Raw genomic sequence first — 55,727 nt, forward strand, 5'->3', positions numbered from 1 at the left:
CTGCGCAAGAAATTTGACAGTTGGCAACCCAACTTTTTCTAAATTATCTGATTCAAAGCAATGCTTTAACAATGCATCAAATTTTACAATGACTTCTTTATTCACTTTGGCTCTTGTGATGAACTGTCGTCCATAAAATCTTTTACAATGATTTAAAAGCAATTCTATATACGAAATGATTAAATCCGTGCTATAAACATCCATGTTTCGGCAGAATTCGTCTTGAACATCATTTGCTAAAGAAGTGATTTTCGCCTTCTCCTGATCTGAAAGATGCAGTGCCTCTGTGCTGGCATAAGAAAAAAAAGTGTACTGGTTCATCTTTTTCGACAGTACACTCTTGTCGATTAGATCAGAGTGAAAGCAAAGAATCCAGCCAGTATTACCCTTTACTTCCGAGTTATCTTCATCAATATATAGTTCTTGCCTAGGTGCCACGAAGGTCAAACTGCCTTCCTGAAAATCGTAATACTGTCTACCATACTTGTTTTTGCAAGTATTGCCTTCTTTTAAACTGATCGTATAAAAATCCGTGAAAATATGAAGGTCGTTTGTTGAGACTGTTGGATTTATTTCGGTAAGATCTACAAGTGTTATAAGTGGATGTTTTGGCTTCTCAGCGCCGATTAACTCATGTAATTGAGCAATTGATTCTATTTTATAACAATTATCCATGACATGCCCTTCTTTCCCCAAATTCATTACTTAAATTATCGTTAATTTAATAATACAATTAATATACCGATAAATAAATAAACATATTACAGGCTTGCTTATACATTTTACTGACTTAGAGCACTTTAGAACCATCTGTAGAACCCGTTTTTTTCTTTATACAAAAAAAGAAGACTTACAATCGCAAATCTTCTCTTCCACTTTAAATATTATTCTGATGCCAATGATATCCCTTACAAGCAGTCTTGCGACCACTTAAAGCCCCATAAATCTCCACCAAGGCATAAATATTCCAAATATGAGTGGCGGTAGTATTATAGTCAATGAAATACCCATTTTTATAACATGGGCATTTTTATAATAGCCATTGCCAAAACCGATTAGTATAGTCACGTGATGAAAGGGTAACAGATATTGGATACTCACTGCCACATATCCAAGTAATGCAATGAATTCAGGTTTAAAAACGCCATTTGTTATTCCGATTAAGGTTGGCGTAACTACAGAAAGCGCTGTGATTGTACTCCCAAACATTGCATGAATAACGACAATCAACAGCAATACAAAAGGGAGATAAATAACACTATCTAATGGCGGGAAAAAAGTCAAAAAGTAATTGCTTAGAATTGATGATATACCGCTTCCCGTAAGTACCTTGCCGATTGAGAATGCTGCTGTAAGAAAAAGCATCAAATTGATATTAATCGTCGACAAATCCTTAATCCTTATAACGCCAAATATAAACATGAGCAAAACGCCACTTAATGATACATACATCGCTGATATGCCATGAATGTTTTCTGTTATCCAGAATACAACTACCAACATCATAATCGCAGTAGCTATTGCTTCCTTCCTACTTATTTTTTCAGGTTCCGCCTCATGAAGAATAAATTCTCTGTGAAGAAAATTTTTAAATGTAAAGATATACACCAAACACAGGATAATTGAGGTTAAAAATGTGGGGAATAGCATATACTTCATCCATTCCAACTGACTCATTGATATACCTGCAAATTCTATTGCCATGTAATTTAGAATAAGATCCCCATTTAAAAACATCATACTTGTAACTGTTGACCCAAGAAAAATGCTGAAAATTAAAACTTGATTTTCTTCTTCCGTGATATTTTGATTCTTTAAAAATGACGCATATATAGAGGCTAAAATGATTACTCTTGGGAACGGTTGAGGTATTATAAATATGAACACAATACCAAGGACAAAACTCATCAAAACCAGTGCTTTAGAATTTTTGCAAAATTTATTTAGGACATATTTTGAAAATCTATCTGCAACTTTAGAATTCACAATGCCCTGTGACAGAATAAAAGAAGCTATAATAGTCACAAAATCATGAGAGAGCGGGAAAAAATATATATTTTTTAGAGATGTATCCCCAAATACGCTAAAAATAAGAAGCATTAAAATGGATGCGAACTCCTTGTTGACACAGCCAGTTGCCCACCATGTTACGGTTAAAAATAACGTGCCGAGAACAATACTTTGAAATAATGACATGCCCAGCGGTTTAACGATAACAATCGAAATCGGTAGAATTAATGTCATCAGTATTTTTAGAATCAAACTTCTATCTAACCTCAAATTCATTTTACACCTGCTCAGATATATAAACTGCTAACGCTATTGAAAGTAATTTGTTTTTCTTAGAATCCGTTCGAGAAGTCATAATAATTGGAGCTGATGCTCCCATTACAGCTGCTGCAACTTCTTTTTTTGAAAATAGTGTAAGAGATTTCGTTAAGACATTGCCAACTTGAAGATTAGGTACAACTAACACATCTGCATTGCCTGCAACCTCACCTGATATTTTTTTCTGAATTGCAGCTTCGGGAGATATCGCATTATCAAGCGCAAAAGGACCATCAACTATACAATTTCTAATTTGCCCACGGTCACACATTTTTGAAAGTATTGCTGCATCTACAGTATCCTTTATTGCAGGATTGACCACTTCAACAGCAGAAAGCAGTGCTACTTTAGGAAAGCTGCAACCCAGCTTTATTGCAAGTTCAACTGAATTTTCTATAATGCCTTTTTTTTCTTCCAAAGTAGGCTCTATAGCCATGGCACAATCTGTGAGGAGCTGAAGGCCTTCACCAAATGGCTTGTCATAAACTGAAATTTGACTTACAACTTTCCCTTTATTGAGACCCTTTTCCTTGTCCAATACAGCTTTTAGAAATGTAGAAGTGTGAAGCATCCCTTTCATGATGGCTTCTACCTCTCCATCCCTAACCATTTTAACAGCATATTCTGCTGCTGATTTATGATCCAAACTATCCACTATTTCCATACTACCTGATAAATTTTCATTTTTCATCAATTTTTTTATTTTTTCTAAGTTACCAATCAAAACGAAATCGGCTAAGTTTTCTTCTATTGCCAATTTTACTAATTTTATAATCTCAGGGTCTTCCGCTACAGCCACAGCAATTTTTTTTTTTTTTCATTCTTAACTTGAATAAACAGTTCTTCTAGATTATTCAACATAATACCCTCCTAATAACTTTTTGCCTCTTCTTCACCTGATAAATATCTCATTGCACCTTCTGCGAGAGAAAGCATCTCATTTTCTCCTGCTAAAATATAAATCGGGGCAATAAACTCAGTCCTCTCTTTAATCCACGCCGTAAGCATCTCGGAATACGCAAGACTTCCTGTGAGAACAATGCCATCTACCTTTCCAGACATTACAGCACATGTTGCCCCTATTTCCTTTGAAATATGGTATGCCATCGCTTCATAAACTTTTTGAGCATAGACATCGCCATTTTTGATTCTTTTCTCAACTTCAAGACCGCTATTAGTCCCAAGGTAAGACATTAGCCCTCCATTGCCACGAACTTTTTTTATCATCTGATCCAATGTGAATGCTCCTGAATAGCACATGCGTATCACGTCACCTACTGGAACCGTCCCTGCTCTTTCAGGTGAAAAAGGACCATCTCCGTCAAGTGCATTATTTACATCGATCACAAGACCTTTTTCATGAGCAGCAATTGAGATGCCTCCGCCAAGATGCGCAACGATCAAATTCAATTCACTATAATATTTACCCAAATCGTTGGCTATTTTTTTAGCGGTCCTTTTCTGATTAAGAGCATGAAAGCTGCTCATTCTTGGGATTTCTTTGATCCCAGAAAATCTAGCCAAATCACAAAGCTCGTCTGTTACAGGTGGATCTGCAACTATAACTGGAATATTAAGTTCCAATCCTAAATTATATGCGATTACATTACCAACATTCGTTGGGTGAACGCCATATTTTTCACTTTTCATATCCTCTATCATTTCCTGATTCAAAATATATATGCCTCCAGGAATGGGTTTGGTATTGCCGCCACGACAAGAGATAGCATCAAATTCGCTCATTTTGTAGCCATTATGCTCCAGTGTTTTTACGATTTTATTTTTTCTAAAAATTTGTTGATCCCATATGGAATCAAATTCACTGAGTTCTTCTTGTGAATGGGCTATGGATTCTCTAAAAACTTCATTTAAATCATCATAAACAGCTACTTTAGTTGAAGTCGATCCCAAGTTAATTATCATACATCTATAGGCCATGTTGCCTCCCATTTTAAAACAGATTATGGATAAGAGTATCCTATTAAATTCATATCATTTTTCCCGTGTATTTATCGAAATGTGCTTTTACATTTTCCTGCATTGTCTTTTTATCTTCTGCACTCATTTTTTTAAATCTGCCCTGCAAACCAACGTACTCTTCAATGGGTTTTAATGCCTTCCGATTATAATTAAGAGTATATTTACCATTTTCATATTCATATTGAATCCAACAGCCTGTTTCGACAGCCGCTCTTGCAACCTGTATTGTTTTGCTTGGGTCATATCTCCATCCTGTTGGACATGGTGCATGTACATGAACAAGTGACGGGCCATCAACTTCAGATGCTTTCTCAATTTTTCGCTCTAAATCCTTTATGTTATAAATAGATGCTGTTGCCGCATAAGGAATATCATGGCTAATTGCAATTTGAACTAAATCCTTTCTTCCAGTGTTCTTACCTGCAGGCGTTGTCGTCGTAGAAGCAAATTGAGGTGTTGAAGATGAGCTCTGAATGCCTGTATTCATATAAGCTTCATTGTCATAACATATATAAATAACTTTATCCCTTCTTTCCAAAACTCCGGATAATGCTTGAATACCTATGTCAACCGTTGCACCATCTCCTGCAAAAGCAAGTACTTTAGTATGAGTGTTACCCTTTGCATTGAGGGCCGCTCTCAGCCCTGATGCACATGCAGCAGAATTTTCCAGATTCCCCTGAAATCCTGGAATTTTCAAAGCGGTTTCCTTTCCAAATCCAGAAAATAATGCAGCGCATCCAGGAGGTATGATAATCATGGTGTCTTCTCCCAAAACTCTCATGGCACTTCTCATTACAATTTCAAGTCCACAGCCTGCACAAGCACTAACTCCATGAGACACTAAACCCTTTGATTGATGTTTAACTTCTAGCATTTCACAGTCACCTCCCTTAAAGTCATTGCATTTTCTTTAGTGTCAATCCATTGAGTGTGGTTTAATGATTTACCGCTCTGAATATCCAATAGTTCATTAAATATTTTTTCAATGGTTGTTTCTGTAACGTCTCGACCGCCAAGACCACCTACAAAATGTCTTATATCTGCATTCAATCCATTCATAGCAGCAGTAATTTCACTCCATAATGGCCCACCTTGTCCACCTAGTCCTGCACTTCTGTCGAATACACCAATGACTTTAAACGGTTTAAGTGCCTCTCTTATTGCTTCAAATGGAAATGGTCTAAAAGTGACGATCTTTATAACGCCTACCTTTCTGCCTTCTGCTCTCATTTTATTGACTACATGTTTTGCCGTTCCACACATTGAACCAAGTGCAACCAAAACCGTATCTGCATCTTCTGTTTTATAGCTTTCCATGATTTGAATCTTTCGTCCTGTGATGACTTCATATGCCTTTGCATATTCCTCGAAAACTTCAAATACGTTATCCATAGCTTTTTTCTGTTGATATCTCATTTCCGTGTACTCATCTGGTGAAGTCAAATCGCATATAAACATAGGATCACTGGTATCCAAAAAAGCATTTTTAGGAATATAGGGTCCTATAAATTGATCCATGGATGCCTGAGTTGGCACATCAATTTTTTGCATTGAATGAGACAAGAAAAAACCGTCAAGACAGACCATAGAAGGCAGTTGCACTCTATAATCTTCACATATCTTATAGGCTAAAAGAGTCATATCCAAAACTTCTTGGACATTTTGACAGTAAAATTGAAGCCACCCCATGTCTCTTTCACTCATTGCATCTCCATGTTCACACCATAGAGTCCAAGGTGCAGCGATACCTCGATTCACAACTGGCATCACAATTGGGACTCTATTCCCCGATGTCATGCCAACAACTTCATGCATAAGTGCAAGACCATTTGAGGCTGTGGCTGTTGCAGCTCTTACACCCACAAGACATGCTGTTGTTGCCACAGATAGAGCCGAATGTTCAGATTCAACTCTTATATATTCCGCTTTAATCGTTCCATCTGCCACTAAGTCAGCTAATTTTTCAGAAATTGAACTTTGAGGCGTAATCGGATATGCAGAAATAACTTGAACTTTTGCCAATTTCATAGCTTCAACAGCTGCTGAATTTCCATCTAACATTTTATATGCCATTACTCTACACTTCCTTCCGCTACTAATTTAATGCAATTCTTAGGACATTCGTTGACACAAATGCCACAACCTTTACAATAGTCATAATCTATCTCTACACTTTCTTTAAGTTCTTTGTGTATTGTAATTACGTTGCAGGGGCAAAAGCTTTCGCATATGCCACATTTTATACAGTTTTCAAAATTGACTACAGGTCTTTCAAGTCTCCAGCTTCCTGTGTTTGAACTGACAAATTCATTAGCGCAAGGGCCATACACATTAATTTTTTTGCAATTTCTTGTTTGTTGTTCTTGCTGCTTCTGCATTTTTATCACCCGCCTTTCCCTTAAACCATTCTTTTATAGCTTTTTCAATTGAGTTTATGGATACAATACCAACTCCAGCAATTGCCCCAAGCATGGAACTGTTCGGAATACCTCTCCCGATTTTTTCCATCGCAATTTGTGTGCCATCTACATAATAGATTTCTTTAAATCCCAATTTCTCATATATTGAGAGCATCTCTTTTTTTTCTGTATTTAGTATTAAAATGGATTCCTCATGAATGCCCTCTGCGATGTCTACGCCCTTATGAATTACATTCTGATCCATAACCATAACAATATCGGGGTCATACACAAATGAATTCAAAAGCACAGGTTCTTCATCAACTATTATACTTGTGTTTACAGGCGCCCCTCTTCTTTCATGACCGTAAGCTGGGACCGTAATAGCATATTTGCCTTCGTACAATGAAACTGCCTCAGAAAATATCTTCGCAGCAGTCACAACACCTTGACCACCCAATCCGTAAAATTTAATTTTCGTCAAATAATTCACTCCATTCTGTATATTATTTATTTTTATTTGACCATAGATTTACATGCCTATTTTTTAAATCTTATTTAGAGTTGACTTATACTAAAAATAGAACTCTATAGTCATTTTTCGTTCTTTTATAAAGAACGATGTTCCTCATAAAAGACATTATAACCCGTCATTTTTATTTTGTAAATAGCTTTTCACAAAACATCTCTCTATTTAAGATTCATAATATTATAGCCATAGGGCATTGTATCCCCTGTTTTTTCATCTATATTTATATAATCTATAACTCTACCCGTTATATAAGGCACAATTTTTCTGCAAATATCTTTGCACTTATCAGAGCCATAGAATCCATTGGAATCACAGATCTCCTGACAATTAACACTTTCAAATTCACTTTTAAAATCTTGGACTAAATTGTTAAAGCGTCTTAGCTTAAGATTGCGAGGAATCCATTGCCGTTGTTCCATAGTCATTGAATACGGATTTTTAAACCCCCAAATACTACCCAAAGCCATTTCTGCCGCAATCAATGCACCACAAGTATTACCTGAAAGAGCAATGCCACCGCCAAAAGCTGTTGCCATTGCAACACATTCTTCTGGAACGTCAATTATATCCGTACAAATAAGCGCATAAAATACCGATTCAGAGCAACTAAGTGCCTCTGCAAAGTTTTTACTGGCAAGATCCACAGCTTTTTTTTTGATTTGATCATCAATCATCCTATAATTCTCCCTATATAATTTTTATTAAAGACTGATTTTAATTAGAAACTGGGCACACCGAAAGCACTTAATTGACCGAATCATGGTAAAAATCATTGTGATACTGTCTGTGCATTAATAGTTCCTGCTATTCAAGGTTTAAAGAATATTAATTGATTCAACATAGTGACATGCCACAAAATGGTCTGCCAATATTTCACGCAAAACAGGTTGCTCTGAGTTGCATCTTTCTTTTGCATATATACAGCGCGATGCAAATCGACACCCTGGTTTTGGATTGATTGGTGAGGAAATCTCGCCTTCAAGAAGAATGCGCCTTTTCTCTATGCCGATTTGAGGTATAGGTATTGCTGAGAGCAATGCTTTGGTGTAGGGGTGAAAATTTCTTTTAAATAACGCTTTTGTATTACATTTTTCCACCATATTTCCAAGGTACATAACCATGATATCGTCTGAAATATGCTTGACCACAGAAAGATTATGCGTAATAAACAGATATGTCAGGCCTCGTTCTTTTTGCAAATCTTGCATTAAATTAAGGATCTGAGCTTGAATGGATACGTCTAATGCTGACACGGGCTCATCACAGACGATAAATTTAGGATTCAAAGCCAATGCTCTGGCGATTCCAATACGCTGTCTCCTTCCGCCATCCAGTTCATGAGGGTAAGCATTGGCAAGACGTTCTGTAAGTCCAACAATTTTCATAAGCTCCTGCACGCGTTTTTTCAGCTCATCATTACTTTTACAAACCTCATAAATTCTAAGTGGCTCTGCAATAATCTCACTTACTGACATACGAGGATCAAGAGAAGAATATGGATCTTGAAATATAATTTGCATATACTGCCTAAGATCTTTTATTTGTTTTTTTTTCATGCCTATAACATTATTGCCTTCAAAAAATATTTCACCATCAGTTGCTTCAAGTAAATTTATAAGAACTCTTCCTAAGGTGGATTTTCCACACCCTGATTCTCCAACTACGCCTAATGTTTTTCCAGAATTGAGGTCAAAGCTGACGTCATCCACTGCATGTAGCATGCCACGAGGTGTCTTAAAGTATTTTTTTAGATTTTTGACTTCCAATAATGCGCTCATTTAACACCCTCGACTTTCTTTATGCATTTCATTTTTATGGTGTATACATTTTGAAAAATGTCCTGGTGATACTTGAAATAATTCTGGCTTTCGCTCTTCACATTCACTCATTTTTTCATTACAACGTGGTGCAAAACTGCATCCAGTTGGTAATTGTGTTGGATCTGGCATTAGACCATCAATAGGACTAAGTCTTTCTACATCTAAAACCAAACTGGGAATAGATCCAAAAAGCCCCTTTGTATATGGGTGAGCCGTATTATTAAAAATAGCCTCCAATGTGCCATATTCGACGATTTCACCAGCATACATAATAGCTACTCGATCACAAATTTCTGCTACAACTCCTAAGTCGTGAGTTATCATTAACATTGAAGTGCCAAGTTCCTTTTTAAGTTTGTCCATCATTTGTAAAACTTGTGCCTGAATAGTGACATCCAATGCAGTTGTAGGCTCATCTGCTATCAACAATGAGGGCTTGCAAGCAAGGGCAATGGCAATAACAACACGTTGTTTCATTCCTCCAGAAAATTGGTGGGGGTACTCATTAATTCTCTCAGCGGGAATACCCACCAATTCAAGCATTTCGCATGCTATTTTAATGGATTCAGCATGTGATGTCTTTTGATGTAATCGTATCACTTCGCAAATTTGATCTCCAATTGTAACTACTGGATTAAGCGCAGTCATAGGGTCTTGAAAAATCATTGATATTTTGCTACCTCTAATCTTACGAATTTCACGTGCATTTTTTTCCAATAGATTAGAGCCCTCAAAAAAAATTTCCCCTTCGACGACCTTGCCTGGTGGATCAGGCACTTGACACATAATGCCAAGAGCTGTTGTCGTTTTACCTGCACCAGTTTCCCCAACTAGTCCAAGAGTTTCTCCTCTATTGATTTCAAGATCTATGCCATTGACTGCCCTAACAACCCCAGAATCTGTTATATAGTGTATTTTTAATCCTTTAATTTCTAATAGATTCATCTTTTTCACCTCACTTAACGCTTCAGCTTTGGATCAAGTGCATCTCTCAGACCATCACCCAAAAGATTTAACCCATAAATAGTCATCATAATTGCAAGTCCAGGAAAAAGAACCATATGTGGATTGTCTCGTATATAGCCTCTTCCAGCTGAAAGCATTGCCCCCCACTCTGGAACTGGCGGTTGTATGCCAAGTCCGATAAAACTCATACTTGCTGCTGCCAAAATAGCATCTGCTACGCCTAAAGATGCTTGTACTATAATGGGAGCAAGGCAATTAGGTGTGATATGCTTCAAAATAATATGAAAATCATTGCCCCCACAGGCTCTGCTAGCCTCAATAAATTCTTGCTCTTTGACAGTTAAAACGGCACCTCTTACAACACGAGCATATCTTGGAACAGTTGATATTCCAACTGCAATCATGGTATTTAGCAAACCGGGACCCAGAGCTGCACAAATTGCAATTGCAAGTACCATAGCAGGAATTGCCATCATTATATCAATGGCACGCATGATGATAGTATCTATTTTATCTCCATAATACCCAGCAATTGAACCCAAAGCACCGCCTACTAAAGTGCCAATTGCAGCGGCAACAAATCCGACAAATAGAGATATTCTTGAACCATATACAATACGGCTAAAAATATCTCTTCCCAAATTATCTGTACCAAATAAATGTTTCAAACTTGGTTTTTGACTTGTACTTAACAAATCTTGCAAATCAAATTTATAAGGTGCCACTACGGGTGCTAAAACTGCCATTAACAAAAGTAAACCCACAATAAACATGCCCACTAAAGCCAATCTATTTTTTTTAAACCGCATCCATACATCATAGCCTTGACCTGTTTTTTTCGTATTAAAATTTAATGCTAGTTTAGTCGTTTTTTCCACAATTTTCACATCCCCTTCAGAGCAGTACTTTCTTTCTTCTTTTTTTCTATGACAAATTGAGATTTAATTCTTGGGTCAATATACGCATAAATCAGATCAACTAAAAGATTGATAACCGTAAATGAAAATGCGATCAGAAGAACACCACCCTCCACAACAGGATAATTTCTTTGGCTAATTGCATCAATCATTAACTTCCCTAGACCAGGGATTGAAAATACTTGTTCAGTGATAATTTGACCGCCCAAACTCGCACCGAAAATAAGACCTATAGTCGTAACGACAGGAATCATTGCATTTTTTAGCGCATGCTTTGTAATAATTTTAAATTCAGTCTGTCCTTTTGAACGTGCAGTCCGAATATAATCCTGCCGGATTACCTCAAGCATACTTGAACGAGTCATTCTGGTAATAAAAGCTGCCGATGTGACACCTATTGTCACAGATGGTAAGACCCAATACTTAGGCCCGTAAAATCCAGTTGCAGGAAACCATCCAAGGTGCAGAGAAAAAAGCAACATTAGCATTAAGCCCAACCAAAAAGAAGGAATTGACATGCCTAAAAGCGTAAGCGTGGTCGAAATATTATCAATAAAAGAATACTGCCTTGTAGCTGAAATAATACCCAATGGTATTCCAATAATACAGGCTACTAAGATGCTTATAATTGCAAAGAGAAGTGTTGTTGGAAAACGAGCGAATAACTCTGCAGATACAGGCTGTTTTGTTGTATATGAAATGCCAAAATCGCCAGTTAGTACACCCTCTATATAGTTAACATATTGAACAACAAAAGGCTTATCGAGCCCCAACTCAGCTCTAAGTTCTGAAATGGATGCCTCAGTTGCTTTATCTCCCAATATTTGTCTGGCAGGATCTCCAGGTATAAAGAACATCAATGTAAATATGATCAAACTCACACCAAACATAACTGGTATCATATGAAAAATACGCTTCAAAATATATCTACTCATCTATTCAACCCCTTTCTAAGGAAGAGAAGGGCATCACCTTGACACCCTTTCAGCAACCTCTTCCTACTTCTTTGAATTTACTACTGTTGAGAAATAGTAATATAAGCTAAATTTGGTATTTTCCCTGGATCGACATCCATATTTTCAATATCCGAACGCGTGCCATAAAGCACATTAAGATCCGCTACTGGAATCGTGCCATGAGAATCCCACAAGAGTTTTTGCAATTTTGCATACACTGCTGCACGTGCTGTTTTGTCATAGGTTGCTCTTCCTTCTTTAATAAGATCCCATATAGGTTGTGAATCCTGTAAGCCAAGACCTGCTTGATACCAGCTCATAACCGCATGATCTGGATCACCAGTAGCAGGATTATCCGGAGCGATTGAAAGCAAAGTTTTTCCAGCGATTTGTTGGTCCATCAGCGTCGCCGTTTCATAAGAAGTAATCTTTGATTTTACACCAATTTCAGCCCACATATTTTGTGCAATCTCACATATGTCCATCAAAGCTTTTTCATCAGAAGCACTTGCAATGTCTAAAACGGTGTCAAAATCCCATCCTGCTTCAACCAGCATTTTTTTAGCTTTCTCAGGATTATATTCCATAGGACCTATTTGCGTATATCCATCAACCGTATTAGGATATACACTATCTGAAGCTCGTGCAGTTCCTTTGAACACTGCGTCAACTATTTGCTTAGTATTGAGAGCCATTGCCAATGCTTCTCTAACTTTTACATCAGCAAGTGTGTCGAAATTTAGGCTATTGATCATAAAATAATTCATGGCATAGCCAGGGCCTTCAACGATGCGAGTATCAGGATTTTCCGATAATCTGCCCATATCTTCTGGGCTAATATCTAAAGAAATATCAATACCTCCCGTTTCCAATTCAACAGCTCTACTAGAAGCATCAATTATAGTCCTAAAAACAAGTTTTTTATAAGCCGTTTGGTTTCCCCAATACGCTTCATTTTGTACTAGCTCAATACGGTCTCCAGAAACCCATTTAGAAAATTTCAGTGGCCCTGTACCAATAGGGGCTCTTCCGTATGCATCTGCTCCCATTTCTTCAACAGCTTTTTTACATACAATATTACCTCGCGATGATGCCAAGTAATTCAGTGCAGGTGCAAAAGCATTATGAAGTTTTATATCAATAGTGTATTCATCAACAACTTTTGTCCCTTTTCCGTCAAAGGATGAGAAAAAGTATGCACTTGCAGGCATAGATTCCGCTCGTTCAATTGTGTAACGAACATCTTCAGCCGTCATTTTTTCGCCATTGTGAAAATACACGTCATCGCGAAGGTGAAAACGTATGGTCAGATCATCAAGAATTTCCCAACTTTTGGCCAACATTGGCTTAATTTCTCCATTAGTTCTCTCTACCAATCGATCGTAAACGACTTTTTCAACCGTTCTCGCTACAGTACTTTGTTCGTTATGTGGGTCTAATGTTGGCGGTTCTTTCGGAAGCGCTACTACAATGGTGTCACGAGTTGCCTTTTTTGAAACATTAGTAGCATCGGCAGTATTTTCATCATTTGCAACATTCGAAGCTTTGACGCCACTACTGCAGGATGTAAAAATAAACATTGTCAATAGGATCATTACAATTTTTTTGATATGCTTCTTCATTTTGTTCCCTCCTCAATATATTTAGGCTTTAATATACTTACTCCTAGCATTTCTTTATTGAACCCCCCGCTAGGAAATTGGTTCCATTCATAAATTTAATGCATCATTTTAACGGTATTTATGACTTCTATTTATCTACAAATATGTATCAATTTGAATGGATGTAAAAACCTGCTGCTAAATATTTTATTTTAAAGACCCAAAACAACATGTAATTCGTTCCTTATAAAAGAACTTAATTCTTTTATATGAATTTTCTTAGAATATATCACATTTAATTCATAATTTCAATAACATTTTTTAATAAGTTTCCAATTGCCAAGCTTGGTGAAAAAAATGCGCGTCACCAACATTTAGGCTTATGATTTTTCCGATTAAAGCCTCATCTTTCGGCTCAACTCTTGTTGTTTTAATCAAAAAAAAACCTAAAACACAACTATTCTAATGTGTTTTAGGTTTTTTCATATATTCTAATTCAGTTTGAATCGGTCTAAAATACTACATTTTCTATCAATTAACAATTCTAATCAAGGCAAGGCATCTTTCCCCATTTTTCAAGGGCAGCTCCAATAATTTTCATACCACTAAGATACGTGTATTCCCCATTATTCTCGTAATGATCAAAATCCACACAGAAAACTGAAAATGCAATAACCTTGTTGGTTTCCATGACTAGACGCACGTTGTTCATAACGACATTAATATCATGTCCACCCGGAACGACTTTCTCATATGCAGGAATAAATTCTGATTTAAGTATATCTACATCAATCGATATATAAATCACATCTACTTTTTTGGCGAGTTCATCAACCGATTTTTTCCATATAGACTCGTCTTCAAAAGAAGCTGAATCTATGTGCACGATTTGGGCTGCCTTTAGATTGCTATCCGATTCTTCATCAGATATTCTTAAATCACTGGCAATAACGTTTTTACCAGAACAAGGTTTCACTAATCCGCAAGCTTCTTTTCTCCATTCATCGCTCGTTTGTCCAACTATTGTGGAAAGGGGAATTCCAACCATAGTCACTGACGATTTTTGAGTTGTCTCTGGGATCTGATTATCTGCATGCGCATCAATCCAAATGATACCTATTTTTTTATCTTCACCTATTGCTCGTTGTATGCCACCAACAACAGCAGGTGCATATACGCAATAGCCTCCAGCAACCAAGACTGCATTGCCTTTCTTAATACCTGCATATACTTCATCAGAAAAATTTAAAGGCAATCCTACATGTGGCTCATACTGTTTATAATTTTCATAATTTACTTCATGCACTTCAAAGGGGACTTTCGCCTTATGATAAACGCCACAAAGATGATATAAATCAACATCTCTAGGCTGCTCAAACTCTCTAATTGAAGAAATCATTTTGGGTTCATTTTCACCTGTTTCAACATACCAATAGGCATCACAATATTTGCATTCAACAATTGAAAGACCTGTTAAATCTTTTATTTTCACAATAAAACCACCCTTCTTAAAAAAATTGATTCTAACTGCTATTTTTATTCAGAGCTCTTGCTCAAAGCGTATTTTTTAAGGACATCTGCATACCATTTTTGATATGCTTCAGGTCGCCAATCGCAAACACCTGTTTTTTCATTTTCAAAAATCAGCGATATAAATGATCTATTTGTCAATGACAAATCAATTGTAGCCGTCTCTACAGTTCCCTCTGCTGCACCCTCATCTAAAAATTTTTTACCTGCGTAATAAAAAACTTCTGGCGATATACTAGATGGTCCAATTATACTGGATCCACCCATAAAAAAAGTGGTCTTATCTAAGCCGAAAAGATTGGATGATGCGATATACATGCTGTTACAATGCACAAGATACTGAAGTGAAAGATTGCCTGCATAACCACCTGCACCACCACTTTCCATGGTCCCAATTGCCGTACAATTCAGAAACAAGCGAGCCCCCATTGCTCTGCAATATCTCGTTATTTCTGGGAATTCGTAAACGTCATAGCATATGCCAACGCCTATTGGCCCCCATTCAGTGTCAAACAGCATGGGTTTACTGCCATTATCTGCCCATTCCATTTCTGTAAACGGCAGATGTATCTTTCTATTTGAGCCTATTACACCCTTTGGACCACAGACTGCAACAGAATTATAAACCTTTGTTTGATCAATTGAATCTCTTTCTGCCAAACCAAAAGCAGCATACATAGAATAGTTTTTACAAATTTCAGCAACAAGCATAGAAGTTTTACCTGGAACAGTTTCAGCTAATCTTCTATGCATCTTTTCCGCTCTTTCATTACTACAATCGTTATCATACCCAGTAAGAGCAGTTTCAGGAAAAACGAGTAGATCAACGCCTTGTTTTCCTGCATTTTCAACATAATTCAATATTCTTTTCCGATTATTTTCAACATCCCCCCACACAGCATTGAAATTTACAACGGATACAGTAATAATGTCTTTCACATATATCGCCTCCCTGATTACAGCATTCAAATGCTCTAACATTATAAATTCTTTTCATAAAGATAAGTTCTTTTCATAACGTTGTTCTATAACTTTAATCAATTCATATAAGGTTTTGGTAACTGGAATTTCAATATCGAGTAACTTAGCTTCTCTTAAAACTGCGCCATTAATAAAGTCTATTTCCGTATTTCTTTTGGCCATTACGTCTTGCAGCATTGACGGCATATGGTCTCCATGCTCATTAAAAGCCATTTCCAAATTTTGTTTTACACCCTCTATATCTGCAGGGATACCTTTTCTATTTGCAACTTTAATAACTTCTTCAGCAACTTTGAACACAAGGTGCCGCCCTTCCTCAGTCGAAGACATATCCCCAATTTTTAGCTTTAGAACCGCTGTAATTGTGTTAAGTGCAGCATTAAAAGCAACTTTTTCCCATATATATTTAAATACATCTGGGGTAATCTTACAATTTAATTTGGAGCTGTTAAATGTACTACAAATTTTTTCTAAAAAGGCATCTATGCGACCGGATGCATTCATAGCAATCACAATACCCTCACCTAAAGAACTTACCTTACCTGGACTGGTTAAATCGCTTGGATAATTTGTCATACCAACAATGATTTTTTCCCTATTAACAAATGCCTCAATGATTTCAACATTACCTAATCCATTTTGCAAAGTCATAATGTGGGTTTCCGATCCTATAAGATGCTTAACAGAATTTAAAGCTGAAGAAGTGTATATTGTTTTTGTAAAAATTAAAATGAGATCAGGAAACTCATCAATTTCATGAGCATATTTTGCAGGAATGCCTATAGATCGCGAGCCTTCCATTCCCGTTGTCAAAAATAGACCATTGCTATTTATTGCATCAATGTGCGCTTTTGAAACATCAATTAGTGTGACCTCATTATTGCCTTCAAACAATAAACCTCCAAAGAGACTCCCCATAGCGCCTGAACCAACTACATAAATTTTCATATCATTTTTGCTAAATTTATTGGAAATCTAGCATATCCTCCTTTACAACATTATTTTTAGATTTTTTTGCAGACTCAAACAGATAGATTCTTTTATAAAGAACAACGTTCTTTCATAAAATTATACATGTCATTATCTGATTTGTAAATAATATTTCAACGCTTTACAATGCTCTGCGTGATTTCAAAAAAAACAAAAGCAACGATTTCATTATTCGCTGCTTAAACTTTGACCTATAATTTTTTTCTATTGCTATTGAAAGTCCCTCCAAAAGATTTTGAACAAATAGCCGCATATTTTTTTACTTGTTCAACAATATGCGCTTTATTCTCATTTATTCTACTGGCCGCACCAGATACACTTATGGCAGAAATAACTTCGCCCCCTCTGTCAAAAATAGGTGCTGCAATACAAACAAGACCTTCTTCAGCTTCCTGCTGATCTTCACCATACCCCTGAGCTCTAACTTTCTCAATATTTTCTTTCAACTCTTCAATATTGGTAATGGTATAAGGCGTATATGGTCGCAAAACTACATTTTCTAAATAGTCATGCAGTGCTTGTTCGCTTAAATATGCGAGAAATACTTTTCCCATTGATGTCGTATAAGCTGATTTAACCGAACCAATGACTGAGCCCATGACAGAAGGATTTTTTCCTTTTATTTTGTCTACAAAAGTTATTTCTCCATTGTTATAAAAAGATAAATGTATAGTCTCGCCTGTTATAAAACTCAACTCTTCTAAATAGGGGCGGCACTCTTTAATAATATTTTGATTATTTAAAATGCCTGCGGCAATATTTACAAATTTAATACCCAATTTATATTTTCCAGTATCGGAATTTTGAATGACATATCCTCTGCTCCCTAAAGTACTTAAAAGACGATGAACTGTACTTTTTCCTAAATTTGTTCTTCTACTAATTTCCGATATGCCGAGTTCAGTGCCTTCTTCCGAAATCATGTCTACAATCATTAATGCATTATCTACTGATTGAAGTTTATATTTATCCAAAATTATTCCTCCAATGCTATTTTCATAATCAGTTTACTAATATTGATAAACTTTTTATGGTTAAGATTAATATACACTATTTAAACCTAAGCTTCAACATTTTAAGATCTTTTATACATTTTTGTCTTCTCTATCTGAGCATTTAATTTAGTTTCTCTCCATAATTAATCATTCATTTATTGCAAAACAAAATCAAAAGTGATAGAATACATAACAAGAACTGCGTTCCGTATAAAAGAAACTTAAGTTTACAAATAAAATTAGAGGGGGGAAACTGTAGGGGAAAACTGTATTAGTTCACAGTTTATTAAGTTTATTAAGTTTTTTAAATCTGTAAATAGTAAGTTTCTTGAAAAAAAGATTCACCTTTAAACCGATTGACCAGATAGATTAAATTTAGAGCAGCTTTGTTGCTTTTCAAAGGTTGTGAGCAAAATTCCATACCCACATCAAATAGAAATTCAGTTAAAACATCCTAGGTAGCTTCTAAGCAGTCCAAATGATTACTAGTTAATTTAAAACTAACTAAAAATTTAAATTTAAAAGGAGAATGATAACAGATGGACAGTACTTTGGCTTTTACAATTATATTTGTAGTTCTTGGTATAGGCGATTATGTGGCCTACAAAACAAAAGCAATAATATCAATGATCGTTTTCTCTTCAGTCGTATTTTTAGTAGGTTTTTGGCTCGGATTGCCAAAGACCATATTTGTTGATTCTAATTTGTTACCAGTAGCAGCTCTTATGATAGGGGTTATGATTACTCATATGGGGACTATTATAAGCATTAAAGAATTGGCAAAACAATGGAAAACAGTCGTGATCTCATTAGCTTCAATCATAGGAATAGCCGCTATTTTAATACTCATTGGTTCGCCTCTTATCGGGAAGGTTTATGCAATATCTGCGGCACCTCCAATTTCAGGCGGACTTGTTGCATCACTTCTGGTAAGTGAAACAGCAAAAGCACAAAATTTACCTGAAATTGCTTTGTTTGCAACTTTATTATTATCTTTGCAATTTTTATTTGGGTATCCCATTGCTTCTATTTGCTTAAAAGCAGAAGCTAAAAAAATATCGAGTGCTTTCAGAGTGAATAAACTTGACACCAATGCAGAAGAGAAATCTCATTCAAAAGTTGAAGAGCCTGTTGAAAAACGAAAATTAATTCCAGAGCTTCCTGTAGAATTACAAACTTCAGCCATTATTTTAGCTAAACTAGCACTTGTTACCTTGTTGAGCTTTCAAATTGCCGCTCTACTCAATGGTGTCATAAATAAAATGGTAATTTGCTTAATTGCAGGGGTCATTTTTAGCGAAATTGGATTTTTAGAAAAAAATGCAATGGTTAAGGCAAACACCTTTGGGTTTGTTGTAAATTTGGCTCTATTATTGGCATATAATAACCTTTCAACTGCAACACCACAAGCTGTATATTCTCTTTTAGTGCCCTTATTTGGCAGTTTAATATTAGGTATTATTGGCATTGCAATTTTCTCTATTGTCGCGGGTAAGTTTTTGGGCTATAGCTGGGGCATCTCATTTGCAATAGGTTCTTCTGCTTTGTTTGGTTTTCCAGGAACCTATATACTTTCTAATGAAGTATCTACCGCAGAAGGACAAAATGAAGAAGAAAGAAAGGCCATTTTGGATTCCATTCTTCCAAAAATGCTTGTGGCAGGTTTTGTTAGTGTTACAATAGCTTCTGTAATCTTAGCTGGAGTTATGGTAAAAATGATATAAATGGAGGAAAGTATAATGATTGGCGATAAGTATGAAAAATATGTAATTGATATAAGACGCGATTTGCATAGAAATCCAGAAATTGGTGGCAATGAAAAAAGAACTTCAAAAATCATTATTGAAGAGATTAAATCTATGAATGTGGCTTATGAAGTCGTTGGAGAATATGGAATTCTTGCCACTCTTAAAGGAAATAATGATGGAAAAACAGTTATGCTAAGAGCTGATATTGATGCATTGCCTGTACAAGAAGATAAATGTAATCTTGTCCAAGAAAAAACTGTAGTGTCCGAAATTGATGGTGTCTCCCATGTATGTGGTCATGATGCTCACACAGCAATGTTGCTTGGCGCCATGAAAACGTTGGTTGAAATGAAAGATCAAATAAACGGTACTATACTATTTTGCTTTGAACAAGGTGAAGAAAATGGAACTGGAATAAACCCTATGCTTCATGTTTTAAAAAACAAAAAAATAGATGCCGCATGGGGCCTCCATTTTCATCCCCATTTCCCTAGTGGCTCCGTTTGCGTAGATCCCGGTCCGCGTATGGCAGCAGCATGTGTATTTGACATCTTAATTCATGGTAAAGGGGGACATGGTGCTAGACCGGATTTAGCGATTGATCCGATTCAATGTCTTGCCAACGTTCTTATCGGCATTAACGCCATTACCACAAGAGAACTAGATCCAAATGAAGCTGTTGTTCTGCATATTGGCAGAGTTCACGCAGGTGAAACAGGTAATGTGTTTCCTGAAACAGCAGAAATTAAAGGTGGTTTTAGATGCTTCAAAAAAGAATTAATTTCTGCCTTTAAAGAAGCGCTTTCTCGTATAGTGACGCATACAGCTGAAGCACATCGCTGTAAATCCGAAGTTTTATTTAATCTAATTCTAAATCCAGTAACTAATGATCCTATATTATCTAATATTGCATCGGGTTCAGTTAAAAAAGCTCTGGGCGAAGACAAATTAGTAGATGGTAAGCCATTAAATGGATCAGAAACATTTGGAATGTACTTGGATTTATGTCCTGGTGTTTATGGTTTTATTGGTCTTGATAATGAAGCATTGGGATCGGGAGAATATAATCATAATCCGAAATTTGATATTGATGAATCTGCTATGAAAAATGGCGTAGCGGTCACAGTCCAATTCGCATTAGATTTTTTAAATCAATAACCTTTGAGCTCTGAAGTCAAAATTGTATTCCAAAAAAATTTTATTATCAAATCAATTAATTACCAACGCATTGAGGCATATTAACCTATATGCCTCAATGCATTGTAGATGCAAAACCTCATCGCTATAATTTTGCATCGCAACTCGGTTATATTCAGGTGGATTCTCTGGCGTCCACCTTTTTTATTTTTGAATAAAAAAGAACTATCCCTTTCAGCATTTAACGCCTGATTTGGGATAGTCCTATTGATTGAACCTAATTTAGCATACTACACATTTAGGTCATTTTTTTATGAAAAAGATACCATGCCTGTATTAAAGCAGATATATAAGGTCCACTCACGTACAAATTATCTAATGTAACATATTCGTCAGTTGTGTGTATTAATTGAAAACCCGATCCCATAGTCATGGCATTGATGCCATGTTCTCTTAAAGCATTTGCATCAGCTCCACCCATGGTTTCTTCCAAATGATATTCTATATCGAGAGCAGTGGAAGCCATAATCGCACATTGTATAAGAGGATTATTTTCTTCAAGCTTATAGCCGTCAAATGATTTACGTATTTCAACCACTGCATGACCTCCATACCCTCCAGCAACACTTTCTGCAATATCTTTAATATGGCTAAGTTGTTTATCGAGATTTTCTTTAGTTAAAGATCTTACATTTCCCTCTAACTTAACACTTGCCGGTACAATCGTTCTACCCTCACCACCGTTTATTAAGCCTAGGTTTGCCTTTGTGTACTCATCAACATCTCCCAGTTTTACTGATTTTAAAAAATCTGCTGCAATCACAAAAGCATTTGTAGCGCCTGTGTTAAGTACAAAATGTCCATTCTGTTTTTGTGGTCCAAAAATTTCGATATCTACATAATAACTGTACCCATTCCAGTATACGATCTGTTTGCCATAGTCACCATCATGATCAAATACATAACCATCTTTGGCATGTACAAGGCTGTTATCCAAATTACGAGCGCCCAAAAGACCTCTTTGTTCACTTATACTGCATATTACTTCTATTGGACCACATGTCACATTGGTCTCCTGAATCATTTTAATGCCTTCTAAATAGGCTGCTACTGCACCTCTATCATCGCAACCAAGTATAGTTTTTCCATCAGAATGGACTTTTCCATCTTCAATAACGACATTCAAATCATGAACTGGGAATATGGTGTCCATATGACAACTAAAAAGTATTGGCGGAACAGTTTGGTCTACGCCTTCCCAATATGCATAAAGATTGCCTATATTTCCGCCTATGATCTCATTCGCCTTGTCAAATTTCACGGTAAAACCCAGTGATTCGTATTCTGATTTAAGATATTCCGCTATTTTAAGTTCATTTTTACTTTCGCCAGGTATTCCTGCAATTTCAATAAAGCGAGAGAGCATTCTCTCATTATTGGGTCTATTCATTATCTTATCCATTTTCTTTAATCTCCCCCCTAATTCTATTTTAGGTTTTTATCATCGCCATACACATCCATAACGGCATATCAGTCCAGTATATTTACAAAATTAAAGCCCTTTTTTAAGACACCGATTGTAGATAATTTGATTCACCAATAATTGTTCTTTTATGCGGAGTTGCGTTCCATAAACAAATTATATCTTTTTGATTTCCTTTTGTAAATGGATTTAATTAAATCAATAGTATATATTTTTGTATTCTGGATACACATAATCACCACAACTAAATATATATGCGTTTTCCTTCAAAACATTAACAGGTGCAGTGATCGACGCATCTTGTACATGAAAGATAGCAAGAATGATGAAAAATCATCTACATCCATTTGATATAATAATATCCAGAAAGGGGGCCGTCGCAATGCATATGAATATTAAAAATGTAACTGCCGCAATAGATTACATTGAAAACCATTTAACAGACAAGCTTGATTTAGATATCGTTGCAAATGCTGTTCACTACTCTAAATATCACTTACATCGTATTTTCACAGACACGGTGGGGTTGACTATTCATGACTATGTGCAACGACGTAAATTAACCGAAGCTGCTAAACTTCTCGTATTTTCCGACAAACCCATTATTGAAATTGCACTGATTGCAGGATACGAAAGCCAGCAAGCATTTACAACTCCTTTTAAGTTGATTTATAAAAAGTCTCCCAACCAATATCGAGAATCCGGAGAATTTTATCCATTGCAGCTGCGCTATGTTTTGAACAATCATCCCACAAAAATAAGCACAGAAATTGATTGGCAAGAGGATATTGTTTTTGCAGAGGAAAATGACATTCCGGCGTGGATGAACTTGCTCTCACTTGTTGTGGACGGTTTTCCATATTTAAATGAAGATGACTATTTAGAGCGATTAAAAAACTATATTTGTAAAAAACAAGCCATGATCATGAAAGATGGAGACATTATCATTGGTGCAATGACATTTAACAATAACACTGGGAGTATTGATTTTTTGGGAATACACCCACAATACCGTAAAAAAGATATTGCCAAAGCTTTTATGCAAAAGGCATTAGATGAACTTCTGAAAGATGTTCCAATAAGCATTACGACTTTTCGAGAGGGTGATAAAGCTGACCTCGGCTATCGAAAAGCATTTCAGAAACTCGGCTTTGCCGAAGCGGAGCTACTCGTAGAATTTGGCTATCCCACTCAAAAGTTCACCCTCCAAAAATCGGACTTGGAGGGTAACGATTGTGAATAATCCACTTGCAAAAGATTTTACCCTGAGCTCACTTTTACAATTTGCATTTCCAACAATCGTGATGATGCTTTTCATGGGAATGTATACCATTGGTGATACCATTATCATAGCTCGTTTTGTTAACACAGATGCATTATCTGCTTTAAATATCGTTACCCCTGTTATCAATATCATTGTTGGTCTTGGGACAATGCTGGCAACTGGAGGCAGCGCAATCGTTGCAAGAAAAATGGGAGAAGGTGATGCCAAACGTGCTTCACAGGATTTTACATTGATTATTTTAGCTGGGGCTATTGTCGGCATAATCGTAGCGATAACAGGTCATCTGCTGATTGACAACATGATCTGGAGATTGGGAGCGAGTAAATTGCTATTCCCCTACTGTAAACAATACCTTTCAAATTTGCTAATGTTTACCCCTGCCTGTATGATGCAACTGCTTTTTCAAAATTTGATTGTAACAGCAGGAAAACCTGGTTTTGGAATGACCTTATCCATTGGTGCAGGCATAATCAATCTACTGATTGACTACATCTTTGTCATTCCCATGAACATGGGCATTGCTGGGGCGGCATTTGGCACAGGCATAGGATACATGATACCATCCATAATAGGGATTTTATTTTTCTTGAAAGCAAAAGGCACTTTGCAATTTCAAAAGCCCATTGTTGATTTTCATGTATTATGGGAAAGTAGTTCAAACGGCTTTTCAGAAATGGTCAGCCAGATTGCAACAGCCATTACCACATTTTTGTTTAATAGGACGATGATGAAACTGCTCGGTGAAAGTGGTGTTGCCGCCATTACAATCATTATTTACACGCAATTTTTGTTGACAGCCCTGTTCATTGGCTTTTCAATGGGTGTTGCCCCTATTATCAGCTATAACTTTGGCAGTCGAAATTATGATCGTTTAAAAAGGATTTTCCGGATTTGCCTATTGTTTATTTGCGTTATATCTATTGTTATTTTTGCCACTGCAATGCTGCTTGGTTCGCCTCTTGTGCGTATTTTTTCACCAATCGGAACACCTGTCTACGAAACTGCACGCCAGGGCTTTCTAATTTTCCCGATCAGCTTTTTATTTTGTGGCTTTAATATTTTTGCTTCCGCTACATTTACTGCCCTATCCAATGGTAGAGTATCCGCCATCATTTCAGCCTTGCGAACATTTGTCTTCATCTCCATTGCCTTGCTCATATTACCGCAATTTTTAGATGTGATGGGCGTATGGATTGCAGTTCCATTGGCCGAACTCCTTACGGTATTTGTATCACTTGCTTTTATCCTGAAAAATAAAAGTCTATAAAACAATTGACAAAGTGTCAGTCCGTGTTTTATAATGTCATTATAGAGGTGATTGTATGCGGGATGTGAAAGAACCGGAAGTTCGCAGAACTGAAATTATGGAAGCTGCATTACGCTTGTTTTCAGAAAAGGGTTACTTGAAAACAACGACTCAGGATATTATAGATGAAGTCAAAATATCTCGCGGCTTGCTGTACTACCATTTTAAAGACAAGGAAGATATACTTTATTGTCTGGTAGAAAGGTATTCAGAACCATTATTGCAGCGATTGTCTACCATCGCCTATAATGAAAAGACCGCTATAGAAAAGGTTCGCGCCTTTGTGGAAGCCACTTTAATTTCGCCTAATACAGTCACCGCCAACATGATGGCATTGCAAAAAACCGTTGATTTGCATAAAAACCGCTATTTAATGGATCGCTTTGCACATAAGGTTTCCGGTATCGTAACTGAGTATTTCGCACACATCATTGAACAAGGTATTTCAGAAGGTGTATTTCATGTGACATATCCTCTAGAAACAGCTTCTTTTTTGATGCACGGCTATGTCTTTGTTTCCAATGATGTAAATTCCTTGGATGTCGATCAGCAAAAACAGTATGTAGCAGCATATAAAGATCTATTAGAATGCTCGTTAAATGCAAATTCAGACATCTTTAACAATTAAAAAAGCCAATGGTATTTTATCATTGGTTTTTTCAGAACACATACTGACATTTTGTCAGTTAAGGAGAACTTATTATGCCAATCTTAGAAATTAAAAACTTGACCAAAACTTTTAGCAACAAAAAGAAAGCCGTTGATAATTTGACTCTGTCCATTGAAGCCGGAGATATTTTTGGATTTATCGGCGCAAATGGCGCGGGAAAGACAACGACGCTCAAGGCGGTAGTGGGTATCCATAGTTTTGATGAAGGTGAAATCAATATAGACGGTCATTCCATTAAAAAAGATCCTTTAGCTTGTAAAGCCGTGCTTGCCTATATTCCAGATAATCCCGATTTATACGAGCATTTGACAGGTTATCAATACATTCACTTCGTAGCGGATTTATACAATGTTTCGACTTCCCAACGGGCACAGGCCATAAAAGAATATGGGGATTTGTTTGAAATGACGCCAAATCTAGGAAATGTTATATCTTCTTATTCTCATGGAATGAAGCAGCGAACTGCGATTATTTCTGCTTTAGTTCACTCGCCTAAACTCTTGATTTTGGATGAACCATTTGTTGGACTTGACCCAAAAGCAACATTTTTATTGAAACAAGTCATAAAGGAATGCGTATCAAACGGCGGAGCAATTTTCTTTTCAACTCATGTTCTTGATGTGGTGGAAAAACTCTGCAATAAAGTCGCCGTTATTAAAACAGGTAAGCTGATCGCAAGTGGCCCGATCGAAGAGATTAAAGGGAATCAATCGTTAGAAGCTTTTTTTATGGAGGTGGAAAGCTGATGAACAGAATATATTTATTGCTCCGAACGCAAATCATCAACTACTTTTCGCTCAATGAAATGAAGCAATCCAAAAACAAAAAGGAGATGATCATCATTGTGGGATTGAGCTTGGCAATGCTGCTAATTTTCTTTTGCATCTATAATGTATTGACTGCACAAGCATTGGCGCGTATGGGAGAACAGGATTTAATACCTGCGTATATGGTTGCCGTATCCAGCTTTGCAACTTTAATTTTAACGATGCTTCGCTCCAATGGCATTCTATTCGGAAGCCGAGATATGGATATGTTGTTGGCTCTACCTGTAAAGCTGCATGAGCTCATCAGCAGCAAATTTTTGTTTATGTACCTGCTGAATTTTATTTTTAGCTTTCTATTTATGGTTTCAGGCGGAATTGTGTGGATTATGCATACCCCGTGGGATATTCTTCAATTTGCATTGTATTTTATATCCATATTTTTTGTCCCGTTTATACCTATGTGTCTTGCTTCTTTTATCGGGCTGTTAGTGGTACTTGCTTCCTCCCATTTTAAAAACAGAAATATTTTTTCTTTGATTTTTTCCTTTGCAGCCCTAGGCCTAATTGGATATATCAGTTATTTGGGCATGCATTCGGGAAACAATATTGAAGACCTTGGCGCTATGCTTGCAAGTCAAGTGACCGGCCTGTATCCCTTGTCAAAACTGTTTCTGAAGCATACGGTCTTCCCGGCTTCGGTTGGTTTAGGAATATTTATTGCAATATCTGCCTTTGTGTTCGTTCTTTTCATCAGGCTGGTATCGGTAAAGTACGATACCCTCAATGCGCTTGCAAGCACATCCTCAAAATATACTGCCGGTGGCGGAGCGGGGATCAAAAAGCAATCTCAATTTGCCGCACTTTACAAAAAAGAGTTTGGGCGGTTTTTCAATTCCTACATGGCAGTTTTAAATACGGGGCTCGGTGTGATCATGCTAAGTCTTTTCAGCATATGTCTGCTCATCATGCCGTTAGATCGCTTGGGCCAATATGTCGGCATTGAGGATATGAATGGTTTTCTTTCCACGTATGCCCCCATTTTAATTGCCGCGATGCTTTCGTTAAGCTGTCCTGCGGCATCCTCAATTTCGCTGGAGGGGAAAAACATCTGGATTTTGCAAAGTGCTCCGGTTTCCGTTAGACAAATTTTGAACAGTAAACTTGCAGTCAATCTGACTTTACATGGATTTGCTTATCTTTTGGCCGTGGCGTCCATTATGGTGCGTCTGAAGATGAATCTATTTCAGAATGTGAGCGTGCTGCTCATTCCTATCGCCTATTCAGTATTTACCGCCGTATTCGGCATTGCTCTTAACAAGAAATATCCGAATTATGCGTGGGGAAATGAGATGATCGTGGTAAAACAAAGTCTCCCCGTCATTGTCACCAATATGGTCTGCATGACAACAGTTGCCTTGCCTGTTTTGCTTCATTGGTTGCTACCTGTTTCTATAATATCTCTAGCTTGGATCATTGCGGTCATTATTTTCATTGCAGCCATTATCATGTACCAAAGAACCTGTAGGGCAACGTTTATCTAAAGAAAAGGATTTTCAGCCACAATCACAAGAATTCAATATTTTTATGAACACTCTGACGAACGTGGTAGAAAAGCATAGAACTGGAATTTTAAAAGAAATAAAATATAGACAAACGCTACTTTTCATTAAATCAATGACCAGTAGCGTTTCTAGTTTAAAGGATATTCTTTTTTCTTGTATATTTGCCTTCAGTTTTACACTTATTTTTATAAAATTTAATTTTTTATTACTTTTCTAAAAATGCCAATAGTATCTTGCACAAAGTCGCTGATGCAAATTCTAATACATCTTCGTCAACTTTGAAATTGGGATTATGAATTTCGTGCGTTATGTTTTTGGATTCATTTCTTGTACCAATAAATATGAACGCCCCTGGAATCTGATTCAAGAAATAGCTAAAATCTTCCGCGCCCATAGAGGCTTCTTTCACATGATTTATGCAATCTTCAAGACCGTGGTTTTTTAGTTCCTTTTTTATTTCATCTATTACGTATTCATTGTTAATTGTAGGCGGAAAATTTTTTTTATATATTAACTCACATTTTGCGCCATAAATATCGGATATATTATTTGTTATTTTCTTGAGTTGGTCTATTATAATTTCCTGTGTATCTTTAGAAAATGATCTTACAGTTCCTAATATAGTAGCTGTATTTGGAATGACGTTGTTAGTTGTTCCGCTGTTAATTGAGCATATACTAATGACAGCTCTTTCACTTGAATTAATAAAATAGTTTTTTATTGATTCTATTTCATTGATTATTTTGCTTCCAACGACTATAGGGTTTATTGCGTTATGTGGAATTCCCCCATGACCCCCTTTCCCTTGAATATTAATTTCTAATATATCAGTACCAGCCATTAAGGGACCACTGCGAAGTCCCAATTGCCCACTTTCAATGCTGGGCCACATATGTGAACCCAATATATAATCTACTTTGGGGTTGTCTAGCGCACCATCATTTATCATGTTAAACGCGCCACCACTGGTTTCTTCAGCTGGCTGAAAAATGATTTTTATATTGCCTTTAATATCGTCCTTTAACAAAGATAGCACTTTGGTTATTGACAGGGCGATTGCAACATGAGCATCATGACCACATGCATGCATTTTGCCTTCATGCATAGATTTATATTCTAAATCGTTTTGTTCTAATATTAGAAGTGCATCCATATCTGCTCTATAGGCAACCGTTTTACCTTCAGAACCACCTCTTATTATTGCTACGATGCCATTATTCCCTACATTTTCTTGAATTTCTACATCATATTTTTTCAACTCATTTAAGATCAACGCCCTTGTTTTAGGTAAATCATCTCCTATTTCTGGGATTTGATGTAGTTGTCTTCTAATTAAAATGACTTCATCTTTATACTCTTTTGTATACTTGTTTATTTTTTCTGCTAATATTTTAGCGCTCATAACTAGACCTCAATTTTAATTTTTATTGCCAATTAATCACAACAGCTACGCCTAAGAAAACCCAGCCAACTATATACAATTTGCAAATTAATGAAAATATATATCTAAACCATTTATCAAAAGGAACTCTTGCTAATGCCAACATTGCAAGCAGTCCGCCCAAAGTTGGTATTATCATATTTATCAGACCATCACCTATTTGAAATGCTAATATAGCTGTTTGTCTATTTACACCAATAATATCACTAAGCGGTATAAGAATTGGCATTGTAGCCATTGCTTGCCCGCTTCCTGAAGGAATAAAGAAATTGATCACACCTTGTACTAAAGTCATCAATATTGCCGATAAAACCGGTGGAAAATTAGATAATGGTGAAGCCAGTGAATTTATTATTGTATCAGCAATTTTGCCTTGTGTCATAATGACTGAGATCGCTCTTGCAAAACCTACAATAAGAGCTCCACCAGCAATCTTTGAGCAACCACTTATAAAGGTATTTACGATTTCATCTGAATCAAATTTAGCAACAATACCTATTATAATTGCATATAATATAAATAACGCCGATATTTCTGTTAAATACCATTTATACTTTACGACACCAAATATTACGACTGCAATAAAAGATGAAAAGATTGCAAATATAAGCTTTCCTCTGCTATCTAAATGATATGAGTCCATTTTACTCTTATCAATATTCAGTCCCTCTGTAGAAATGCCTTTAACAAAACTTTTTGAGGGATCTTTCGTAATTTTTTTCGAGTATTTAACGGTATGATGGGATAAGACTAATAAAGCGGTTAAACAAAACATTGCTCTAAGCCCCATGCCTGAAAAGGTAGGTAATCCTGCAATTTCTTGTGAAACACCTACTGTATATGGATTTATTGGAGATGTTGCAAATCCAATACCAACACCACCTACAACTATTGAAGCACCAACCATTAAATCAAAGCCAAGGCCAAGTGCTACCATTACGCCCAAAGGCACAAATGGTATTAGATTTTCAAAACCAACTGAGGCACCAAAAAATCCAAAAACTAACGTCAGTATTGTTATAGTTAAAGATTTTGAAACATTTTTCTCTTCAATTTTTTTAACCGCAATACCTATACTGTTTTCAATTACACCTGTTTTTTCGAACACTTCAAACATGCCACCTGCTAGAAATACGATCATCATTACACTTCCTGCCTCAACTAATCCCACAGGTATAGCTCTAAACAGACCCCACAACGTAACCTTCATTTCTGATGTTTTTTCAATTACTGAGTAACTCCCTGGAACAACCCCCATTCTTCCATTGCTCATCATTTCCTTTTGAAATTCACCCGACGGTACAATAAATGTTAATACACTCATAATTATTAATATAAAAAATAACATGACATAAGCGTTTGGTATTTTACTGTACCATTTTTTTGCATTTTTCACTTTTCCCAATGGTTTCTTTGCTGATTCACTCATTTGAAATCCCCCCTTTTTAATTATGGACATTGTACTTAATGTGCCTTAATTAAGAATACTGTAGGTAGAATTATATGTCAAGAAAATTCTGATAACTTCATTTAAATTCAACTAAAAAACCGGACAATTTTAATTTGCCCGGTGTACTTTGTCCGCTATAACCCAGTTATTTTTATTATATTGGTAGGTCGTCCTGCACCTGGTTTGTTCTTACTTGCAACTATGCTACCATACCCTCCATCCACTAGTTTTTTTAATATTCTTCTGCCACTGCGTTCACCAATTCCTAAATAATTTGCTAATTCAGCAGATGTAAAACAATCTTTTCCATATAATTTTATGACACTACTGATTTTTTGGAGAAAGTTAGTGCTAAGTTCTGTTATTTTTGATATTTCTTCCAAATTAGTATTCATTGTGTTACTGCTATACGAAAGATTATTTGGCTCTAATATAGGGCCTTCAACGACTTGATCCTCATTCATAAAAAACAAGCAATTTTCTTTATTCTCCTCAGAGTACTTTAATGCTTCAAAAGCGTTGTACTCGGCTTCTGAAGCATTGTTGCCAATGCCAACGCCTGAACATATTCGAAATTTGCTTTTTGTGATAATTTTATGAAACATGCTCTTTGCTTCTAGAGACTTTATAGATCCTTTTGTTGTAAATATTATAAACTCATTCCAGCTAAAGTTAAAAATAGCGCCATTTATCGTTCTTAGATAAGTAATCAATTCTTTTTCGAAATCTAATACTTTGTCCAGATCATCTAATTTTGTTCTTCTGTAGTTTTCTGATACGTATATTTTTATTACTTGTACAGAAATTTTTGAATCATCTATTTGTTTATTTTTGATATCGCTTATCAATTGGCTTATCGTATTTCTTATTGCAAACTTCGTTGTGTATAGTCTATAAACTGGAATTTCCCTTTTTTTATAATAGTCATAGATGGCGCTAAAACAAGTAAACACTGCATCAAAATCACCGCTATTCCAGTTTTCATCATGGAATTTTATGTAATCTTCCTCTGTAAACTTAGGATTTCGCGGTAGTACTGAACATTTTTTTAGATTTGATTCTGCAACAATATCTCTTACAATGTTTTCTTCAATAATGTCTATACTGCAATTTTGTATTTCTATATTTTTTTCATTAAGAATCAATGTAAATAAACTGGTTTCATTGTGAGGCGTAAATTTATTAGGCTTATATAATGATATCATTTGGCTAACATGATCGTATATCCCACATCCGGTAAACAATATACCATCTGTTTCTTCTTGACATTTCTCTGCAACGCCGATACTATCTTTCAAAGTATGTGCTTCATAATAAACAAACTCAATTCCGCCGTACTCTTTCTCGACATTTATAACTTTTTCGATTGAATCTTTAGGCCCAATGACTCCTATTTTCATTTATATACTCCTTTTTGTTTCCATATTAACCATAATTGAATTATTCTGCTTAATTAGACTTACATAAAATGTACGTACATAAAATATACGTACATAAAAAATCACGCCGCTATTATAAATTTCAGATTACTTTGATTAATTCATTTTAACACGATCTTTTATTTTTTGCACCTGAGCTCATTTTGGGTAAAATAGAGAATCATTCAAGCATTTATTTGTTTACAATGCTTAACATAGTGATTGAAGTGTATCAATTTATATACATCATGTAATGCCACGCTTTTTCCCCCAACAATAAAGTTGTTAAAAGACTGCTTTGGCTTTTTTTAACTCGAAAGCCCTGCCTTTCATACAAGTTAATCGCTCTTCTATTATGCGCTGCAACATACAGAGTATATTGATCTAAATCAGGGGTCTTTTTGACCCATTCTTTCCCATATTCTAAAAGCACCGTGCCCAGTCCACACCCTCTGAATTCAGAGTTTACGGCAATATGCTCAATATAGCATTCACCTTCATCAAGGGCTTCTTGTAAAATTATAAATCCAAAAAGAAATTTACAGATATTTAAAACGCCATATTTTTCAGATAGTTTTATAAAACTCAGCCGCTCTTTTCTAGGGCGTATTTGCTTTTGCCATTTGAGCAACATGACGCCCTGAACTTGGTTTTGTATCTCTCCTACTAAATATCCCTCAAAAGGTAGTCTATCTATAACGCCTGAATCCTTTAATAATTGTAAAATCATTTCATCCGATAAATTGGTTAAGGCATGAAATTTATTTTTAAAAGAAGACGCCAATATTTTTACAACTGCTTCAAAATCCTCTTCTTCGAAATTTCTAATTTTAATACTTAAGTCCATTCTCTTCCTCCTCTTAAATATAGAGCTCAATTGTGGTTTTATATACTCTTAGCCACGCATAAATTGCAGTCCCTCAACTTGATTAATCTTATGCGTCATTATACAATGAGTTTAAACCTTAGGTCTGACCTAATGTCAAGAGGAGAATCGATCATTATGAAAAGAGAGATTACTATCGGTGAATTTGCAAATCTGATGGACGTTTCAACCCATCAGATTCGATATTTTGAAGAGAAAGGCGTTTTATACCCAAGCTATATCGATGAAAACGGGTATCGAATGTATGGTATTGAACAAATATATATCCTTTCTCATATTTTGTTGTTGCGCAGGCTAAACATTTCTGTTTCTGATATAAAAAAGCAATTTGCTACTTTTTTGCCCGATGATTATATAGATACATTGGAAAAATCTATAGTAGACATTGAAAAACAAATTGATGCACTACAAATGCTTAAAGATTCGACTGCAAAAATCATCAAGAAAGCAAAGTCCAATCAAAAGTATATGAATGCGTTTACCATTAAAAATCTCCCTGAAAGGCATTTATCGCTCATACAAAAGACAGATCCAAGTTTTTCTTTTAATGCCAGAAATCTCTATAATTTGTTGTATAAATCCAATAAAGTAGAACATGTTTATCGCAATGATTTCATTACGCTAATTACCAAAAATCATTTGCACATTTGCATCGAATCCGATAATATCAGAGACTATATCCTTAAAGAAGGGGCATATCTCTCCTATCAATTTTTGATAAAAGAGGAAAGAGAACTAGATCGTATGATCGAACATTTTTTTAATTATGCTAAAGAAAATCAATTTCAATTAAAAGGACATTTAATTGAAATTGAAAACTCAGATATTGCTATGTTTTATAACGACAAACTATCTATCGAATTACAAATGCTCACCTACTAAAAAATTAGAAAATTGATCTCTTGCTTACAATTTATTGATTATAGACAAATCAGATTTTAAATCAAATTACCGGCACTGCTTCCACACAATTCAACGTATCTTTAGGATTGATCGTTTCCTGCAATTTTCTGCTGAATCTGCCTGTGCATACAGTTCTTTTAACATCATCGTTCATTGATTTATAAATGCTAATCATCAATCTTTACATTTTTCAAATAATGAGCACCCGTCTCTTTTTGGGTTATATAGATGTCGACCAGGGCCTGTCCTTTTCTGGCTTTATGCTTGTGCGGATCTACATAATGCATGACACCTACAGGTCTTGCCAAAAATCTTACTAATCCGGCTGTATGAGTTAAAATAAAATCCGTATGCTTTAGATATTCATATTGATCCATGTACAACATGGCAAATGCAAATACTGCAGAATCAAGATAATTTACATTGAAAATGGGCATGCCACTGGACGCTTTAGGATGAACTAAAACAGGAACACCAGATAACATAAGTTTCTTTAGTAATCTGTCATCAAACATTTCTCCATAGAGTTTGCCAACCATTTTCACATAAATGCATATGCCATCCAATTTCAAAATATTTAAACAATAATCGATTTCTTTTAAAGCGTGCTCTACATTTTCAAAGTCAACTGCTCCAAAAGCTCCCAGCTTTTGCGGATTTTTGTTTCTTATTTCTGCTACTGACTCATTATAGGTCCTGAGAACTGATGTGATAGCGTCGTCCTTTAATTGCCACAAGTCGGGTATCTCAAGGGAGAGCATCACTTTTTCATAATGCGATTTGTCCATCCAATTAAGGACCTTTTTCGCATTCCAAGGTTCTATTTTATCACTGCAAAAAGAGGTGTTTACACTTTTTAAATGTTCAATAACGCTTTTCGGCATACAGTGATAATGATATTTTATTCTATTTTTCTTCTCTTCACCATATGATTCGGGCTTGATATTATGAACTGGAGAATACTCAATCGATTCCTTGGACTTAAAAACACTCTTAACGTTATCTTTAAACACCTTTTTAAATTGTCCATGATTTAAATTGAACATGCTAAACTGTTTCATATAATACTTATAACTCCTCTGCGCCCAACATAAATCACTGCCATAGACAACATGATTATCACCGAAAAAATTAAATGTAGTTGGCAACATTTCATCTGAATAGGATATTAGTGCATTGTCAACGAATAGTTGTGACTTCCATTGTTCGAACTCTGCTTCAATGTTTGGATTTTCTGCTTTAAAGGCTTCAATAAGTGTTGGGTAAATCGCTGGTAAAACACCACCACCATGAGAAAGTAGAAATTTGATATTTGGGAAATCCCTATGGTAACCACTTCTCATAAAGTCTATTATCGTACGAGTTGTGTCCAGTTTAAAGAAATACACATAATTTAACAAATAATATTTCGATGCAATTTCAGGTGCAGTTGGGTGAATATAAATTACGGTGTTCCTCTTATCCGCCTCTTCATAGAATCTTCTGAAGCCTTCATGCCCTAAATAATTTAAATTTAGATTGCTTAATAGGCCAATACCATCTAATTTCAATACATCCAAAGCATATTTTAGTTCTTCAATAGCACCCTCTACATCTGGCAAAGGCACCACAGCAAATGCACCAACTCTATCTGGATGCCTTTTGGATACGCTTGCCATATATTCATTAAGCCTTCTACAAAATCTCCTACTGTGATCGTCATCACCAAAGTGAACTCCGGGTGTGGATATAGACATAAAAACTCTCTCTATACCTATTTCATCCATCCACTTCATCATCATTTTTTCTGACCACTTTGGATGATCCAAACCATTTACTTTATCAATTCCCATTTGTCTGAGCTCATCTTCATAAATTTTAGGATTAATATGGTGATGAGTATCCCATTTTAAATAATTTGCAGATTTAAATTTCATTTTTAAGCCTCCTCAATCTTTTAAAAACTTTATGTACTTTTTCAGTTTATTTAGTTCATATTATCACACGAAATATATCTCGTCAATGCTGTATTTCCATAAAACAGCATTTGACAATTTTAACAACCTAAACTATGATGGTTTAAATAGTACACAATAATTTAGTTTTTAAAAGGTGAAAAAAATGAATGGACATACAAAGCGCGCTATTAACAAACAAAATCATATAAAAAAATCGGCATTGGAATTGTTTAATAAATATGGTGCCTCCAAGGTAAGTATTGATGAAATTGCAAGCTGTGCAAATGTTTCTAAAGTAACCATATATAAATATTTCGATAGCAAAAATGGTCTTTATCTTGAAATTGTCAAGATGATTTTTGATGAGCATGTGGATGCCATCCAAAACGTCATTAATGATGACCTTACTTTTTTTCAAAAACTTAAGATAATTATAGCTACCAAGTCTAATTCCGTTTTCTATATGAAAGGTGCCTTTTTGCAAGAGCTTATTAAAAGTGATCGCGAAATTGAAGAATATGTAGAAAAAAATTACAAAAACAGAATTAAATCATTGATGTTTGCACTCTACGAGCAAGGAAAACGTGAAGGCTATATCCAAAAAAATCTATCAAACGAAATAATTTATTTGTATGTAGAAACCTTTAGAAGAGGATTAAAGGAAAACGCGTCAAACTTAGAATTACTCATCTCTGATAATCATACCTTTGAAGAGTTGATCCACTTGTTCTTTTATGGTCTTATAAAAAAAACAGAGTAAGTAAAAACTCATTTCGCAATTAAATTCACAGTGGCTATAATCTGCTCAAAAGGCATGTCTGTGCTTATCCAAACTGAAAGAGACTCAGTTCATGGATAACCTTTTCCAAAACCAAGCCTCTTAGAACTCTATATTCCTAATTATTTAAATTCGTAAGTGGCTGCAAGCTTGTAAAGTCAGATATGACAATTCGACTTTTGTGAACTTTAAAATTGACAAACTTAATCAGTTTTACAATAAAAAAGAACTGTTGAACGGATACCAAGCCACATTAAAGCATAGTAAGGCATCCTTCAAAAGTTCTTTTAATTTATCATCTTATAATTGAGATTATATCTTATAAATTGAGATCATAGAAGCGCAATCTCAATTCTAGGCATCTTAAATTGATTTTATAATGCTCTCTAGAGCCTTTTGATTATGATCTTCTAAGGTTGTAAGTGGTGGTCGACAAGGGCCTACACTTAAGTCACCTCCCAAAATATTGAGAGCCGCTTTCACTGGCATTGGATTAACTTCACAGAACAATGCATTGACAAGCGGAATAAGTTCTAATTGAATCGCCAAACTCTCTTGATGCTTGCCCTCCAAATAGAGTGCAACCATATCGTGCATTTTTTGAGGCACTACATTGGCCGCCACTGAAATAACGCCAACACCACCAAGAGATAGTAAAGGAACCACTTTATCATCTTCGCCTGAATACATATCTAATTTGCCCTGACATAAGTGTGCCAAAGCAACCGCTTGGGCAAAATTGCCGCTGGCTTCTTTAATGCCGACAATATTGTCAATTTCAGATAGCTTAAGTGCAGTCTCTGGTGCAATATTCATGCCTGTCCGACTTGGGACATTGTATATAATAATTGGGATATTAACGGCTTCAGCCATTGCTTTAAAGTGTTCGTATAGTCCCTTTTGAGTGGTTTTATTGTAGTAAGGCGTCACGTGCAACAAGCCGTCTACACCTGTCTCTTCTGCTCTTTTAGACAAATTAATCCCATGTTTGGTATCATTGCTTCCAGCACCTGCTATAACGGGTACTCGTCCTGCTGTGTATTCAACAGCGGCTTTGATGCATGCGATTTGTTCATCGTCTGTCAAAGTGGATGCTTCACCTGTCGTACCACAGATAATAATCGCATCAGAACCGTTTTCTATTTGGTAATCAATTAAACTCTTTAAACGGTCGAAATCAATCGATAAATCTTCTTTAAATGGTGTGACAATTGCCACACCTGATCCTGTAAATAATGCCATATCTTTCTCCTATTCTTTTTTTGGCGTACTCGCGCATTCAGAGTACAAGCCTCATAATTATTGAATCTTCAAATACTAATGATTTACATAAAAAAACAACTAGCAGAGCGCTAGTTGTGGGCAACAAAATAATTCTAAAATTGATCACAAGTAGCACTCCATAAGCATAAAACTTATGACAGTCAAAGAGCTATTAACCATTTAACCAGATCCTACCATAATGGGTGGTATTCACTTCGGCACCTTTGCCTTTTAACGTCTCTCATATGTACCCTTATACATCAACACGTCTACTCTTCATCGGTGCGCCTCTACTGTTCTATTTAGTTATTTATAATCTTAACGTGCTTTTATAAATCTGTCAACTTTAATTCACTAATTTTCTTCACGAACACTTTCATATAGTTGTAAACCAATCTTGGATATGGCCTCAATTTCTGAAGTCACAATATGAGTGATCTCTGATTGAACTTCGACCCTAGATGCAATTTCTTCAAAATGCGCTGAATTCTCCTGCAAAATTGCAGCAATATTGGCAATAGAATCTTCTATAGTGCCGAATTCTTCATATATTTTTTTGATGAGCTGGGACTCTTCATTGAAATTATTGCTTGCATTCATAAAATTTTCATCTACAATTTTGAAATTGGTGTCTAGCGTTTTCATTGCTTCCACGCCTTCATTCATTGCAACTTGTCCAACCTCTGCTTTCAATAAAGCCTCTTTTGTCGCACGCATTAATTCTGAAGTTATTGAGCGAATATCATCTGCAAAAGTACTGCTATCCACAGACAATTTTCTGATTTCTTCCGCCACAACTGAAAAACCCTTTCCATGTTCACCTGCACGTGCAGCTTCAATGGATGCATTCAAGGCCAGTAGGTTTGTTTGCTCTGCAATTGATAAAATGCCCTCTATGTGCTTCTGAATGTCATACATGCTCTTTGAAAGTGCTTTGATTGTATCGAAGCTCTCTGTCATCGTATTGTTCATCTTATACACTGAGCTTGACATGGCCGTCATCGATAAATGACTCTCTGCAAAAGCCTGCTTTAAATTCGAGAATATATGGTCCAGAAGTTTCATAATTTCATTGGTCTTCTCAACGTTATTGCCTGAAACACTGACACTATTGTTTATATCGACTACCGTTGTTGCTGCACTTTCAACGCTTTCAGCGAGTTCTCTAACAGCGTTGTTTATCGCCAAGTTGCTGTCTCTATTATCTTTCATTTTAGTAGTACAGCTTTGAGTGGAATCCTTTAATTCAACCGAAGAAACGCTCACATTTTCTAATACTTGCTCTAATTTTGAAAGTGAAAGTTCATTTTTTTTAGACTGCATATCAACTTCACTTACCGTTTCCTGTCCCCACTTATTCAGCAATAAAAGCACTAAAAAAGCACTCGTCAAGGCGCCCATTCGAGGTATATAATCGCCTAGCCCCATGCCACTGTCTAACAAAAAGTTAGGATTAATCAGGTACAGTATAATTAAAATGCCAATCATTGCACTCCCAGAATACAACATTTTTTTGTAACTGAAATACAATGCTTGCATGACTAACGCAACCATGTAAATGTTGAACATTCTTGCTACGCCACCGTTTACAATGGATAATGTAATCGATGCAAAGAAGGGTAAAAAGATTATGAACTCACACCGAAATAGCTTTGGCAGTGGTAAAACACGCACCACAGAAGCAATGATTGCCGTGCCCATAGTGGCCACTAAAGCCTTAACCGCATACGTCGTACCGCCATTTACATAGGCTGTCAAACTCAAAAATAATGAAAAAAACCAAATAAAAATAACATTAACCTTAATCGCCCGCTCTAAATTATAGTTCATAGAAGTTCACCTCTTTTCCATATTTTAAGTATGTACATGGCAGCTGGGTTTGGCAATTCAACCTATACATACAATCATCCTCAGAGATCTCAAAAAACGAATCCACCTCATTTTCCCTAATATTTTATCATATCTATTAACGATATAATAGCTACATGTATTTGCATTTGTCTAATATTTAAAAGCCACTGAGTATCTTCCATTCACTCAGTGGCTTGATGTATTGGTTTTAGCATTGGTTTTGGTTTTACTCAGACTATATATTGCTGGAATCCGATTTTGAATCCAATTTTGAATTCTATCTAAAATTTTTGTAGCCTTAATTTAGCGCCAAGAATCGCCCATTATAAGACTTGCTTGACTACAAATTGTATCAATATACGCTTGAGTTTCTTGATCCCATACCTTATTTTTCAAATCTTTAATCGGTATCAAAACACCATATGTGCCCTCTTCAGATTCTTCCTCCATAAAAGCAACAGGCGTTACTTGCATCCCTGTCACAAAAACTCTAATATGATCCCCCGATTTAATTTTCGAGATTTGTATATTTGCAACGTAACTGAGAACAGTAGATTCTCCACTGAATACAGGAATCAAATTCCCCAAACTATAAAGAATAGGGACTCTCACATTTGAATCTCTCATTGGTGTATAAATCTCATAAGGTTGAGCAATATGTGGATGATGACCAATAATCATGTCTGCACCCATTTCTGCAATTCTATGTGCAAACTCTATTTGCTTTGGATGGGGATATAATTCAAATTCAATTCCCCAATGTAAAGCAACAGCGACTAAGTCACAGCCGTCTTCTTTCGCTCTTTTAATTTGAGCTTCTATCCTTGTCAAATCTGGATCTTCTACTTCTAAAAAGGGGGTTACATCAATCATCCACTCTTTACCTTTAGGTAATGCCTTGCCATTCAAACTAAATGTATGACCAACCCATCCGATCTTAATGCCTTTTGTATCTGTAAATACGGTTTGATTAACCTCTGACGCATTGCGATATGCACCAACATATTTAATGTGATCCTTCCTCAACTGATCCATAGTGATATCAGCACCTTCAAACCCACAATCCATAATATGATTATTTGAAATCTGTAGGATATCATATTTATGTGTTTCATGTTTCACCAACGTATGGTATTGATTTTTAGTAATATTTATTTGTGGTGTGTCCCCTTGCCCTTCAACCCCCATGGGTCTAGGTGCATCTTTTGATAATGTCGATTCAAGGTTCGCATAAGAGAGATCCCTACCAAAAATCAGTGGACTCACATATTTGTACAAATGATCCCCAGATGTCTCAATATGTTTTCCTTGCATCAAATCTCCCGACGCGCTCATCGTAATGTTTTCCATCACTTCACCCTGGATATTCCACTGAAAATCAGTTGCTTTAAACTTCTCAAAGTGTTCTCTTAAGCCAAAGCCACTTCTTGGATTCAAAATTGGCTTTTGAGTCTTACCAACCCAGTATGCGACAAAATTCAAGTCATTCGTATCCACAACCATATCTACGGGTTCATCCCAAACCCCTTCAGCTCTTGCTTTATCTATCAAATTTAAAACATGCTTTTTAATTTTTTCATCACAACCATCCGCAAGAAATGATAAATCTCTTGGCAATGAAACCGGTCTCGTTTTTACCATCATCTACCTCCAAATCTTTAATGTATGATCACTATAAATCTTATTTTTATAAAAAATCATGTGCATCCACTTGCAGCACTCATATTTCTTAAGTTTCTATTTCCGTTGTCAGTTGGTTCACCTCTTCTTCCTTTTTACCGAAAAAACCCACTTTGAATAAAAAATAGCTGACAAATACGGATATAGCAATCATAATCGGAATATTATATAACCCTGATGCAATATTCAATTTTACAATGACAATGCCGACAATTGCAGGCACTATAACGGTCCTATAATTTGTAATCACTGAAGCAAATAATAAGGCACCAAATAACGCTGGAACAATTTGTGCAAACCCAATTTTAATAGAAGGTTGTGCAAAGAAAGAAGTAAATGGTGTCAATAAAAGAACCCCAACTAAAATTATAATTTCTGTTACAATTGCCGATGCCGCAACTGCCATCGTTGAGAGCACTTCACCTTCTTCAGAATTAGGATCAATATCTGCAGATTGTAATCCAACCATTGACGCAGGGACTTTTATATTCATCCAATTCCCGCTAAGCAACATGACAAAGTAACCTGCTGATCCGATAATTGGAGCAAAACTTAAAAATTCACCTGCTGATATCAGCGGTATCAACGACATAATCACTATTAGCCCCGCAATAAACCCCTCTTTTGTGGGCAGTATTCCCCATTTTAACCACAATGTAACCGGAATCGCAAAAGTTAATAACAAGAATACTGTCGCTGTTAATCTGCCTAGAAAATACACCTTGTTTTCATATAATTCATGTTTTGTGTCCATATTAACCCCCTTATTTGTTTAATAAAATGACGACAACAACAGCCATTAGCATACTTGTAGATAGGGCATACTCTCTTAACCATTTTGCCTTGAACTTAACAATTATAAAGGTCATAATTGCCATTACCGCTGCGGCAATGCCTACTGCATAGGCCGAGCTCCCCCCAGAAAATAACGCAGGTAATACAAAACTTATTTGAACACACACCAAAATTGTCGTTATAATGACATTTTGTAATCTCGTATCTTTTGAAACGGCTTCCTTTACCCTCTTCTTATATTTTCTCAAGAAAAAGATTGCATAAAGAAACGCGGGCACAACGCCAATCGTCATCACCCATACCGAATTGGCGAAAGCTTGTGGTGTATAGTTTGCGGCACCTAACTGTGCGCCCATGGTTTTTGCGCCAATTGAAGCTCCAGTCAGCTCATACATCAAAGAGCCTGCCATGCCCAGTCTTGCCCAGGAGATGGGTACACCCATTGCAGGTGCCAATGAAATTAAGCCCACAATAATAGCAATTGAAGGTATCACAGTTGTTATGGACGCTGCCTTTACAACTTTTCTAATTGTTTTTTTATCAATATTCAGCTCTTTCGCTCTTTTTTGAGCAAGACGATAAAAAATGATGGCTTGTGCCGATAAAACCGTCAAAATGATGATTGTTATCACATATAACAATGGTGAGTTTGCGATTTCCAAATAATTCATAAATCCCCCTTTTAGAAAAAAATTTGAATGCCTCTCCTTTTTACTTACTTAATATATTAAAATAAGTTTCCGTTTTTTTGTAATGTTTAAAATTTATAAGTAGATATAAGTTCAGATAAATATCCTGTTTTTCTCCATAATCTTCTAAATCAGTAATAGCCTCTATTTTATAATATTCAGTAATAGTATTATTTACTTTTTGTCACATCATTATTAAAATATATTTATAAGGAGAATCATATGACTTTAGATCAAATTAACTATTTTAAAGAAATTGTATCTGCTGGATCAATGAACCAAGCTGCAAAAAATTTGTTCATTTCTCAACCCAATATCAGTCTTACAATTAAAACACTTGAGAATGAACTCGGGTATAAATTATTCAGAAGGCATTCTACGGGGGTTCAACTCACTCAACAAGGCAACGCATTTTTATATCATATAGAACATATTTTAGAGAATATTGACAATATCAATAAGATCGATTGCAAGCATAGTAAAATAGAGCCTAAAAAACTCAACATATCCTCTGAATACAGCTTAGCGAGTATTCTGCCTATCATCCATATGATGGAAACACTTGAATCCGACGCTTTTGAATTGAAACATCACCAACGGGAATTTTCAAATGTAATTGAGGATGTTTTTAAGAAGCATGCTGATTTGGGCATTATTACAATCCATAAATCACAAGTTGCATCACTAAATGGTATGCTTATAAACAAAGGCCTTGAATTCCATATTATTTCGGAACTCATCATGGGGGTTGTTGTTTCAGAAGATCATCCTCTGTCAAACAAAGCATCTCTCAGTCACAAAGATATAAAAAAATATCCTCAAATTCGATTTGATATTGACAGTCGAGAATCACCAGCATCCTTTACACTTTTGGAAACCACATACAATCAATCTGACAAAATCATTTCACTCAATGATATTTTTCATTTGTTGATATGCCTAAAGGAAACCTCTGGTTTTGCACTTATCCCTTATAGTAATTCCAATAGTTTTAATACCTTCATCGGAAATATGAATATACCGATCCGATTCATCCCTCTATCTCATTCAGCACCTGTTATCTTAGGTTATATAGATACGATTGGGGAAGAAATCAATTATTTGAAAAGTGAGTTCATAAAAAAGGTAACACTTCTATATGATAAAAGTACTGAAAAGGATATTGAGGAGGTATTATGACTTTAGATCAGATTAAATACTTTGTTGAGATCACACGTTCAGGATCATTTAACAAAGCAGCACAGAGGTTAATGGTGACGCAACCCAATATCAGTTTAATGGTCAAATCACTTGAAACAGAATTGAACTATAAACTCTTTATAAGAAATACCACAGGCATTGAACTTACACGGCATGGCGCTGAATTCTTATATTACGCCGAAAACATCTTAAAGAGTTTAGATAAGATCGATACGATTCAACCTATCGAAATTGAAGAAGACAAAACCAGGTTATGTGTTTCATCTCATTTTGTTGCTTCTAGTATTTTCCCCTTAGTTTCCTTAATAAAATCAACTGGAAATAAAAATTACACTTATAAACTTTATCAAAAATCATTTTTTGATGTAGTCGAAGATGTCAAAATGGGCGATAGCGACATGGGACTCATTACGATTAGTAAGATGCAAGAAACACTTATGTACAATTTACTGGCAAAAAACAACCTCAAATTTCACTCTATAAGTGCCGTGGATGTTACTGTGCTCTTATCTAAAACGCACCCTCTTGCAAATCATAAAAGTCTCAATTTTGAAGATTTGAATCATTATACACAAGTTCATTTTGATATTGGTCAAAAAGAATTTTATAGTGCCCATGCTATTAAAGAAATGCAATATGACCAGTTTGACAGGCGCGTTTCAGTTACTGATTTTTTCCATCTTCTCTATACATTAGAGAAAACCAATGCATTTGCATTATCTACAAATATGTCGTTTTACAACATAGAGCAGTTGCTAAAAACGATTAATATTTCGCTTCGCTGTATTCCATTTGACAAAAAAGTCCAATTTGATATGGGGTATATTGAACGTATTGATAGCTCTCAAAGTGATGAAAAAAAAGCGTATATAGCTCAGTTAAAAAAACTGATCTTTTAGCAACTCATATTTATAAAAAAAAGATGCTAATACTTGGTCACAAGTAGTGCATCTTTTAAATATGATTTACTCATTATTGGGGATTACCATTACAAACTCAACACCTCTCTCTTTATTTCGAGCGTAGACCTCCCCTTGATATAAATCTACTATCCGCTTTACAATGTACAGTCCTAATCCATTTTGTCCGTCAGCACCTTTTGAAAACGCAGTGAACAGCTTATCTAGATGTATCTCTTCGATAGATGGTCCATCATTTGATATTGCTATGGTTATATTTTTTTCATCATTGGAAAGTTGGATATCAATAGTTGACTGACTATAACGCAACTGATTTTGAAGTATATTTTCAAAAACCATTTTCCACAACTCATAATGTCCTCGAACAGTTTCTCCATGCATTTGAAAGTGCCAATCCACATCATGCCGCTCATATTTGAGAAGATCGTAAATTTCTATTATCAATCGTTCCAACTGAACGGGTTCAGTGGGTAAACTTTGCCGTGCCATATAATCGATATTCGTTATGCTGATCAAATCTGCTGTTCTCTTTTGAAGTCTTACGGCTTCCCTATCTATTGTATCAACGGTATCTTCAATGGTTCCTTTTGGATAATATCCATCCCTTATGGCTTGTAAATAGCTTCTAATCACCATAATTGGCGTTTTCAACTCATGGGAAATGCTCTGCATGAAAAATTGTTGATTATTATCATGTTGAACCAGCTCTCTCCGCATCATTTCACAAGATTTAGACAAATTTTCAATCTCAAAGGGCCCGTCTACTTTAATGGGGTCTTCCCAATCCCTATTGGCAATTCGGTACATATCTTTTTCCAATACGGCTAATGGCCTTGATATTTTATTCGCTATCATCTTAGAGGGTATCAACAGTAAAATGGATAATATGACTATTGATACAAATACAATCCAAAAGCGAGATAGAATTAGATATTTGAAATCTTCTTTGACTGATGAGTACAAATAGTAAGGCTGACCATCTATATTCATTTTGAATATAACAGCCATTTCTCTTTCACCATCAATGATCTTTTCATAGCGCTGAATCTTCAGTTGTTGTGCATCTCCGAGTTTTACAATTTCCCTTTCAAGATTAGTGCCTGATTCTATATCTGGACCAGAAGACTCTCCAATATCATCGCCCTTATTACTGTTTGGCGATACCACAATATTCGTAATTTCTAAAGGTGCTTCCGTTATCACCTGAGAATCGCTTAATTTAAAAGAGGGGGTGATTTCAAATTCAGAGAAATTCGCTTCACCCTTTAAATGATCTGTTAAAACCATCTGATTAATATGTTGAGCCTCTATCTGAGTGTATATTTGCTCTTTAAAGTACCTTTCCAATGACACATAAAAAACAGTTGAAAGACATATGCTAAAACCAATGATGATTACAATAAACCAGTACCATATTTGGATAGAAAGTGCTCTTTTTTTCATTTAAAGCCTCCTATACCCAAAGCCATAAATCGTTTCAATTCGTAAATCGGGCATTTTTTTTCTCAATCTCTTGATGAGATTATCAACGACTCTGTCAGAATAAAAAGCTTCTGTGCCCCATATTTGATCTAATATATGATTTCGTGATAGGGCCTTGTTTTGATTTTCAATAAGGAGCAACAATAAATCAAATTCTTTTGAGGTCAACTCAATCGATTCATCCTTTTTACATACTGTTCGCCTAGATTGATCTACTTGATAACCGTCAACTTGGATGATGTCATGATATGTCTTGGGTGCATCACTGTAAGTTCGCTGTAGGATTTTTTGTATTCTAATAATGAGTTCGCGAGGCAAAAATGGCTTCGCCAAATAGTCATCACTACCTAATTCTAATCCCATTATCCGATCTATATCTGAGTTTCTTGCTGAAATAAATATGACTGGAATCTCAGGCGTTTCAGCTTTAATGGCCTTTATCAATTGAATGCCATCTAAATCGGGAATCATAATATCTAGCACCCATAAATCAGGGGGTGTCATGATTTTTTTTTGAGCTTCCATACCACGTGTAAAGGACTGAACTTGCCAGCCTTCTTCACTAATGTAATGTGACAATACTTGATTTAGGTTTTCTTCATCTTCAACTAAATAAATACAATATGACATTTCTCTCTCCCAAGCTTTTACCTTCAATATTGATCTTGTTCATCTAACAATATTGATCTTGTTCGTCTAACAATGATCAATTATATCACATTTAAAAGAGAACCAAAATTAGGTTCTCCTTTAAGAGGTATCTTTATATCTTTCTGTAATGCTAATATAGACTTCCATTTTTTAATTGAAACTTCAATCCATTGATGATTTTCTTTTGATCTAGTGCATCGAGGGGAACACACGTATTAATTTCTAATGTATCCATCTGCATGATTTCAATTTTGCTTTCTTCAACATTAGTCATTTCTGCCAAGTCATACACATAATTTATCTCCAGAGCTTTACCATCCGAAAAATCAAAAGCAACATTTGAAAAATCAAATAGAGCCTCTGAAATTTCAAAGTAACTTTGCTCAGATGCCACAAATGCTGACCCTCTGATATCATCAGCAGAGACGATATCCACCTCCCCTATAGACGTCTCAGCAAAAGCCCCCATACGACTTCCCATTATCATTAACCCTATCAAACCTACTGCTAAAATATTTTTTTTCATCTTAACTGCCTCCATTTGTTTTTATCAACTTAACTTGATCAAATCAGTTTTGATATGCTAAGTATAAAAAACAAATGTAACTCAAATATGCTCAAAATGTGTCAAATTGTGAAAATTGCTCATCCTCTTAACGCCTTGACTTTAATTGAATTCAATAGTATTATATGGATGTAACTATCAAAATCACAATTTGAACGTTACAAAAAAGGAGGGCTATATGACGTCTAAACTCAAAATGATTGAAACTGAATTGAAAAATCTTGGGCTTAAATCATCTTTTTTAAGTATTGATGATATCCCTAGAATAGAAAGTACATATCATCAAAATGTTTACAGAGATGAAGCCAATGTTCATTCATATGAGAAATACTTAAAGAACATTCGCTTCACCAATGATAACAATATAAAAATGGAGAGTATTTTGACTATTGCAGTCTATCAGCCGCATTCCAAAATAAGCTTTAATATGGATGGTCATAAAGTTACAAGAGTCTTACCATCAATGTATTTATACGATGTAGATCCTCTTGATCAGAATCGCAATTCACGTGTAATGACCATAAATAATGACATTCAAAATTTATTAGAATCCTATGGACACATGGTTTCTCCAGTGTATTTACCTGCAAAAACTATTGCGATTGCTAGCGGACTTGCAAAGATGGGCAAAAACAATCTTTGCTATATTGATGGCTGTAGTTTTTATTGGTTTGCTACGTACCTGACGGATATACACGTCGATAAAGAGAGCATAAAACCAACCTCGTTGTTTATGAAAGAATGTGAGCACTGTAGTAAATGCATAAATAATTGTCCAACTGGTGCTTTGAATCCCAGTCATAGTTATGTAAAAATTAATAAGTGTCTAACGTATCATAATGAGTCTTTGGAAATGACGCCCGTTTGGATTGATCGCAAATGGCATAATTCAATGATTGGTTGTATTCGATGTCAATCCGTATGCCCATTAAATCATAAGCATATGAAGAAAATTAAAACCTTCGAAAGTTTTAATGAGCATGAAACAAAAGAGATTCTTGCAGGCAACTCAATAGATTCTTTTCCAGAAGAGTCTATCCGAAAGCTTAAGAATATTAATTTTTTTGACAATTATAAATTATTAACTCGAAATTTATCTCTATTGGAAAAGAGAGCTGATTAACGCCATTTATGATTAATTTAAGATTTGTTATTGAAACGGGATGTGAATTATTTGCATATTCATAGTGGATAAACTGAGATACCCATGCACTTAGCCAACTTAAAGTTCGTCATATACGAAGGGGGACTTTAAAGTCATAGGTATGCGCCAAAATCATGTTTCCCATGAACATTTTTTAAATTTTATAAATTATTTTATTTTTTATGTTTAAAAGTAATATTTTCGTGGTATAATATCTGTGAAAAATGTAACAATTACAATTTTGAATCAAATACAAATAAGGAGATCAATTAATTATGAAAAAAGTGGTAATCGTAGGCACAAATCATGCAGGAACAGCTGCAACAAATACTATTTTAGATAACTCAAATAATCATCAAGTCACTGTTTTTGATTCTAACAACAACATCAGCTTTTTAGGCTGTGGTATGGCGTTATGGATTGGCAATCAGATTGCCGGACCAGAAGGTCTATTTTATTCCAACAAGGAAACACTAGAATCAAAGGGTGCTAAGGTATATATGGAAACACCAGTCAATAAAATCGATTTCAATGCTAAAGTAGTCTATGGTAAAAACGCTCACGGCGAGATCATCGAAGAACATTATGATGATTTAATACTAGCAACTGGTTCTTTGCCAATCATTCCTAAGATCCAAGGTATGGAACTTGAAAATGTTCAAAAGGTAAAATTATACCAACATGCAGAAGTAGTCATTGAGAAACTCAAAAATCCAGAAATTAGAGATGTTGTCGTTGTTGGTGCTGGTTATATTGGTGTTGAACTTGCAGAAGCTTTTGAACGTCATGGCAAAAATGTAACCCTAATAGATATCGCAACAACAAGCTTACCTGCATACTATGATGCGCCATTCACACAAATGATGAATGAAAACCTTTCATCACATGGTATTAAACTAGCATTTGGTGAAACCGTTCAAAAACTCGAAGGCGATGGAAAAGTAGAGCGCGTCGTCACAGATAAAGCAACACACAAGGCGGACATGGTGGTTATGGCAATTGGTTTCAGACCCAATACTGAACTTGGGGCAGAACATTTGGATCAGTTTAGAAATGGCGCTTATTTGGTCAACAAAAAACAAGAAACTTCAATCCCTAATGTATATGCCATTGGTGATTGTGCTACAGTTTATGACAACTCAATTGATAATACAAGCTACATTGCACTTGCAACCAATGCGGTTCGTTCTGCAATTGTAGCCGCACATAATGTCATCGGCAACGATATCGACTCTGCAGGCGTACAAGGCTCAAATGGTATTGCCATCTATGATTTGAAAATGGTATCAACAGGCATAACAGCAGAAAGAGCAAAATTGCTCGGACTTGACGTGCTATATACTGATTTTGAAGACTTACAAAAACCGGAGTTTATCACAGAAGAAAATCACAAGGTTAAACTCAGAATCGTATACGATGCTAAAACTAGAATCATCTTAGGCGCACAAATGGCTTCACAACATGACATGTCAATGGGCATTCATTTGTTCTCACTTGCCATCCAGGAAAAAGTGACCATTGATAAACTCGCATTAACTGACTTGTTCTTCTTGCCTCATTTCAATAAACCTTATAACTATGTTACAATGGCAGCAATCACTGCCAAATAGATATTTTATGACTATCTCAAAATCCAGCCACAAACAGGCGACCCTTAACTAATCTATACACATTTTATTCTCTATTAACATGAAAAACCTCCAAATTAGATCATCTCATAATATGAATTGATTTGTCTAATTTGGAGGTTGTCACTTATACTGAAGTGAACGCGCTGCACTTTTTCCTTTTTCATGCATCGAAAGCTAATAGAACCTCAAAGCAGAAATAGCTATAACCATTATTATTACATGGCTATAGCTATTTTATATGTGTGATGCATTTAAATCCGTATTTACGCTCTACATATCCTGTACCTTTGAGTAAGTAACTCAATTCAGTAAATTATTAATACGTCAGTTTTACATTAATAAAAGCATTTGTATTTTTATTTGTCATTTAGTTTTTAGGAATCTTCCCCACAAAGGTCCCCTATAGTCTCCACATTACATACATGGTTAATAGGATTCCCCTTATACGTCCCCATTGCTTGAAATAAGCACTGACATCCAGAAAGTCCTTTATTTTCACCTTCAACGACAAACTCAACATCCTCAGTTCCAAGACTCGTCAAAGTAACATGAAAATCCTCTTTCAGAACATCAATAACAATAGTACCGGGATATGAGAATCCAGTTTTCTTACTCGTCCAAATATTATCGTAGGTAATATCTGCCTCAACATTCACTTCAGTGCCATCCTCGTGTAAGAAGGTCGCAAAACACAAACGCTCTCCCGGATTGTAAAGGTCTCCAAATGACGCAGCACCACGATTATCTTTTAAGTTGTCAATACCTAACCATAACCAAGAGGCCTTTCCTGGAAGGAACTTAGGTGGTTCGTTCTTTTTATTAATATGACCATACTGACGATCAAACCAAGCATGGCCATCTGTAATTTCATATGATGTATTGTCGATGGTTACAATACCCGTCACCTTCATGTTTACAAATCCATATTCATAAGATTGCATTTTTATAGACTACTTTCCAGCGCTTTCAAGAAGGCCGTTCCATTTTCGCTATTATTCAAAGTTATCAACATCTGCATCTGCCCCAAGGTTAAACCCTTTTCACGAAGTTCATTGTTTGCCTCTTTCTCCAGCGCGTCGTGAATTTTTTTTATAAGCATTCCGCATGGCTCTAAATCATCCACAAAACAACCTCCCTCTCATTAACTTAAATATAGCATCACTAAAAGGGTCAATAGTTTAAAAAAATGTAGTTGTACCAATATAGATCAGAACTACTTCTCTAGGTACTACTCGTCAAAATTCTCATTCACAGAACCCTGCTTTGCATTTTCTTCAATAAGGGTAAGCATTTCACTCTGTAGTTTTTCTATTTGCTCATCGTATTTAGAAGAGATATGTCTAGTGGAGTAACTTCCGATAACTCTGATTACATTTTCCCTGAAGGTTCCTACAAATTCACCTTGATTTTCTATCACACTTTTTATGGCGGTCATAGTTGCCTCATACCAGGGGATTGTTCCTTTAAAGTGAGGGGGCAAGACGTACAACAAAAAAATACTCACTATTGTTCATACGACGCAAGTGAGTATTTCTTTTTTATATAGCTATTCATTATATTTCTTTACTTGACTTTTTTCTAAAACTAGGTTTTCAATATTCTTCAACAAAGCAAGATCGTGTGCTACAGCAGGTAAACAGGTTAAGGCTGCCACGAATATTTAATGTCGGTTAATTTATGTTTTTGACAAGAGAACCGTCGGTGTTAAAGTAATACCTTTTGCCATCAATCTCAAGCCACTTATCGGATACCATCAGACCATCCTTGGTAAAGTAATAGGTCTTGTTGTTTCCGTTTGCACCAAGATCCCAAAAGCCGACTACCATTGTCTTACCGGAATAATAACGCCAGTTATCGCTGTCTTTGACCCAGCCGGTTTTCAGAGTACCGTCGGTGTTAAAGAAATACTTCACACCGTCGATGGTCTGTGTGTCGGTTAAAGCTTTGCCATCCTTGTAGTACAAGTACTGTCCAGCATCGTTTTGCGCCCAGCCCTTCGCTGTGGCTGGGTTGATGGTCAACTTGATATAACGCTCTAAAATGGAGGAAACCTCTGCGCGGGTAGCATTTCCTTTTGGATTAAACTTATCGTCACTGCCGCCCGTCATAAGTCCCGCCTGCTGCATGACTTTTACGGCTTCTTTGTAATCACTGCCGATGCTGGAAGCATCAGCGTAGACGCTCGCTTCACGGACGATTGGCAGCGTATAGCCTGTTGCCTTTGCATAGTTTGCAAAGATCACTGCCATTTCCTCACGAGTAATCGCCCTGTCCGGAGCAAACTGGCTGTTTCCAATGCCCTGAACAATGCCCTTGCTGTACGCCCATTCGATGTATGGACGAAATACACTGTCTGTTTTTACATCTATGAAGCTGTTTGTTGTATAAGCTTTCGTGTCTACTTCTGGTAATCTGCCAAGAGCTGTTACCAGCATTCCCCGCGTCATAGCAGAATTTGGTGCAAATGCTGTTTCTGTACTTCCAGAAAGCAGCCCTCTACCCACCACATAGTCAATAGATGCCTTTGCCCAATGGGTACTGATATCTGTAAACTTTGCTGTCGGTGCAGTGTATCCGATACCATACTGCGAGAAGTGGGTCGTTGTAAAAACAACACAACCGCTATTTGCATCATAGGCAGAGCCTGCAATGCGAGTGGCATTGCCCTTTGCGTCTACATAGACCGCATACAGGCCACCGACTGCTTCATTCTTGCCCAGTGTATAAGGGATAGATACCGTTGCAATTCCGCCTCCAAAGCTGGACACGCTCTTACCGTTGCCATAGCCCACAGTAGCGTCATACACCGGTCTTGTGCCGATCATCTGTTTTGCTACAGCGGAAAGGTTTGTCTTAGGTGCAATGGTAATTCGGATATCTCCAGTACTCTGCTTCTGAATTTCTGCCAGTGCCTTTTGGTCAAAACTTACCTGCACAAGAGAGTCGTTTATTTCAAGACTACTTACGCCTGCGCTCACAAGGCTATCCAGAGAACTGCGTGTCAGTGCTGCCGTTAGAGAAGCTGTACCCTCAGGCATGATTATATCCAACGCAACAGTGATATCTGTTCCTTCTTTGCCCTGTTCCTTTGCATCCGTCTGTGCTTTGGCAATCGCATCTATTACTGCTTTATCCGGAATAGATGCACTTGCAGTTCCATTCGTTCTCGTTGTTGCTGTGACAGGAGTCGTTGCCATTATCGGCTGATTTGGCTTCTTTTCCAGTGTTGTTGTAGGTGTTGTAGTTGTTGATGTTGAGCTTCCTTCAGAGGAAGAATCGCCTCTTGAATAATCACTGCTGTCACCGCCGGACGATCTGATGGTCAAAGTGCCTTTGTCGATGGCAATGTCATACTTCTCTGATTCAGTAAACACTGGTGAGCCAGTAAAGACAATATCATAAGTGCCTGCTGTGTTGGTGTTTGCCAAAAAGGTTCCGTCTGTTTTCTGGATTTCCATTTCCAACGAACCGCTAGAAAGAGAAATTATACTGCTTGTATCGTTATTTTTGAGGCCGGAATACACCACTTCCAGAGTTGGTATGGCTGTGCCTGTATCAATGCTAAAATTCTTAGGTTGAACCTTGAGGACTGTCTTCGAAACCGTAATCATTGCAGTGCTTACTTCACTCAAGGTGGTGTTGGACTCGTACTTTGCTGTAATAGTCGCTTTGCCGGATTTTAAGATTTGCACATTGGCGCTAGCGCCGTTGCCGGTCACATTGAGGACAGTGGGATCGCTGCTTACCCAAGTCCATGCCCCATTCTGACCAGGAGCTGTCGCGCTTGCCGTCAGGGTGAAAGTCCCATCACCATAAGTCTTGGCAGAGGGAACTGTGCTAGAGAAATTCACACCCGCATCGCGCTTATCCACTGCCTTAAATGTCATCGTTACAGTCGCATCCTCGTAGTTTTCGCTTTTAATCGTAACTGCCACGGTACTTTTTGTATCCTTTGTATTGGATGAGCTGCTGGAATATGTGAGGAAATTTTGGTTCACGACCGGCTGTACACTAAAGAAATCAGTACTACTCGTCACGCCCACCTCATAGCTTCGATTACTCGATGTACCGGGTGTACTTGGTTCAAAAGCAATGCTATTCAAATTGAATTTACCGGATACCACATTGTTGTAGATCACCGGGATTTCGGTAGGATCTTGAACACTTACCGCCGCCTTACTTACCGCAATACCCACTGTCTTTTTTAGGACTATGCCTGACCAGTCATAATTATCAATGTCATGTGGCGTAAACACCACATCATAGCCACTATTGGCTACGGTAGGCATGATACTGCCATCCTTCCATGCCCATGTGCCACTTTTGGAGCCACCGATCAGCTCAGAGTCGCCAAGGCGCTGGCCATAGGTAATGCTTGCCGACGTAGGCCATGTGAGCACTTCTGGCGCTGCCTGATTGACTGTAAGGTTTATCTTCTGTGTTAAGGCCATACTTGACCAGTCATAGTTATCAACGTCATTTGGCGTAAAAACCACATCATAGCTATTGTTGACTACAGTAGGCATGATACTGCCATCCTGCCATGCCCATGTGCCGGTTTTGGAGCCACCGATCAGCTCAGAGTCACTAAGGCGCTGCCCGTAGGTAATGCTTGCCGACGTTGGCCATGTAACCGCTTCCGGCGTTGCCTGATTGACTGTAAGGTTTACCTTCTGTGTTAAAGTCACACCTGACCAGTCGTAGCTATCCGTATCATTTGGCGTAAAAACCACATCATAGCCGCTGTTGACTACGGTAGGCATGATACTGCTATCCTGCCATGCCCATGTGCCGGTTTTAGAGCCACCGATCAGCTCAGAGTCGCTAAGGTGCTGACCATAGGTAATGCTTGCCGACGTTGGCCATGTGACCGTTTCCGGCGTTGCTTGATTGACTGTAAGGTTTACCTTCTGTGTTAAAGTCACACCTGACCAGTCATAGTTATCAACGTCATTTGGCGTAAACACCACATCATAGCTATTGTTGACTACAGTAGGCATGATACTGCCATCCTGCCATGCCCATGTGCCGGTTTTGGAGCCACCGATCAGCTCAGAGTCACTAAGGCGCTGCCCGTAGGTAATGCT

General features: G+C 36.4%; 49 protein-coding genes and 1 riboswitch (1 of these 50 only partly in view). Of the genes, 13 read left to right on the forward strand and 36 right to left on the reverse strand.

All coding sequences use genetic code 11. From position 1 onward, the window contains the following. The 18 genes from ISU02_RS03595 to ISU02_RS03680 all read right to left on the reverse strand — a co-directional run. Positions 1–675: the 5' portion of a helix-turn-helix domain-containing protein gene (locus ISU02_RS03595; protein WP_194700422.1), read on the reverse strand. The gene continues 231 nt to the left of window position 1, outside the view; the window shows 675 of its 906 coding nt (coding positions 1–675); it begins with the start codon at positions 673–675; its stop codon lies off the left edge, out of view. Between the two features lie 255 nt (positions 676–930). Then, positions 931–2,286, reverse strand: a complete 1,356-nt coding sequence (locus ISU02_RS03600; RefSeq protein ID WP_194700423.1) for an SLC13 family permease — start codon at positions 2,284–2,286, stop codon at positions 931–933. A 1-nt stretch (position 2,287) separates the two neighbouring features. Beyond that, positions 2,288–3,133, reverse strand: coding sequence for a bifunctional enoyl-CoA hydratase/phosphate acetyltransferase (locus tag ISU02_RS03605; protein ID WP_407646412.1), 846 nt, complete (start codon positions 3,131–3,133; stop codon positions 2,288–2,290). Positions 3,134–3,198: 65 nt separating this feature from the next. Beyond that, positions 3,199–4,266: a butyrate kinase gene (buk, locus tag ISU02_RS03610; RefSeq protein WP_207736169.1), complete on the reverse strand. Its 1,068-nt coding sequence runs from the start codon at positions 4,264–4,266 to the stop codon at positions 3,199–3,201. 49 nt (positions 4,267–4,315) lie between these two features. Beyond that, a complete protein-coding gene (locus ISU02_RS03615) occupies positions 4,316–5,185 on the reverse strand; it encodes a thiamine pyrophosphate-dependent enzyme (RefSeq protein ID WP_194700425.1) in 870 nt (289 codons plus the stop codon). After that, positions 5,179–6,384, reverse strand: coding sequence for a transketolase C-terminal domain-containing protein (locus ISU02_RS03620; protein ID WP_194700426.1), 1,206 nt, complete (start codon positions 6,382–6,384; stop codon positions 5,179–5,181). The genes ISU02_RS03615 and ISU02_RS03620 overlap by 7 nt, the downstream gene beginning before the upstream one ends. Continuing rightward, positions 6,384–6,689, reverse strand: a complete 306-nt coding sequence (locus ISU02_RS03625; protein WP_194700427.1) for a 4Fe-4S binding protein — start codon at positions 6,687–6,689, stop codon at positions 6,384–6,386. The genes ISU02_RS03620 and ISU02_RS03625 overlap by 1 nt, the downstream gene beginning before the upstream one ends. After that, entirely contained in the window at positions 6,643–7,194 is a 552-nt protein-coding gene (locus tag ISU02_RS03630) for a 2-oxoacid:acceptor oxidoreductase family protein (RefSeq protein ID WP_194700428.1), read from the reverse strand. The genes ISU02_RS03625 and ISU02_RS03630 overlap by 47 nt, the downstream gene beginning before the upstream one ends. Positions 7,195–7,400: 206 nt before the next feature. Further along, on the reverse strand, positions 7,401–7,916 hold the full coding sequence (locus ISU02_RS03635; protein ID WP_194700429.1) for a C-GCAxxG-C-C family protein: 516 nt from the start codon (positions 7,914–7,916) through the stop codon (positions 7,401–7,403). Between the two features lie 141 nt (positions 7,917–8,057). Beyond that, positions 8,058–9,020: an ABC transporter ATP-binding protein gene (locus ISU02_RS03640; RefSeq protein ID WP_194700430.1), complete on the reverse strand. Its 963-nt coding sequence runs from the start codon at positions 9,018–9,020 to the stop codon at positions 8,058–8,060. Next, positions 9,021–10,007: an ABC transporter ATP-binding protein gene (locus tag ISU02_RS03645; RefSeq protein WP_194700431.1), complete on the reverse strand. Its 987-nt coding sequence runs from the start codon at positions 10,005–10,007 to the stop codon at positions 9,021–9,023. Between the two features lie 14 nt (positions 10,008–10,021). Beyond that, complete coding sequence (locus ISU02_RS03650; protein WP_323985009.1) at positions 10,022–10,906, reverse strand: ABC transporter permease; 885 nt, start codon at positions 10,904–10,906, stop codon at positions 10,022–10,024. A gap of 5 nt (positions 10,907–10,911) precedes the next feature. Next, a complete protein-coding gene (gene nikB / locus ISU02_RS03655) occupies positions 10,912–11,880 on the reverse strand; it encodes a nickel ABC transporter permease (protein ID WP_194700432.1) in 969 nt (322 codons plus the stop codon). An 80-nt stretch (positions 11,881–11,960) separates the two neighbouring features. Beyond that, positions 11,961–13,523, reverse strand: coding sequence for an ABC transporter substrate-binding protein (locus tag ISU02_RS03660; RefSeq protein WP_194700433.1), 1,563 nt, complete (start codon positions 13,521–13,523; stop codon positions 11,961–11,963). 523 nt (positions 13,524–14,046) lie between these two features. Continuing rightward, the gene (locus ISU02_RS03665) at positions 14,047–14,994 is read right to left on the reverse strand and encodes an arginase family protein (protein WP_194700434.1); all 948 of its coding nucleotides are present in this window, start codon (positions 14,992–14,994) and stop codon (positions 14,047–14,049) included. 44 nt (positions 14,995–15,038) lie between these two features. After that, positions 15,039–15,971, reverse strand: a complete 933-nt coding sequence (locus tag ISU02_RS03670; RefSeq protein ID WP_194700435.1) for a carbon-nitrogen hydrolase family protein — start codon at positions 15,969–15,971, stop codon at positions 15,039–15,041. A 54-nt stretch (positions 15,972–16,025) separates the two neighbouring features. Continuing rightward, a complete protein-coding gene (locus ISU02_RS03675; RefSeq protein WP_194700436.1) occupies positions 16,026–16,961 on the reverse strand; it encodes a ketopantoate reductase family protein in 936 nt (311 codons plus the stop codon). 233 nt (positions 16,962–17,194) lie between these two features. After that, positions 17,195–17,977, reverse strand: a complete 783-nt coding sequence (locus ISU02_RS03680) for an IclR family transcriptional regulator (RefSeq protein WP_194700437.1) — start codon at positions 17,975–17,977, stop codon at positions 17,195–17,197. Positions 17,978–18,537: 560 nt separating this feature from the next. Between ISU02_RS03680 and ISU02_RS03685 the strand changes: the two genes are divergently transcribed. Continuing rightward, a complete protein-coding gene (locus ISU02_RS03685) occupies positions 18,538–19,722 on the forward strand; it encodes a hypothetical protein (protein WP_194700438.1) in 1,185 nt (394 codons plus the stop codon). A 15-nt stretch (positions 19,723–19,737) separates the two neighbouring features. After that, entirely contained in the window at positions 19,738–20,904 is a 1,167-nt protein-coding gene (locus ISU02_RS03690; RefSeq protein ID WP_194700439.1) for a M20 metallopeptidase family protein, read from the forward strand. A 277-nt stretch (positions 20,905–21,181) separates the two neighbouring features. Here the strand turns inward: ISU02_RS03690 and ISU02_RS03695 are convergent, their stop codons facing one another. Then, positions 21,182–22,345 (reverse strand): M20/M25/M40 family metallo-hydrolase, encoded by a 1,164-nt coding sequence (locus tag ISU02_RS03695; protein ID WP_194700440.1) that lies wholly within the window; start codon positions 22,343–22,345, stop codon positions 21,182–21,184. Between the two features lie 403 nt (positions 22,346–22,748). Between ISU02_RS03695 and ISU02_RS03700 the strand changes: the two genes are divergently transcribed. The 5 genes from ISU02_RS03700 to ISU02_RS03720 all read left to right on the forward strand — a co-directional run bounded on the left by ISU02_RS03700 (position 22,749) and on the right by ISU02_RS03720 (position 27,935). Next, positions 22,749–23,609, forward strand: coding sequence for a GNAT family N-acetyltransferase (locus ISU02_RS03700; protein ID WP_194700441.1), 861 nt, complete (start codon positions 22,749–22,751; stop codon positions 23,607–23,609). Continuing rightward, positions 23,602–24,918, forward strand: coding sequence for an MATE family efflux transporter (locus tag ISU02_RS03705; RefSeq protein ID WP_194700442.1), 1,317 nt, complete (start codon positions 23,602–23,604; stop codon positions 24,916–24,918). The genes ISU02_RS03700 and ISU02_RS03705 overlap by 8 nt, the downstream gene beginning before the upstream one ends. Before the next feature lie 55 nt (positions 24,919–24,973). Further along, positions 24,974–25,585 (forward strand): TetR/AcrR family transcriptional regulator, encoded by a 612-nt coding sequence (locus ISU02_RS03710; protein ID WP_194700443.1) that lies wholly within the window; start codon positions 24,974–24,976, stop codon positions 25,583–25,585. Between the two features lie 80 nt (positions 25,586–25,665). Continuing rightward, positions 25,666–26,373, forward strand: coding sequence for an ABC transporter ATP-binding protein (locus tag ISU02_RS03715; protein ID WP_194700720.1), 708 nt, complete (start codon positions 25,666–25,668; stop codon positions 26,371–26,373). Continuing rightward, entirely contained in the window at positions 26,373–27,935 is a 1,563-nt protein-coding gene (locus ISU02_RS03720; RefSeq protein ID WP_194700444.1) for a hypothetical protein, read from the forward strand. Before ISU02_RS03715 ends, ISU02_RS03720 begins: the two co-directional genes overlap by 1 nt. A gap of 226 nt (positions 27,936–28,161) precedes the next feature. Here ISU02_RS03720 and ISU02_RS03725 read toward each other — a convergent pair whose 3' ends face one another. From ISU02_RS03725 to ISU02_RS03740, 4 genes are all read right to left on the reverse strand, one after another. After that, a complete protein-coding gene (locus tag ISU02_RS03725; RefSeq protein ID WP_194700445.1) occupies positions 28,162–29,358 on the reverse strand; it encodes a M20 metallopeptidase family protein in 1,197 nt (398 codons plus the stop codon). Positions 29,359–29,380: 22 nt separating this feature from the next. Next, the gene (locus tag ISU02_RS03730; RefSeq protein ID WP_194700446.1) at positions 29,381–30,826 is read right to left on the reverse strand and encodes a YfcC family protein; all 1,446 of its coding nucleotides are present in this window, start codon (positions 30,824–30,826) and stop codon (positions 29,381–29,383) included. 155 nt (positions 30,827–30,981) lie between these two features. Continuing rightward, the gene (locus tag ISU02_RS03735) at positions 30,982–32,247 is read right to left on the reverse strand and encodes a hypothetical protein (protein ID WP_194700447.1); all 1,266 of its coding nucleotides are present in this window, start codon (positions 32,245–32,247) and stop codon (positions 30,982–30,984) included. 250 nt (positions 32,248–32,497) lie between these two features. Further along, positions 32,498–33,112 carry a GNAT family N-acetyltransferase gene (locus ISU02_RS03740; protein WP_194700448.1) on the reverse strand — a complete coding sequence of 205 codons (615 nt, stop codon included), beginning with the start codon at positions 33,110–33,112 and terminating at the stop codon, positions 32,498–32,500. Between the two features lie 156 nt (positions 33,113–33,268). On the opposite strand from ISU02_RS03740, the gene ISU02_RS03745 reads away from it, so the two are divergent. Next, positions 33,269–34,033 carry a helix-turn-helix domain-containing protein gene (locus tag ISU02_RS03745; RefSeq protein WP_194700449.1) on the forward strand — a complete coding sequence of 255 codons (765 nt, stop codon included), beginning with the start codon at positions 33,269–33,271 and terminating at the stop codon, positions 34,031–34,033. A gap of 188 nt (positions 34,034–34,221) precedes the next feature. Here ISU02_RS03745 and ISU02_RS03750 read toward each other — a convergent pair whose 3' ends face one another. Then, entirely contained in the window at positions 34,222–35,970 is a 1,749-nt protein-coding gene (locus ISU02_RS03750) for an amidohydrolase family protein (RefSeq protein ID WP_194700450.1), read from the reverse strand. A gap of 184 nt (positions 35,971–36,154) precedes the next feature. On the opposite strand from ISU02_RS03750, the gene ISU02_RS03755 reads away from it, so the two are divergent. Next, positions 36,155–36,751 (forward strand): TetR/AcrR family transcriptional regulator, encoded by a 597-nt coding sequence (locus tag ISU02_RS03755; protein WP_207736172.1) that lies wholly within the window; start codon positions 36,155–36,157, stop codon positions 36,749–36,751. Positions 36,752–37,132: 381 nt separating this feature from the next. Here the strand turns inward: ISU02_RS03755 and dapA are convergent, their stop codons facing one another. From dapA to ISU02_RS03780, 5 genes are all read right to left on the reverse strand, one after another. Continuing rightward, entirely contained in the window at positions 37,133–38,011 is an 879-nt protein-coding gene (gene dapA, locus ISU02_RS03760; RefSeq protein ID WP_194700452.1) for a 4-hydroxy-tetrahydrodipicolinate synthase, read from the reverse strand. Positions 38,012–38,154: 143 nt separating this feature from the next. Continuing rightward, positions 38,155–38,333, reverse strand: a riboswitch (Lysine riboswitch). Between the two features lie 53 nt (positions 38,334–38,386). After that, the gene (locus ISU02_RS03765; protein WP_194700453.1) at positions 38,387–39,862 is read right to left on the reverse strand and encodes a methyl-accepting chemotaxis protein; all 1,476 of its coding nucleotides are present in this window, start codon (positions 39,860–39,862) and stop codon (positions 38,387–38,389) included. Between the two features lie 324 nt (positions 39,863–40,186). Beyond that, the gene (locus tag ISU02_RS03770; RefSeq protein WP_194700454.1) at positions 40,187–41,524 is read right to left on the reverse strand and encodes a CapA family protein; all 1,338 of its coding nucleotides are present in this window, start codon (positions 41,522–41,524) and stop codon (positions 40,187–40,189) included. A gap of 88 nt (positions 41,525–41,612) precedes the next feature. Then, positions 41,613–42,317 carry a hypothetical protein gene (locus ISU02_RS03775; protein WP_194700455.1) on the reverse strand — a complete coding sequence of 235 codons (705 nt, stop codon included), beginning with the start codon at positions 42,315–42,317 and terminating at the stop codon, positions 41,613–41,615. Between the two features lie 10 nt (positions 42,318–42,327). Further along, a complete protein-coding gene (locus tag ISU02_RS03780; protein WP_194700456.1) occupies positions 42,328–43,029 on the reverse strand; it encodes a DUF5058 family protein in 702 nt (233 codons plus the stop codon). 240 nt (positions 43,030–43,269) lie between these two features. Between ISU02_RS03780 and ISU02_RS03785 the strand changes: the two genes are divergently transcribed. Both ISU02_RS03785 and ISU02_RS03790 read left to right on the forward strand, forming a co-directional pair. Then, complete coding sequence (locus tag ISU02_RS03785; RefSeq protein WP_194700457.1) at positions 43,270–44,226, forward strand: LysR family transcriptional regulator; 957 nt, start codon at positions 43,270–43,272, stop codon at positions 44,224–44,226. Beyond that, on the forward strand, positions 44,223–45,146 hold the full coding sequence (locus tag ISU02_RS03790) for a LysR family transcriptional regulator (protein WP_194700458.1): 924 nt from the start codon (positions 44,223–44,225) through the stop codon (positions 45,144–45,146). Before ISU02_RS03785 ends, ISU02_RS03790 begins: the two co-directional genes overlap by 4 nt. 66 nt (positions 45,147–45,212) lie before the next feature. On the opposite strand, the gene ISU02_RS03795 is transcribed toward ISU02_RS03790, so the two are convergent. The 3 genes from ISU02_RS03795 to ISU02_RS03805 form a co-directional block, all read right to left on the reverse strand. After that, on the reverse strand, positions 45,213–46,610 hold the full coding sequence (locus ISU02_RS03795; protein WP_194700459.1) for a sensor histidine kinase: 1,398 nt from the start codon (positions 46,608–46,610) through the stop codon (positions 45,213–45,215). Continuing rightward, positions 46,611–47,279 (reverse strand): response regulator transcription factor, encoded by a 669-nt coding sequence (locus tag ISU02_RS03800; RefSeq protein ID WP_194700460.1) that lies wholly within the window; start codon positions 47,277–47,279, stop codon positions 46,611–46,613. Positions 47,280–47,430: 151 nt separating this feature from the next. Next, positions 47,431–47,826 (reverse strand): hypothetical protein, encoded by a 396-nt coding sequence (locus ISU02_RS03805; protein ID WP_194700461.1) that lies wholly within the window; start codon positions 47,824–47,826, stop codon positions 47,431–47,433. Between the two features lie 217 nt (positions 47,827–48,043). Between ISU02_RS03805 and ISU02_RS03810 the strand changes: the two genes are divergently transcribed. After that, complete coding sequence (locus ISU02_RS03810; RefSeq protein WP_194700462.1) at positions 48,044–48,988, forward strand: 4Fe-4S double cluster binding domain-containing protein; 945 nt, start codon at positions 48,044–48,046, stop codon at positions 48,986–48,988. Positions 48,989–49,284: 296 nt separating this feature from the next. Then, positions 49,285–50,619, forward strand: coding sequence for a H2O-forming NADH oxidase (nox, locus tag ISU02_RS03815; RefSeq protein WP_194700463.1), 1,335 nt, complete (start codon positions 49,285–49,287; stop codon positions 50,617–50,619). Between the two features lie 395 nt (positions 50,620–51,014). Here nox and ISU02_RS03820 read toward each other — a convergent pair whose 3' ends face one another. From ISU02_RS03820 to ISU02_RS03835, 4 genes are all read right to left on the reverse strand, one after another. Continuing rightward, on the reverse strand, positions 51,015–51,581 hold the full coding sequence (locus ISU02_RS03820) for a hypothetical protein (RefSeq protein WP_194700464.1): 567 nt from the start codon (positions 51,579–51,581) through the stop codon (positions 51,015–51,017). Positions 51,582–51,583: 2 nt separating this feature from the next. Next, the gene (locus tag ISU02_RS03825) at positions 51,584–51,763 is read right to left on the reverse strand and encodes a hypothetical protein (RefSeq protein ID WP_194700465.1); all 180 of its coding nucleotides are present in this window, start codon (positions 51,761–51,763) and stop codon (positions 51,584–51,586) included. A 105-nt stretch (positions 51,764–51,868) separates the two neighbouring features. Next, positions 51,869–52,075 (reverse strand): hypothetical protein, encoded by a 207-nt coding sequence (locus tag ISU02_RS03830; protein WP_407646404.1) that lies wholly within the window; start codon positions 52,073–52,075, stop codon positions 51,869–51,871. 235 nt (positions 52,076–52,310) lie between these two features. Continuing rightward, complete coding sequence (locus ISU02_RS03835; RefSeq protein ID WP_207736173.1) at positions 52,311–55,640, reverse strand: S-layer homology domain-containing protein; 3,330 nt, start codon at positions 55,638–55,640, stop codon at positions 52,311–52,313. Between the last annotated feature and the right edge of the window lie 87 nt (positions 55,641–55,727).

The sequence above is a fragment of the Fusibacter ferrireducens genome, from assembly GCF_015352425.1.
Lineage (GTDB): Bacteria > Bacillota > Clostridia > Peptostreptococcales > Acidaminobacteraceae > Fusibacter_A > Fusibacter_A ferrireducens.

Bases quoted from the DNA above. Each gene is read 5' to 3' on its own strand.
- ISU02_RS03600 (WP_194700423.1), bottom strand. From the start codon at position 2,286: ATGAATTTGAGGTTAGATAGAAGTTTGATTCTAAAAATACTGATGACA.
- buk (WP_207736169.1), bottom strand. From the start codon at position 4,266: ATGGCCTATAGATGTATGATAATTAACTTGGGATCGACTTCAACTAAA.
- ISU02_RS03615 (WP_194700425.1), bottom strand. From the start codon at position 5,185: ATGCTAGAAGTTAAACATCAATCAAAGGGTTTAGTGTCTCATGGAGTT.
- ISU02_RS03620 (WP_194700426.1), bottom strand. From the start codon at position 6,384: ATGGCATATAAAATGTTAGATGGAAATTCAGCAGCTGTTGAAGCTATG.
- ISU02_RS03625 (WP_194700427.1), bottom strand. From the start codon at position 6,689: ATGCAGAAGCAGCAAGAACAACAAACAAGAAATTGCAAAAAAATTAAT.
- ISU02_RS03635 (WP_194700429.1), bottom strand. From the start codon at position 7,916: ATGATTGATGATCAAATCAAAAAAAAAGCTGTGGATCTTGCCAGTAAA.
- ISU02_RS03640 (WP_194700430.1), bottom strand. From the start codon at position 9,020: ATGAGCGCATTATTGGAAGTCAAAAATCTAAAAAAATACTTTAAGACA.
- ISU02_RS03645 (WP_194700431.1), bottom strand. From the start codon at position 10,007: ATGAATCTATTAGAAATTAAAGGATTAAAAATACACTATATAACAGAT.
- nikB (WP_194700432.1), bottom strand. From the start codon at position 11,880: ATGAGTAGATATATTTTGAAGCGTATTTTTCATATGATACCAGTTATG.
- ISU02_RS03660 (WP_194700433.1), bottom strand. From the start codon at position 13,523: ATGAAGAAGCATATCAAAAAAATTGTAATGATCCTATTGACAATGTTT.
- ISU02_RS03675 (WP_194700436.1), bottom strand. From the start codon at position 16,961: ATGAAAATTTATGTAGTTGGTTCAGGCGCTATGGGGAGTCTCTTTGGA.
- ISU02_RS03685 (WP_194700438.1), top strand. From the start codon at position 18,538: ATGGACAGTACTTTGGCTTTTACAATTATATTTGTAGTTCTTGGTATA.
- ISU02_RS03690 (WP_194700439.1), top strand. From the start codon at position 19,738: ATGATTGGCGATAAGTATGAAAAATATGTAATTGATATAAGACGCGAT.
- ISU02_RS03695 (WP_194700440.1), bottom strand. From the start codon at position 22,345: ATGGATAAGATAATGAATAGACCCAATAATGAGAGAATGCTCTCTCGC.
- ISU02_RS03700 (WP_194700441.1), top strand. From the start codon at position 22,749: ATGCATATGAATATTAAAAATGTAACTGCCGCAATAGATTACATTGAA.
- ISU02_RS03710 (WP_194700443.1), top strand. From the start codon at position 24,974: ATGCGGGATGTGAAAGAACCGGAAGTTCGCAGAACTGAAATTATGGAA.
- ISU02_RS03720 (WP_194700444.1), top strand. From the start codon at position 26,373: ATGAACAGAATATATTTATTGCTCCGAACGCAAATCATCAACTACTTT.
- ISU02_RS03725 (WP_194700445.1), bottom strand. From the start codon at position 29,358: ATGAGCGCTAAAATATTAGCAGAAAAAATAAACAAGTATACAAAAGAG.
- ISU02_RS03730 (WP_194700446.1), bottom strand. From the start codon at position 30,826: ATGAGTGAATCAGCAAAGAAACCATTGGGAAAAGTGAAAAATGCAAAA.
- ISU02_RS03735 (WP_194700447.1), bottom strand. From the start codon at position 32,247: ATGAAAATAGGAGTCATTGGGCCTAAAGATTCAATCGAAAAAGTTATA.
- ISU02_RS03740 (WP_194700448.1), bottom strand. From the start codon at position 33,112: ATGGACTTAAGTATTAAAATTAGAAATTTCGAAGAAGAGGATTTTGAA.
- ISU02_RS03745 (WP_194700449.1), top strand. From the start codon at position 33,269: ATGAAAAGAGAGATTACTATCGGTGAATTTGCAAATCTGATGGACGTT.
- ISU02_RS03750 (WP_194700450.1), bottom strand. From the start codon at position 35,970: ATGAAATTTAAATCTGCAAATTATTTAAAATGGGATACTCATCACCAT.
- ISU02_RS03755 (WP_207736172.1), top strand. From the start codon at position 36,155: ATGAATGGACATACAAAGCGCGCTATTAACAAACAAAATCATATAAAA.
- dapA (WP_194700452.1), bottom strand. From the start codon at position 38,011: ATGGCATTATTTACAGGATCAGGTGTGGCAATTGTCACACCATTTAAA.
- ISU02_RS03765 (WP_194700453.1), bottom strand. From the start codon at position 39,862: ATGAACTATAATTTAGAGCGGGCGATTAAGGTTAATGTTATTTTTATT.
- ISU02_RS03770 (WP_194700454.1), bottom strand. From the start codon at position 41,524: ATGGTAAAAACGAGACCGGTTTCATTGCCAAGAGATTTATCATTTCTT.
- ISU02_RS03775 (WP_194700455.1), bottom strand. From the start codon at position 42,317: ATGGACACAAAACATGAATTATATGAAAACAAGGTGTATTTTCTAGGC.
- ISU02_RS03780 (WP_194700456.1), bottom strand. From the start codon at position 43,029: ATGAATTATTTGGAAATCGCAAACTCACCATTGTTATATGTGATAACA.
- ISU02_RS03785 (WP_194700457.1), top strand. From the start codon at position 43,270: ATGACTTTAGATCAAATTAACTATTTTAAAGAAATTGTATCTGCTGGA.
- ISU02_RS03790 (WP_194700458.1), top strand. From the start codon at position 44,223: ATGACTTTAGATCAGATTAAATACTTTGTTGAGATCACACGTTCAGGA.
- ISU02_RS03795 (WP_194700459.1), bottom strand. From the start codon at position 46,610: ATGAAAAAAAGAGCACTTTCTATCCAAATATGGTACTGGTTTATTGTA.
- ISU02_RS03800 (WP_194700460.1), bottom strand. From the start codon at position 47,279: ATGTCATATTGTATTTATTTAGTTGAAGATGAAGAAAACCTAAATCAA.
- ISU02_RS03805 (WP_194700461.1), bottom strand. From the start codon at position 47,826: ATGAAAAAAAATATTTTAGCAGTAGGTTTGATAGGGTTAATGATAATG.
- ISU02_RS03810 (WP_194700462.1), top strand. From the start codon at position 48,044: ATGACGTCTAAACTCAAAATGATTGAAACTGAATTGAAAAATCTTGGG.
- nox (WP_194700463.1), top strand. From the start codon at position 49,285: ATGAAAAAAGTGGTAATCGTAGGCACAAATCATGCAGGAACAGCTGCA.
- ISU02_RS03820 (WP_194700464.1), bottom strand. From the start codon at position 51,581: ATGCAATCTTATGAATATGGATTTGTAAACATGAAGGTGACGGGTATT.
- ISU02_RS03830 (WP_407646404.1), bottom strand. From the start codon at position 52,075: ATGACCGCCATAAAAAGTGTGATAGAAAATCAAGGTGAATTTGTAGGA.
- ISU02_RS03835 (WP_207736173.1), bottom strand. From the start codon at position 55,640: ATGCCTACTGTAGTCAACAATAGCTATGATGTGGTGTTTACGCCAAAT.